Genomic DNA, 57,671 nt, shown 5'->3' on the forward strand with positions numbered 1-57,671 from the left:
GTCGAGCGCGACGACGCGGGTCTCCCCGTCCCCGTAGACCTTGTTGAGGCCGGTGGCGCGGGCGGCCGCCCGGCCGGTACGGACGGCGGTTGCGGTCGACGTGGTCACGGGGTGCTCCTTGGGGTCGGGCTGCGGACGGCGCCGGGGGTGCGGGACGGCTCCGGAGGGCCGGTCCGCGCAGGGGTTCGGCGGTATCTCCATGCTCGGCCACGTGGTCACGGCTTCTCGTCGCTCCGCCGGACGGTTGGCCTGACCACCGCTGGGCGTACGTCCGGAGAAAGCCCTCATCCTCGGGTATGACGTCAACCCTTACCTGATCCCGCTGGCCGGATAGCACGCTCGGATTGGCCAAATCACGAACTGTTCGTCAGATGGCAAGGAAACATGACAACTTCCCTGGCTGGGAACATGCGAAAGGGGGAGGCGGGCGACTAGGCTCGGGGATGGCCCGCACGGGGACGGAGCACCACCTCCGACTGTCGGCAGGGCAGGTCCTTGAAGGCCCGGATGGTGGAACGCAGACACGGGCAGCTTAAAACTGCTTGGCCGTGAGGCCGTGCCGGTTCGAGTCCGGCTCCGGGCACCGCTCGACCCGCGGGGACGCCACCGGGCGTCCCCGCCGGGCGCCGCTCCCCGGATCCTCCTTGCGGCGTATCCCTATTCTTTTGCCAACCCATTACCCTTGTGGTGCGGGCGGTGCAGTGCCGCCACGGAGGGAATGAGCAATGAGAAGCAGCAACCCGGTCTTCTCGCGGGAGGGGTCCTTCACCCGCGAGCCCGGCTACGCGGGTTTCGGTACCACGCAGGCCCCGCCGGCCGGGAACCCGTACGCCGCAGGCCCCACCGGCCCGAGCAGCCCGTACGGCGGCAACCCGTACGGCAACAACCCCTACGCCCAGCAGCCGCAGGGCCAGGGTCCGCTGACCGACGAGCAGCTGGTCGAGATGTACGGCGCGCCGTCCGCCGGCCCGCTGGACACCGGGCGGATGACGCTCGACGACGTCGTCGCACGCACCGCCATGACGTTGCTCACCCTGGTCGCCTTCGGCGCCCTGGCCTGGTTCGCGCTGCCGGACCGGAACTTCGGCCTGGCCATCGGCGCCTCGCTGATCGCCTTCGTGGTCGGCCTGGTGATCTCGTTCAAGCGCAGTGTCAGCCCGCCGCTGATCCTGCTCTACGCGGGCCTGGAGGGCTTCGCGCTCGGTGCCGTCACCAAGGCGCTCAACGCCGCCCTGCCGGGCATCGCGATCCAGGCGGTACTGGGCACGGCGGCGGTCTTCGCGGCGATGCTGATCGCCTACAAGACCGGCCGGATCCGGGTCACCCCGCGCTACACGCGGATCGGCATCGCGATCGCCATGGGCTTCGTGCTCCTGCTGCTGGTCAACGCGGTCGCGTCGATGTTCGGTGCGGAGATGGGGCTGCGCTCCGGCCCGCTGGGCATCGTGGTGGGCCTGGTCGGCATCGGCCTCGGCGCGTTCTTCCTCTCGCTGGACTTCGCGGCCATCGAGCAGGCCATCGCCCAGGGCGCCCCGCAGAAGGAGTCCTGGCGGGCCGCCTTCGGGCTCACCCTGTCGCTGGTCTGGATCTACATCGAGATGCTGCGGCTGATCGCGATCCTGCGCGGCGACGACTGATCACCGCGCCCCCCGCGCACTGCCGCCGGGCCCCGGAGCCTTCCGCTCCGGGGCCCGGCGGCTTTCGTCTAGGCTCGCGCCATGCCTGAAGCAGCCTCCCTCGCCGAAGCCGTCGACGCCCTGGCGGACCGTTTCCGCTCGATGCCGCAGAGCCGGCTGCTGGGAGCCGTCCCCGGCCACCCCTCCCGGGCCGCCGCCGCGCTGGCGCTGGCCGGCCGGCTGGCGGCGGCGGCGCAGGCCGCCGAGGGGGCGGCGGACGGCGCCGGCGGGCCGGCCGTGCCGCCGCGCGAGTTCCCGGACGCCGGTGCCTTCGCGGCCGGCGACCAGCTGGCCGTCGCCGGGCACGACCTGGCGGCGGCCCTGACGGCCCTGCCGGCCCAGGCGCTGGTGCCGCTCCCGGAGCCGCTGGGCGGGCCCGCGGCGGCCCCGGTGGTGCTCGCCCGGGCCCTGGCCGAGGTGGCCGCCACGGCCGCGCTCTGCGGCTGAGCCCGGGCCCGGCGGAAGCGGCCCGGCGGATGGCCGGAGCGGCGGCCCGGTACGAGGGCCTGGTACGAGGGCCCGGTACGAGGGCCCGGTGGGCGGCCGCTGCGGGCCGCCGGCGGGAAACGGCGGACGGGAACGCCGAGGGCCGACCGGATCGGTAACCCCTTGATCCGGTCGGCCCTCGGGTGAACGTCGGCCGCGGCTGTCGCGGCCGCGTCCGCGCGCGTGGTGTCAGATGCTGGCGACCACCCGGTCGGCGAGCACGTAGACGGCGTCGTCGTCGGTGGAGAAGGTCAGCGAGTACGAGCCGGAGAACCGCGAGCCCCCGAGCAGCCGGACGTCCTCGCCGGCCCGGACGGCGTCGATCAGCCGGTACGCGGCCTCCCGGTCGCCGGGGGCGACGCAGAGCGTGGTGCCGTCGGCGAAGGCGTACACGTCCAGCGTGCCGAGCGGGCCCGGGCGGACGTCCGTCAGCGCCACGCCCTCCTCGGCGAGGGTGGCCAGCCGGGTGTCGGTCCACTCGCGGGACGGCGCCTGGCTGGGCACGAAGTCCGGGTGCGAGGGGTGGCGGCGCGGGTCGGGGGCGGGCGCGGGCGCCTCCTCGACCATCGGCTCGGCGTCCAGCAGTCCGGCCTCCAGGCCGGTGGCCAGCAGGTCGGCCTCGCGGCGGGCCCGGGCGTCGCCGCCGCCCTCGGCGACCGGGACCCCCGCGGGGTGCCCCGGGCGCAGCGGGGCGCCGCCGTCGGTCCCGGGCGCGTCGGGCGCGGCGCCGCCCTCGTTGATCAGGTCCTCCAGCGCCGACCGCAGCGCCTCACCGAACTCCGGGTCCATGGTGCCCGCGTTGTCGGCGGCCTCCTGCGGACCGGTCGGCCGGGGGAAGAAGAGCGGCCACTCGTCGGTGGAGCCGAGCACGCCGGCGAAGGGGGAGTCGAACAGTGGCGCGTCCTCGGCCGCGCGGGCCTCCTGCTCGGCCCAGAAGGCGCGGGCCTCGGTGATCTCCCGCTCGCGGTCGGCGGCGAGTGCCTCGGCGACGGCGCGGCGGATCGCGGCCTCGTCGACCGGTGCGGGCGTGGCGGTGGCCGCGGCCCGGGCGTCCAGCCGGCGGGAGAGCCCGCGGAGGTGGACCAGCACGGCGGTCGTCACGGCGATCAGTATCAGCAGGAGGAGGGTGTAGACGGCGCTCACGGAACGTACTCCTAGGGAGGAGTGGAACGGGGTTACCTCTCCACACTGCCCCATACGGGGCTGTTACCGCAGTGGCGAATGTCTAATTTGCCCGGGACTTTCGCTCTTGTCCCCAAATTGTTAGGTAACACCGTTCTACGCAGCGGAGTTGATCCGCTCCGCACTGTCGATTTCCGGGCCCGATTCGAAAGAAAAGAGGGCCGGATCGACCTCGCGGTGTGATCCGGCCCTCAATTACTGTGCGTCACTCCAAATGGGTGGTCTGGACCCTTCGGGGTTGACGCCAGGGGGTTCAGCTGAGTCGCTCGACGACCATCGCCATGCCCTGGCCGCCACCGACGCACATGGTCTCCAGGCCGAACTGCTTGTCGTGCCACTGGAGGGAGTTGATCAGGGTGGTGGTGATGCGGGCGCCGGTCATGCCGAAGGGGTGGCCGACGGCGATGGCGCCGCCGTTGACGTTCAGGCGGTCGAGGTCGACGCCCAGGTCCCGGTAGGAGGGGATGACCTGGGCGGCGAAGGCCTCGTTGATCTCGACGAGGTCGATGTCGCCGATGGTGAGGCCGGCCCGGCGCAGTGCCTGCTTGGAGGCCTCGACGGGGCCGTAGCCCATGATCTCGGGGGAGAGGGCGCTGACGCCGGTGGAGACGACGCGGGCGAGGGGGGTGATGCCGAGTTCGCGGGCCTTGGTGTCGGACATGATGACGAGGGCGGCGGCGCCGTCGTTGAGGGGGCAGCAGTTACCGGCGGTCACGGTGCCGTCGGGGCGGAAGACGGGCTTGAGGCCGGAGACGGCTTCGAGGGTGACGCCGGCGCGGGGACCGTCGTCGGTGGAGACCACGGTGCCGTCGGGGAGGGTGACGGGGGTGATCTCGCGCTCCCAGAAGCCGGACTTGATGGCGGCCTCGGCGAGGTTCTGGGAGCGGACGCCGAAGGCGTCCTGGTCGGCGCGGGTGACGCCCTTGAGGGCGGCGAGGTTCTCGGCGGTCTGGCCCATCGCGATGTAGGCGTCGGGGACGAGGCCGTCCTCACGGGGGTCGTGCCACTCCCCACCGCCCTGCTCGGCGCGCTGGGCGGTGCGGGCCTGGGCGTCGTCGAAGAGCGGGTTCATGGTGCCGGGCATGCCGTCGGAGGTGCCGTTGACGCTGCGGGAGACGGTCTCGACGCCGGCGGAGATGAAGACGTCGCCCTCGCCGGCCTTGATGGCGTGCAGTGCCATCCGGGTGGTCTGCAGCGAGGAGGAGCAGTACCGGGTGACGGTGGTGCCGGGGAGGTAGTCCATGCCCATCTGGACGGCGACGATCCGGGCGAGGTTGTGGCCCTGCTCGCCGCCGGGCAGGCCGCAGCCGAGCATCAGGTCGTCGATGTCGCGGGGGTCGAGCTGGGGGACCTTGGCGAGGGCGGTGGCGATGACGTGGGCGGTCAGGTCGTCGGGGCGGACGTCCTTGAGGGAGCCCTTGAAAGCCCGGCCGATCGGCGAACGGGTGGCGCTGACGATGACGGCTTCGGGCATGACGGGCTCCTCGCTGAGTGACCTTCGGGCGGTGGGGTGTCCGGGTGGCGGTCCGACGGGAACGACCGGGTGCGCGGGGGACGCCCGGGAGGAAAGTTACCGTCTGGTAGATCAGGCGTCACCCGCCCCGGCGTGTGAGCTGGCCGACGTGTTCCCGCGGTCGGGCCCGGCGGCCGGGGCCGACCGCCCGGCGGGCCCCTCGGCGGCCCAGGTGCCCGGCAGGCCGACTCGCAGCCGGTGGCGCAGCAGGGCCCAGCGCCGGCCCGCGCCCTCCGCGCCGACGGCGGCCACCTCGGTGCCGGAGCGGCCCGCCGCGGCGGCCGCGGCCACCGCCACCGGCAGCACCGTCTCGCCCGGCACGGCTCCGGCCGGCCGCTCGTCCTCGGGCCAGAGGCCCAGCACCGCGCAGAGCGAGGGCAGCACGGCCATCGCGGCCGTCGCGTACCCCTGGGCCGACGGGTGGTAGCGGTCGGCGGCGAACATCTCCGGCCGGGCCGCGAACTCCGGCCCGAGCAGTGAGCCCAGCGAGACCGTCCGGCCGCCGGCCTCCACCACGGCGATGGTCTGCGCCGCCGCCAGCTGCCGGCTGACCCGCCGGGCCACCCAGCGCAGCGGCGGCCGGACCGGCTTGATGGTGCCGAGGTCCGGGCAGGTGCCGACCACCACCTCGCAGCCGTTGGCGCGCAGCGCGGCGACCGCCTCGCCGAGGTGGCGCACCGCGAGCTGGGCCGGGCTGTGCCGGGTCACGTCGTTGGCGCCCACCATGATCACGGCGATGTCGGGGCGGTGCGGCAGGGCGAGCTCCAGCTGGCCGGAGAGGTCGGCGGAGCGTCCGCCGGAGCGGGCCACGTTGACCAGCCGGACCGGCCGCTCGGCCACCGACGCCAGGCCGGCGGCCAGCAGCGCGCCCGGGGTGTCGCGGGCGCGCAGCACCCCGAGGCCGGCGGCGGTGGAGTCGCCGAGGAAGGCGAGCACCAGGGGCGGCTGGCCGGTGCTGCCGGCGTCGGCGAAGGCCTCGCCGTAGACGCCGTCGGCCCGGGGCGGGTCGCCCTCCAGGACGCCGATGGCCTGCACGGCCAGCTTGCTCTCGGTCAGCAGCACGCCGACCAGGCCGACGCCCAGCAGGCCGAGCCCGCCGCCGCCGTACGCCGCCGCGGTGGCGATGCGGCGGGCCACCCGGGCCCGCGACTCCTGTGCCCCTGGCATCCGGTGCCCCCTTCGCGTCCTCGTGCCGCCCCCAGTCGGAGCCGCCACTCGCGTTGCCTGTACACCTCCTACCCGTCCTCGGCCGTGCGCTATCGACGGGACTGGGCCATCCGTGGGCGCACCGCGCGGGCGGCGGTCGGGCGGTGGTCCGGAAGGGGGCCGCGTGGGGGCGGGGCGCAGGTGCGACGCAGGGGAGGGCCGGGGCCGGTGGCACGGCCTAGGCTTTGCAGTACCGAAAGCACTCGCATGCCCACAGACCGGGAGGACCCCCGTGCGGTACCACAACTCGATCATCGACCTGGTCGGCAATACGCCCTTGGTCAAGCTCAACAAGGTCACCGACGGCATCAGCGCGACAGTGCTGGCGAAGGTCGAGTACTTCAACCCCGGCGGTTCCGTGAAGGACCGGATCGCGATGCGCATGATCGAGGCCGCCGAGGCCTCGGGCGCGCTGAAGCCCGGCGGCACGATCGTGGAGCCGACCTCCGGCAACACCGGTGTCGGCCTGGCGATCGTGGCCCAGCAGAAGGGCTACAAGTGCATCTTCGTCTGTCCGGACAAGGTGTCCACCGACAAGATCAACACGCTGCGCGCGTACGGCGCCGAGGTGGTCGTCTGTCCGACCGCCGTCGCCCCGGAGCACCCGGACTCCTACTACAACGTCTCGGACCGGCTGGTCCGTGAGACGCCGAACGCCTGGAAGCCGGACCAGTACTCCAACCCGGACAACCCGGCCTCGCACTACCACTCCACCGGTCCGGAGCTGTGGGAGCAGACCGAGGGGCGGATCACCCACTTCGTGGCCGGCGTCGGCACCGGCGGCACCATCTCCGGCACCGGCAACTACCTGAAGGAGGTCTCCGGCGGCAAGGTCAAGGTCGTCGGCGCCGACCCGGAGGGTTCGGTCTACTCGGGCGGCACCGGCCGGCCGTACCTGGTCGAGGGGGTCGGTGAGGACTTCTGGCCGACCGCCTACGACCGTGGCGTCGCGGACGAGATCGTCGCCGTGTCCGACAAGGACTCGTTCCAGATGACCCGCCGGCTGGCCAAGGAGGAGGGCCTGCTGGTCGGCGGCTCCTGCGGGATGGCCGTGGTGGCCGCGCTGGAGGTGGCCGAGCGGCTGGGCCCGGACGACGTCGTGGTGGTGCTGCTGCCGGACGGCGGCCGTGGCTACCTGTCGAAGATCTTCAACGACGACTGGATGGCCGACTACGGCTTCCTGCCCTCGGCCACCGACGAGGCGCACATCGCCGAGGTGCTGGCCCGCAAGGACGCCATCGAGCACGAGGGCATCCCGCAGTTCGTCCACATGCACCCCAACGAGACCGTCGCCGAGGCGGTCCGGGTGCTGCGCGAGTACGGCGTCTCGCAGATGCCGGTGGTCTCCCCGGGGGCCGGCCACCCCGACATCATGGCCGGTGAGGTGATCGGCTCGGTCGCCGAGAAGCTGCTCCTGGAGGGCGTCTTCGCGAACGAGATCCAGCTGGACGACACACTGGACAAGGTGATGTCCAAGCCGCTGCCCGTGGTCGGTTCGGGCGAGACCGTCACCAACCTGATGACGGTGCTGGAGAAGGCCGACGCGGCCGTGGTGCTGGTGGAGGGCAAGCCGCAGGGCATCGTCACCCGCCAGGACCTGCTGGGCTTCCTGGCCGCCCGCAGCTCGCACTGACGGCGGCTCATCGAGGCCGCCCGCCCAAGCGGCTGAGGGCTCGTCCGGGGGCGAAGTGGTACACCGGCGTCACCTGCGCGCAGCACGCGCTTAACACGCGTCGGGCATCGTTGAGGTCAACGGCAAGACGCCGAACGAGGCGACGACAACCGTCCGGGAGCGGCTCCCCGGTGGTCGTGGTCGTCTCCGGACACGTCGGACGGCCCTGACCCGGCCGGCCGTGTCCTGCCCTTCGTGCCCGGTTGCGGGCGCGGAGGGGCCCACCGCGGGGGGCGTCGTCGTCCCGCCCCTGTCCGGCTCCGGCCGGTCATCAGGGTGCGGCGGCTCCCGCGGTCGTCACCGCGCCGTTTCGGCGCGTCTCCGCGGCTCCCGGGTGGGGGAGCCCCGGCGGAGACGGCAGGGCCGGTCCCTCCTCGGAGGGGCCGGCCCTTCCCGTGCGTCCGCCCGTCCCGTGGGCCGCTCGCCGCCGTGCCCGCGGGCGCCCCGGCCGGGAACCGCCGCCCCCCGCCCCTCGGAGCCGGTGTGCCTTCGGGCCGGAGCGGTTTCCCGTACGCTCGCACGCATGACCAGCACTGACACGACCGGCCAGGACGAACCGCGCTACGTCCGGCTCAGCATCGAGCTCATCGCCGAGATCACCGACGAGGGGGCGCTCAAGGCGGCGGCCCTGCAGCAGGTGACGGACGACGAGTACCTCGACGACGAGGAGCGCGCCCAGTCCGTCGAGGCCATCGAGGTGGACCCGTCGGGTTCGCTCGCGCACTTCATCGACCCGGTCGCCCTGCTCGGCGACGTCCCGGGCGTCGAGCTCGCCTCGGCGACCTGGGAGTCCGCGCAGACCGAGTTCGACGCCGAGGGGGAGGGCTGGGACGAGTACACGGTGGACGAGCCCGCCGAGTAGTCCTCACCGACTTTCGTCACGGCCCGCGAGTGCCCGGTCTGCTTTCGCAGACCGGGCATTTTGTCCATATTTGGCAGGAAGTTGAGTAGTCTCATACGATCGCCACTCGTCGGTGATGGAACCGTGAAAGGGCGGATTGCGTTTCTCTATCCGTAATGCCCGGGATGATCAGCAGGGAGAAGGCGACGTGACGGCACGGGACGGGCAGGGTCGGGCGGCCGGCGGGAACTGGAGCCGGCGCGGTGTGCTGGCGGGTCTGATCGGCGCGCCGGTCCTGCTGCTGGCGGCGTGCAACGACAGCAAGGGCGACGGCGGGAGCGCCGCCGGCCCGGGCAGCGGATCCTCGGGCGGCGGCGCCACGGGCAGCGGCCCCGCGAGCGCGAGCAGCGCGCCGAAGACCTCCGTGGCCGTCATCACCGTCACCCCCGCCGACGGCTCCACCGCCGCCAGCTTCAGTGAGCCGGTCCGGGTCACCGTCACGGGCGGCACTCTCGGCTCTGTCAAGGTCACCGACTCGACCGGCAAGGCGCTGACCGGGGAGCTCTCCTCGGACGGCACCGGCTGGACGTCCGCCGCCGCGCCCGCCAGCGGGACCAAGTACACCGTCACCGCCTCGGCCACCGACAAGGACAAGCTGGAGGCGGACGCCAACGCCGTCTTCACCACGGCCACCCCGGCCAACACCTTCGTCGGCTACTTCACCCCCGAGGACGGCTCGGTCGTCGGCGTCGGCATGCCGGTCTCGATCAACTTCAGCAAGCCGGTGACCGACCGCAAGGCCGTCCAGCAGGCGATCACCGTGACAGCCGAGCCCGGCGTCGAGATCGTCGGGCACTGGTTCTCCAGCACCCGCCTGGACTTCCGGCCGCAGGAGTACTGGGCCAAGGGCACCAAGGTCACCGTGCGGCTCCGGCTCAAGGACGTCCAGGCCGCCAAGGGCGTCTACGGCACCCAGTCCAAGGACGTCCGCTTCACCATCGGCCGCGCACAGACCAGCGTTGCCGACCTCGCCGCCAAGAAGCTCACCGTCACCACCGACGGCCAGGTCAGCGCCGTCTACCCGATCTCCGGCGGCTCGCCGGAGTACCGCACCTGGGGCGGCAAGATGGTCATCTCGGAGCAGTACCAGCAGACCCGGATGAACTCGCAGACCGTCGGCCTCGGCAGCGAGTACGACATCGCCGACGTGCCGCACGCCCAGCGCCTGACCACCTCCGGCACCTTCATCCACGGCAACTACTGGTCCCCGGCGTCGATCTTCGGCAGCCAGAACACCAGCCACGGCTGCGTCGGCCTGAAGGACGCCAAGGGCGGCCAGGACCAGGGCCTGGACGGCTACAAGTTCTACAAGAGCTCGATGATCGGCGACGTCGTCGAGGTCGTGAACTCCGGCGACAAGACCGTCGAGCCCTCCAACGGCCTGAACGGCTGGAACCTGGGCTGGGCCGCCTGGAAGGCCGGCAGCGCGGTCTGAGGCCCCGGGCGGGCCGCCGCGGGCGCCGCGGGGCGGTCCGGGGCCGTCGAACGCGACGGCCGAAACCCGCCGGACACCGGGCGGTCCGGGCGGCAGGCTGGGCGGCATGAGCGATCCCACCGCACCCGCCCCGGCCGTCCGCCCGATCGAGCCGGCCGTCCACCTCGCCCTGCTGGAACGCGACGACGCGGGGCGCCCGCCGGTCCGGTCGGTGGACCGGACCGGCGGTGCCCCGCTGCGCTGCTGCCTCACCCGGGCGCTGCCCGGCGACCGGATCGCGCTGGTCGGCTACGCGCCGCTGCGCCGCTGGGCCGCCGAGACCGGCGCCGACCCGGGCCCGTACGACGAGGTCGGCCCGGTCTTCCTGCACGACCACGCCTGCGCCGGAGCGGGCCCGGCCTGGCCGGCCGGGTACCACCTGGGCGCGCGGGTGCTACGGGCCTACGACCGGCACGGCCACATCCTGGGCGGGGTGCCCGTCACCCCCGACACCGCCGAGGCGGCCGCCGCGGAGCTGCTCGCCGACCCCGAGGTGGCCGTGGTGCACGTCCGCGCCGTGGAGTTCGGCTGCTTCCAGCACGAAGTCCGCCGGGCCTGAGGCCCGGCGCCGGGCGGGTCAGTCGCCGGTGCGGGCCACGCCGATCGGGCAGCTGGCGCCGGTGCCGCCGAGGCCGCAGTAGCCGTTCGGGTTCTTGGCGTCGGACAGGTACTGCTGGTGGTACGGCTCGGCCGGGTAGAACGGGCCCGCCGGGGCGATCTCGGTGGTGATCGGCCCCAGGCCGATCGCCGTCAGCGCCGGCTGGAACGCCTCGCGGCTCGCGGCCACCGTCGCGGCCTGGGCCGGGGAGTGGGTGTAGACGGCGGACCGGTACTGGGTGCCGACGTCATTGCCCTGCCGGTTGCCCTGGGTCGGGTCGTGCGCCTCCCAGAAGGTCTTCAGCAGCCGCTCGTACGAGACGACCGCCGGGTCGAAGACCACCCGGACCGCCTCGGTGTGCCCCGTCCGGCCGCTGCACACCTCCTCGTACGTGGGGTTGGGGGTGTGGCCGCCCTGGTAGCCGACCAGGGTCGTCCAGACGCCGGGCAGCCGCCAGAACGTGCGCTCGGCGCCCCAGAAGCAGCCCAGCCCGAAGTCGGCCACCTCCAGCCCGGCCGGGTACGGGCCGGTGAGCGGGTTGCCGAGCACGGTGTGCGGCTCGCGCAGGGTGAAGCCCGGCGTCTCCCGGCCGGGCAGCGCCTGGTCGGCGGGGACGAGCGAGGTCTTGTCGCGGTTGAACAGCACGGCCTGCTCCAGCTGGGTCGGGAACCGTTGTGCAGCTTTCAACGCTCACGGCCGCCGCCGGATTCCGGGCAGCCCCGGCGCTTTCCGGACGGCGGCGACCCTTCCGGGAGGCGCCCCGGCATTCGCCCACTACGCTCGTTGTCATGACCGAGCACCAGCTTCCCCAGGGCTTCGAGACCCTCGCCATCCACGCGGGTCAGGAAGCAGACCCCCAGACCGGGGCCGTCGTCACGCCGATCTACCAGGTGTCCACCTACAAGCAGGACGGGGTGGGCGGCCTCCGGGGCGGCTACGAGTACAGCCGTAGCGCCAACCCGACCCGGACCGCGCTGGAGGAGTGCCTCGCGGCACTGGAGGGCGGCTCCCGCGGCCTGGCCTTCGCCTCCGGCCTGGCCGCCGAGGACACCCTGCTGCGCACCATCCTCAAGCCGGGCGACCACATCGTGATCCCCAACGACGCCTACGGCGGCACCTTCCGGCTCTTCGCCAAGGTCCTGACCCGCTGGGGCGTCGAGTTCTCCGTCGCGAACTTCCAGGACCTGGCGACCGTCCGCGAGGCGCTGCGCCCCAACACCCGCGCGGTCTGGGTGGAGACCCCGTCCAACCCGCTGCTGGGCATCACCGACCTGACCGCGCTCGCCGAGGTCGCGCACGGCGCCGGCGCGCTCCTGGTGGTCGACAACACCTTCGCCAGCCCGTACCTGCAGCAGCCGATCGCGCTCGGCGCGGACGCCGTCGTGCACTCCACCACCAAGTACATGGGCGGCCACTCGGACGTCGTGGGCGGTGCGCTGGTGCTGGCCGAGGCGGGCCTCGGCGAGGAGGTCGCCTACCACCAGAACGCGATGGGCGCCGTCTCCGGTCCGTTCGACGCCTGGCTGGTGCTGCGCGGCATCAAGACGCTCGGCGTCCGGATGGACCGGCACAGCTCGAACGCGGAGAAGGTCGCCGAGCTGCTGGCGGGCCACCCCAAGGTGAGCCAGGTGCTCTACCCGGGCCTGCCCGAGCACCCCGGCCACGACATCGCCGCCAAGCAGATGAAGGCGTTCGGCGGCATGGTCTCGTTCCGCGTCAACGGCGGCGAGGAGGCGGCGGTCGAGGTCTGCAACCGCACGCAGCTCTTCACCCTCGGCGAGTCGCTGGGCGGCGTCGAGTCGCTGATCGAGCACCCGGGCCGGATGACCCACGCCTCGGTGGCCGGTTCGGCCCTGGAGGTGCCCGCCGACCTGGTGCGCGTCTCGGTCGGCATCGAGTCGATCGACGACCTGCTGGCCGACCTCCAGCAGGCCCTCGGCTGACGGTGCCTAGCCGCCCTGCCGGCCCGCCGTGTACGACTCCATGGAGTGGTTGAAGCGGGCCAGCAGGGCGCAGAACGCGCGCTGTTCCTCGGGCGCCCAGTCGGCCACCAGTCGGCGGGCCAACTCGGCCCGCCCGGCACGGACTTCGGCCAGCCGACGGGCACCGATCGGGGAGAGTGCGAGCCGTACGGCACGGCGGTCGGCCGGGTCCTGGACCCGGCCGACCAGCCCGGCCGCGACCAGTGGGGCGACCTGCCGGGTGACGGTGGAGGAGTCGACGCCCAGGGCGTCGGCCAGGGCCTTGACGTTGGCGGGTCCGTGCCGCTCCAGCCGGTCGAGCAGCAGATAGGCGGCCCGGTCCAGTACGCCCACCCCGTCGGAGCTGCGGACCTGTTCCATGCGCCGGGCGAACACCGCCAGCTGGTACTGGAGTTGGGCGTGCAGGGGGTCGGTGCGGTCGGTGGCCTGGGGCGAGGTCGTCGTCATCGCGGCTCACGATCGTCGTGCGGTGAGGGAGGCTCAGGACCAGCAGCGTACGCGGGCCGGGCGGGCCCGGGAACAGTGCCGACATCCCGGGTTGGCACTCCCGCCCGCCGTAGGCTGGCGCCATGCACAGCTGGCCGATCACCATCGACGATGTCCGCGGCGCCCAGAAGATGCTCGCCGGGGTCGCCCGGGTGACACCGATGGAGGGCAGTCGGCACCTGTCCGCGCTGATCGGCGCGCCGGTCCACCTGAAGTGCGAGAACCTCCAGCGCACCGGTTCGTTCAAGCTGCGCGGGGCGTACGTGCGGATCGCGGGGCTCTCGCCGGTCCAGCGGGCCGGCGGGGTGGTCGCGGCGAGCGCCGGGAACCACGCCCAGGGCGTGGCGCTGGCGGCCGCGCTGCTCGGGGTCCGCTCGACGGTCTTCATGCCGGTGGCCGCGCCGCTGCCCAAGGTCGCGGCGACCCGCGAGTACGGCGCCGAGGTCCGGCTGTCCGGTGCCACGGTGGACGAGGCGCTGCGGGCCGCGCAGCGCTACTCGGAGGCGACCGGCGCGGTCTTCATCCACCCCTTCGACCACTGGGACGTGGTCACCGGGCAGGCCACCGTCGGCCTGGAGATCCTGGAGCAGTGCCCGGAGGTGCGCACCATCCTGGTCGGGGTGGGTGGCGGCGGGCTGCTGGCCGGGATCGCGGCGGCGGTGAAGCCGATCCGCCCGGACGTGCGGGTGATCGGGGTGCAGGCGGCCGCCGCGGCCGCGTACCCGCCCTCGCTGGCGGCGGGTAGGCCGGTGACGCTGGAGCGCTACGCCACCATGGCGGACGGGATCATGGTCGGCCGGCCCGGGGACATCCCGTTCGAGGTGATCAACGCCCTGGCGGACGGTGTGCGGACGGTCTCCGAGGACTCCCTCTCGCGGGCCCTGCTGCTCGGCCTGGAGCGACTGAAGCTGGTGGTGGAACCGGCCGGGGCGAGCCCGGTGGCGGCCCTGCTGGAACAGCCGGAGTCCTTCGAGGGCCCGGTGGTGGCGGTGCTCTCGGGCGGCAACATCGACCCGCAGCTGATGCAGCGGGTGCTGCGGCACGGCCTGGCGGCGGCCGGGCGCTACCTGTCGCTGAGGGTGCGGCTGGCGGACCGGCCGGGCGCGCTGGCGGACCTGCTCGGGGTGCTCACCCGGGTGGACGCGAACGTGCTGGACGTGGCGCACGTGCGGATCGACCCGCAGCTCGGGCTGACCGAGGTCGAGGTGGACCTCCATCTGGAGACCAAGGGGCCCGAGCACTGCGCGGTGGTGGTCGGGGAGCTGCGCGAAGCCGGGTACGTCGTCTCGCACTGAGCGAGCGCGCCCGGCGCCGGGTGCTTCCGGGCCCCTCGGAGCGACGGCCGAGTCGCCCGCCCGGCGAGGACCGAGTCGCCCGCCCGCCCGCATTCGGGGCAGAGTGGGACAGACCACTGGAATTCGCCCAAGCGACAGCGCCCCTATCGTCCGAGGAGATGAGGCAGGCCATGGCGCCAGCCATCCAAGCCGAGAACCTGGTGAAGACCTTCGGTGACGTACGAGCCCTGGACGGCGTCAGCCTCGACGTCCCCGAGGGCACGGTGCTGGGGCTGCTCGGCCCGAACGGAGCCGGCAAGACCACCACCGTGCGCGTCCTCACCACCCTGCTCCGGCCGGATTCCGGCCGTGCGGTGGTCGCCGGGGTCGACGTCCTCAAACACCCCAACCAGGTGCGCAGCCTGATCGGCCTCTCCGGCCAGTACGCCGCCGTCGACGAGTACCTCACCGGGTTCGAGAACCTGCAGATGGTCGGCGAGCTGTACCAGATGACCGGCCGGGCGGCGAAGGCCCGGGCGCTGGAGCTGCTGGAGTGGTTCAACCTCTCCGAGGCCAGGGACCGCACCGCCAAGACCTACTCCGGCGGCATGCGGCGCCGGCTCGACCTGGCCGCCGCGCTGGTCGTCCGGCCGCCGGTGATGTTCCTGGACGAGCCGACCACCGGACTCGACCCGCGCAACCGGCTGGCCCTCTGGGAGGTCATCGAGACCCTGGTCGAGCAGGGCACCACCCTGCTGCTCACCACCCAGTACCTGGAGGAGGCGGACCGCCTCGCCCACGACATCGCCGTGGTCGACCACGGCCGGGTGATCGCCCGCGGCACCGCCGACCAGCTCAAGGCGCAGATCGGCGGCGAGCGGATCGAGGTCGTGGTGCACCGCGCCGACCTCGTCGCCGAGGCCGTCGAGGCGCTGTCCGAGTACGCCAAGGGCGATCCGGCGGTGGAGAAGAACACCCGCCGGATCACCGTGCCGGTCAGTGGCGGCGCGCGAGTGCTCGCCGACGCCATCCGCGAGCTGGACGCCCGCTCCATCGAGATCGACGACATCGGCCTGCGCCGCCCGACCCTGGACGACGTCTTCCTCTCGCTCACCGGCCACGTCACGGCGGCCGAGGACGAGGAGGGCGGCGCCGCCGGCAAGGGCCGGGGCAAGGGGCACGGCGGGCACGGCGGGGGCCGGGCCGGCGAGGACGGCCAGGACCCGGACCAGCAGGCCGTCCCCGCCGGAAAGGAACGGTGAGATGACCACTGCCACCGAGCACGCCATCGGCGGGGCGGTACCCAAGCAGCGCCGGGGCGCGGCGGCCACCCTGCACGACTCCTGGGTGGTCGCCCGGCGCAACCTGCGCCGGATGACCCGGATCCCCGAGATCGTGGTCTTCGGACTGATGCAGCCCGTGATGTTCGTGCTGCTGTTCTCCTACGTCATGGGCGGGGCGATCCAGATCCCCGGGACGCAGGCCAGCTCCGACTCGTACATCCAGTTCCTGATGGCCGGCATCTTCGCCCAGACGGTCACCTTCGCGACGGCCGGTGCCTCCGCCGGCATCGCGGAGGACATGACCAAGGGGCTGGTCGACCGCTTCCGCTCGCTTCCGATGGCCCGCTCGGCGGTGCTGGTCGGCCGGACCCTGGCCGACCTCTGCCAGACCGCCTTCACCCTGGTGGTGCTGGCGGTGGTGGCGCTGCTGGTCGGCTGGCGGATCCACGAGGGGGTGCCGAAGGCGCTCGCCGCGTTCGGGCTGCTGCTCCTGCTCGGCTACGCGTTCTCCTGGATCGGCGCGCTGATCGGCCTCTCGGTCCGCAGTCCCGAGGCGGCCACCTCGGCCGGGCTGATCTGGCTCTTCCCGCTGACCTTCATCTCCAACGCCTTCGTGCCGATCAGCTCGATGCCGGGCTGGTTGCAGGGGATCGCCTACTGGAACCCGTTCAGCGCCACCGTGCAGGCCTGCCGCAACCTGTTCGGCAACCAGGTCGGGCCGGTGGACAGCGCCTGGCCGATGCAGCACGCGGAGCTGATGTCGGTGCTCTGGTCGGTGCTGATCACCGCCGTCTTCTCCTGGCTGTCGGTGCGCAAGTACCGCTCGGCCTCGGGCTGAGCCCGGTCCGGCGGCCGGCCGCCGGGATGCCGCGAGGGCGGCCGTGGACCTCGTCCACGGCCGCCCTCGGCGTCAGGTGCGGGGGATCAGCCGTTGTGCGGCTTGGCGTCGGTGACGGTGACCGAGGCGGCCTTGCCGTTCGGCAGCTCGTACGTCGCCTCGTCGCCGACCTTCTTGCCGTCGATGGCGCGGCCCAGCGGCGACTGCGGGGAGTACACGTCGAGGTCGTCGCTGCCGGCCATCTCGCGCGAGCCGAGCAGGAAGGTCATGGTGTCGTCCTCGTCGCCGTCGAAGGCGACCGTGACGACCATGCCGGGGGCCACCACGCCGGAGTCCGCGGGGGCCTCGCCGACCTTGGCGCGCTCCAGGAGCTGGGTGAGCTGGCGGATCCGCAGCTCGTACTTGCCCTGCTCCTCCTTGGCCGCGTGGTAACCGGCGTTCTCCTTGAGGTCACCCTCCTCGCGCGCCGCCTCGATCTTCTGCGCGATCTCGATGCGCCAGGGGCCGCTCAGATGCTCCAGCTCGGCCTTGAGCTGGTCGTAGCCGGACTGAGTGAGCCAGGTCACGTTCTCGCTGGTCTGGGTCACGGGTGCTCCTCGTAGGTGCTGGGGCTGTGCTGAGGGTGTGAGTCGTCAGCAGGGTGGCGGTGGAGATATCGGTCGTAACTACAAAGCAACGCCCGCTCCCGTACCTCTCGGTGCGGAAGGGGCGAAACCACGAGCCTAACAACTCCGGCCGACAAGCGGGAGAGTCGTCGGCGCGTCATTGACGACAGCATTGCGCCGAGATGTACAGGACCGGTGTGCGGGACATCCTGACGGATTCCCGCTCTTCCGATCGAATATGCGCCCGGGCGGGTCGCGATCGACGGCCGCTACTTCGCCGGCGTGCATCCCAGCAGCTCGGCGGTGGTGCCGCGGGCGGTGGTCCGCAGGCTGACCACGGCGTCGTAGTCGCCGCCGGCGGCCGGTACGGGGAAGTCGGCCACCCCGACCACCGCGCCGTTCTCGCCCTGCGAGCGGACGGTGCAGCTGCCCGCCGTGCCGTCGCTCTTGCGCACCGCCAGGTGCAGCTGCACCTCGGTGTCCGAGACGGCCTGGAAGGAGGGGACGCTGCCGTTGATGGTGGTCTCGCGGATCAGGTACGAGCCGCCCAGCCAGGCCACCAGGCCCAGCCCCAGCACGCCGCAGACCGCACCCGCCACCTTGAGGCGGCGGTCGGACTCGCGGTCGCCGCGCCGGCCGTAGCGCCCCTCGGGCAGCTGCGGGGTGGTGGTGCCTGCGCTCATCGGGCTCAGTCCTCTCCGGGAGGTACCCCCCGCGGTGGTGCCGGGGGAATGCGACGCTCCTCCAGTCCGTCACTATAGGAGGGGCACGCCCGCGGCCGGTCCGGCGGGGGCGCTGCTCGGCCGTGTCGGCGTCGTGCCGGCGGCGTGGTGAGGTCCTGCCGCGGCGCTCCCGGCGGCGGGCCCGCGGTGACGCGGCCCGAACCGAGCGGCTCGGACGGTGGGCAGACCGGACTTCGCGGAAGGCCCAGACATTGTGGAAGGAACGCACGCGTTGACTGAGCAGTTGCGACTGATGGCGGTGCACGCCCACCCGGACGACGAGTCCAGCAAGGGCGCTGCCACCATGGCCATGTACGTCGACCAGGGGGTGGATGTGCTGGTGGCCACCTGCACCGGGGGGGAACGCGGGTCGGTCCTCAATCCGAAGCTGCAGGGCAAGCCGGAGATCGAGGAGAACATCCACGAGGTCCGGCGCAAGGAGATGGACGAGGCGCGCCGGATCCTCGGGGTCCGGCAGGCCTGGCTGGGCTTCGTCGACTCGGGCCTGCCCGAGGGCGACCCGCTGCCCCCGCTGCCCGAGGGGTGCTTCGCCCTGAAGGACGTCGCGGAGGCGGCCGAGCCGCTGGTCCGGCTGATCCGCGAGTTCAAGCCGCAGGTCATCACGACCTACGACGAGAACGGCGGCTACCCGCACCCGGACCACATCATGACCCACAAGATCACCATGCTGGCCTTCGACGCCGCCGGTGACCCGGACGCCTACCCGGAGTCCGGTGAGCCCTGGCAGCCGCTGAAGGTCTACTACAACCACGGCTTCCCGATGGGCCGGATCCGCGAGCTGCACGCGTACCTCACCGAGCACGGCCACGAGTCGCCGTACGGCGAGTGGATCGAGGGCTGGGAGAAGAGCGGCCGCAAGGAGCGCGAGATCACCACCCGGGTCCGCTGCGACGACTGGTTCGAGACCAGGGACCGCGCGCTGATCGCGCACGCCACCCAGATCGACCCGGACGGGCCGTGGTTCCGCGTCCCGCTGGAGGTCCAGCGCGAGGTCTGGCCGACCGAGGACTACGAGCTGGCCCGGACCCTGATCGACGTCGACCTGCCGGAGGACGACCTGTTCGCCGGCCTGCGCACCCCCACCCTGGCCGCCGAGGCCACCGACACGCGCGACTGAACCACCCCCCGATGGCCCGGCTCCCCGTGAGCCGGGCCACCATAGAGATATGAGTGCCCCCGTGAACCTCACCCACCTCGCCGCCGAGCTCGCCCTCGACGAGACCAAGGTGACCCCCGGACTGCTGGGCTTCGTCGTCTTCGCCGCCCTCGGCGTGGCCACCTGGTTCCTGGTCAAGTCGATGAACAAGCAGTTCAAGCGCGTCGACTTCGTCGAGGAGCCGGAGGCTCCGAAGGAGTGAGGGCCGCCCCCTCCACGCGCGCGATGCGCGAGGACGGGGGCATGCCGAACCATCTCGCGGACGCGACTGCCGCCCCGCGTGCCTCACCCGACGGCGACTCCCGGCGTCAGACGGAGCCGCTCCGGGCGGGCCGGCGGGCGCAGCCGCGCGGGCGGCAGCAGCTCGCGGCGGTCCTGCCACGCCAGCAGCCGGGTCCGGGCCTGCGCGTCGTGCTCCTCGGCCGCCGCGTCCGCGGCGGGGCCGGTCGCGGCAGGGCCGGGGGCCGCTTCGCGCAGCAGCACCCGGACCGGGCGGTCCTCGCCGCCGGGCAGGACATCCAGGACACGGAAGCGCGAGCCGGGCGGGAAGACCACCTCCGGGTCGCCGTCGTCGGCGATCACGGACGTCCGGCGGCCGGTGGCCGACCAGACGAGGAACTCCGTCGACGTCCCCGGGGCGAGGTCGGCCTCCGGAGTCCCGACGACCGGAGCGGGCTCCGTCAGCAGCGCCCCCCGCACGTAGAGGCGCAGCACCTCTTCGCCCGCGTCCGCGCCCAGCAGCACGGCGCCCCGGTGGTTGGGCAGCCGGCGCAGCCCGGAACCCAGGCACGCCAGGTACAGCTCCAGCGGTCCCGGTCCGCCGGGCCGGCGCGCCGCGGCCACCAACTCGGCGCGGGACGCGGGGATCCCGGTGTCGGCGTGGTGCAGGTACACGGCCGCGAGGTCGTCCTTCAGGTCGTCGCGGGGCTGTGAACGCAGCGCCGGCAGCCGCAGGGCGACCTGCTCGGCCTGGCTGGCGTAGCGGTGGAAGTGCGGGCCGAGCAGGGCCCGGAAGGCGGCCCGTTCGGCAGCGGTGGACGGCCGCCCCGAGCTGAAGGCGCCGTCCGGCGCGATGAGCCGGGGCACGGCGGGGACCTCGGCCGTGTCCTCGTCGTCGCCGTCGCCCGCGCCGCCCGGTGCGGTCGTGGGCTCGGCGGCGTGGTCGGTGGTGGTGGGCAGGATGACGGTGGGTTCGGTGTCCGGCCCGGGGGAGCCGGTGGACTCCGGGCCCGTCTCCGCGGGCACGAGCGCCGGTCCGGCCTCCGGGCCGGTGGCGTCCGTGCCGTCCGGGCCCTGCCCGGCGGGGTCGGGTGCGGGGGAGGGGCCGGTGGACGTGGCGGTCGGCACCGGCGGGGCCGGGAGGCCGGCACCGGTGGCGGGTTCGGTCGCGGGTGCGGCCGTGGGCGCGGTCAAGGGGGCGGGCGCGCGGGTGGGGCCGTTCAGGAGCAGTCCCGGTACCGCCGCGCCCGGGACGGTGAGGGCCGTCAGCAGGCCGTCCACCACAGCGAGCACCTCCGCCGGCACCGTCCGGTCGGCCGAGCCGACGATGAGCAGGGGGCGGTCCGGCCCGGGGTCGAGCAGCCGCGGGCCGTGGTCCGGCGGCGGGTCGTCGGGGCGCAGCCACAGGCCGGCCGGCACCGCCTCCAGGCGCCAGCCCGCCACCGGCGCGGGGTAGAGCGCGGGGCCGTCGGGCGGGGTGCCGTCGGGCAGGGGGCGCCAGGCGGAGGCGACCACGCGGCCCCGCTCGGGTGAGGCGGTCAGCTCGGTCAGCCACGGCTCCCAGCCGGGCGTGCCGTCGGCGGCCAGGACGCGGGCGGAGCAGCCGTCCGCGGTGCGCATCGGCAGGCCGACGGCGGCCCGGACGTCGCGGCCCAGCTCGGCCGCGAGGGCGGCGGTCAGCGCGACCAGCGCCGCGGTGGCCGCCCAGGGCGCGCTCACCAGCAGCTCGGCCGGAGCGGGCCGGACCCGGGCCAGCCGTTCGGCGACCCCGGCGGCCGCGGGCAGGGGCGCGCCGGGGTGGCCGACGACCAGGACCAGGGTGCCCGGCGCCGCCGTGGCGAGGTCCAACGGGCCGGAACGGACATCGGGGGCGGACTGGCCGTGGAGCCAGTAGCCGCCCGGCAGCTCGGTCACCAGCGGGCCCCCGCCGAGCGGGTCGCGCTCGGCGCCCGCCATCGGCGCCGGGGCAGGCGGAGGTGCCTGAGGGGCCGTCGCGGCCGGTACGGGTGTGCCGGCTGCCGGTACGGCGGGGGCGGACGCCGCCCGAGGGGCCGGCCCGGCGCTCCCGGGCCGCGGTGTCCGAGGCTCCGCCGGGTCTGCCGCCCACGCCCGGGCGGCCGTCACGTCCGCCGTCTCCGGCAGCGGCCACACCGGCCCGAGCCGGCGGGCCGGGCCGGCCGGAGTGAACAGCCACCAGGAAGCCGGCGATCCCGGCCCGGCCCCGTCGGCCAGCAGGGTCCCGTCGGGCCGCAGGGTGACGACGCCGTCCGGGGCGACGATGCCGGTGGCGGCCAGTTCGGCGATCCGCTGGGCGGGCCGTCTGCCGTCCGGCTGGGCGGTGGCCAGGCCGGAGGCCGCCAGGACCAGGATCCCGGCCCGCCGGACGGCCGCGGTGCGCGCCAGCTCCGCCAGGCTCGCGAGCAGGACGGGCTGCGCGTCGGCGGCCGCCGCCAGCACCGTCACGGTCCCGACCACGGGCGGCAGTGCGGCGAGCGCGGCAGCGAGTTCGGCGGGCAGCGCTGGCGCCGCCGCGGCCCCGTGCGCGGCGCCGGGTGCGATGACGAAGTGCGGACCCGCCTCGTGCAGCACCGCGGGGGCCGGGGCGTCGCGGTGACGGGTCAGCCAGCGCCGCACCGGCGCGGCGCTCACTGCTGCGCCCCTGCGTCCTCGTCGACGGCGGCGGTCTGCACCTGCACCGTGCGGCGCCGGGTGATGTGCAGGGCCCGCCCGGGCGGGAGGGCGCGGGGCTTGGTGTTGCCGAACAGGAAGCCCTCGCTCGGCGGGCAGGACAGCAGCACCGCCGGGGTGTTGACCTCCTCCAGCTTGCGCAGGAGCTGGTCCGAGGAGGCCCGTCCGATGCCGTTGGCGCTGCGCGCCACGATCAGGTGCAGGCCCAGCTCGACACCCTGCGCCAGGTAGTCCAGCAGCGGTGCGAACGGGTGGGCGGACATCCCGCCGGGGGAGCCGGCGACCAGCTCGTAGTCGTCGACCAGGATGAACAGCTCCGGGCCCTCCCACCAGTCCCGCAGCCGCAGCCGTTCCGGCGGGATGTCCACGCCGGGCAGCCGGTTGGCCATCGCCCGCGCCGCGCCGTCGACGATCTGACGCAGCGCGTCCACGGCGACCGCGTGCCCGAGCCGGTACTCCTGCGGTACCGCGCCCTGCAGCACCCGGCGGTAGTCGACCAGCATGATCCGCGCCTGGTCGGGGCGGTAGGCGCTGGTGATGCCGGCCGCCACCAGTTTCAGGAGGTTCGTCTTGCCCGACTCGCTGTCACCGACCACCACCAGGTGCGGCGTCTCCTCGAAGTCGTGCCACAGCGTGTCCATCGAGACGTCCTGGAGCCCCAGCGGGACGCGCAGTCGGCCCTCGGGGGCGGGCAGCGCGGAGGCGGGCAGCTGCAGCGGCAGCATCCGGACCTCGGGCGCGCGCGCCCCCGTCCAGTGCTCCGCCACGGCGTCGACCAGGTCCGCCACCCCGTCGCCGAGGTCGTCGGTGCTGCCGGTGCCGTCCATCCGGGGCAGCGCGGTGAGGAAGTGCAGTTCCTCGGCGGTCAGACCCCGGCCGGGGAGCTTGGGGACCGTCGCGGCGACCCGCATGCCGATCGCGGAGTCGACGGGATCACCGAGCCGCAGCTCGAACCGGGTGCCCAGCAGGTCGCGCAGCGCGCCGGTGACCTCGCCCCAGCGGGTGGTGCCCACGATCAGGTGGATGCCGTAGTTGAGGCCGCGCTGGGCGATCAGGGTCAGCGCCGGCGCGAGGTCGGGGAACTCCTGGCGCACGGTGTTCCAGCCGTCGATCACCAGGAAGACGTCGCCGTGCGCCTCTTGCGGCAGCTGACCTGCCGCCAGCATCCGGCGGAAGGCCGCCACCGAGTCGATGCCGAGCTCGGCGAAGCGCTGCTCGCGCCGCGCGAGGATCGCGTTGACCTCCGCGACCGTGCGCACCACCCGCTCGGGGTCGTGCCGACCGGTGACCCCGCCCACGTGCGGCAGACCGCGCAGCGCGGAGAGCGTGCCGCCGCCGAAGTCCAGGCAGTAGAACTGCACTTCGCGCGGGGTGTGGGTGAGGGCGAGCGCCGTCATCAGGGCCCGCAGCAGGGTGGACTTGCCGCTCTGCGGACCACCCGCGATCCCCACATGGCCGTCGGCCCCCGAGAGGTCGGCGGTGAGCAGGTCGCGCACCTGGTGGAAGGGCCGGTCGACGACGCCGACCGGAACGCTCAGGGTGCCGCGGCCCGTACCGCCCTCGGTGGTCAGCCCGTACTCCGGGTGCGGCGCCAGCGGCGGCAGCAGCTCGTCCAGGGTGGGCGGCACCCCCAGCGGCGGCAGCCACACCTGGTGCGCCGGCGGTCCCGCGTCCAGCAGCTTGTCGGCCGCGATGGCGAGCAAGGTGCCACCGTCCTGCGCCTCCTCCACCCGCGGCTCCTCCGGCACCGCGACGGGCTGACGCGGCGCCACGTACCCGGTGCCGTAGACGGCGACCTGCCCGGCCGCAGCCTGCTGGCGCGCGGCCGCGGGGCGCGGCGCCCGGTAGGGGCCGGAGACGTACGCGGCCTTGAACCGGGTCAGGGTGGCGATGTCGCTGCGCAGGAAACCGTTGCCGGGCTGGGAGGGCAGGTGGTAGGCGTCCGGTACCCCCAGCACGCCCCGGCTCTCCATCGCCGAGAACGTCCGCAGTCCGACCCGGTACGACAGGTGCGACTCCAGCGCGTGCATCCGGCCCTCGTCCAGACGCTGCGAGGCCAGCAGCAGGTGCACGCCCAGCGAGCGGCCCAGGCGGCCGATCATGACGAACAGATCCATGAAGTCGCGGTGCGCGGCCAGCAGTTCACTGAACTCGTCGACCACGACGAACAGCGTCGGCAGCGGCTCCAGATCGGTCCCGCCCGCCCGCGCGGTCTCGTAGTCCAGCAGCGAACTGTAGTTGCCCGCCGCCCGCAGCAGCTCCTGGCGGCGCACCAGCTCCCCGTGCAGCGCGTCGCGCATCCGGTCCACCAGCGCCGCCTCGTCGGCCAGGTTGGTGATCACCGCCGAGGTGTGCGGCAGCCGGTCCAGACCCAGGAACGTCGCGCCGCCCTTGAAGTCGACCAGCACGAAGTTCAGCACCTCCGAGGAGTGCGTCAGGGCCAACGCCAGCACCAGCGTGCGCAGCAGCTCCGACTTGCCCGACCCGGTGGCCCCGATCAGCATCCCGTGCGGGCCCATGCCGCCCTGCGCCGACTCCTTGATGTCCAGCTCCACCGGCGTGCCGTCCGCGGCGATGCCCAGCGGCACCCGCAACCGGTCGGCGATCCCGCGCCGCGCCCAGTTCTGCGCCACGTCGTGCCGGTGCAGGTTCCGGATGCCCAGCAGCGACGCCAGGTCGAAATCACCCGCCAACGGCTCCCCGGCCTCCAGCTGGTCCCCGAGCCGGTAGGGCGCCATCAGCGCGGCCAGCCGCCGCGCCGCCGGCAACGACAACGCGTCGGGCCGCCCCAGCTCGGTCACCTCGTCACGGTGGTTGCGGTCCGCGCCGACCATCGCCAGCCGGCCCTCCTCGATCCGCAGCCGCAGCCGGTGCCGCAGTGGCTTCCACTCCAGCGCCTCACCCAGGTCCAGCAGCACCGCGTTGCGCCACCCCGCCAGCGCCGCCCGGCTGCCGGGACCGGCCGGTGCACCGTCCAGCACGATCACCGTGAACGGCTCGTCCCGGCCCGGCTGCGCCTCCGGCTCCCACGGCCCGCGCGCCGCGAACTCCTCGCCCATGACCTGCTCCAGCTCCGCGACCGACCCCGCCACCAGCCGCACCGGCCCCAGCGCGTCGGTGTCCACCGGGTGCAGCGCGTGCGGCAGCCACTTCGCCCACTCCCACTGCTCCCGGTGCTCCGCGTCCGCCACCACCGCGATCCGCAGCTCGTCCGGCGCGTGGAACAGCGCCAGCTGCGCCAGCATCGCCCGCGCCAGTGCCTGCGCCGCCGCCCGGTCGTCACCGCGCAGCAGCACCTGGGCGTACCCGCGCACGTACACCGCGATCGGCTGGTCCGCGACCGTGCCGTAGGCGTGGATGAACCGCCGCAGCGCGTGCGCGCACAACGGCTCCAGGTCCTCCACCGGCTTGGTCGACAGCGGCGCCAGCCGCACCGCCAGCCGCTGGTGCCCCACCCCGACCCGCACGTCACCGAAGTCCGGGTGCGTGCCGCGCCGCTCCCACAGCCGCGAGGTGCGGATCAGCGACGCCACCGCCCCCGGCGCCGGGTGCCGCCAGGCCGCCGCCTCCTGCTGACGCACGGTGTGCCCGCGCACCTGCCTGCGCATCTGTGACAGGTACCGCAGGTAGTCCCGCCGCTCGGCCCGCAGCTCCCGCTTGCGGTCGCTGGAACCGCGGATCAGCTGCGTCACCAGCATGCCCACCGCCGACAGGCCCATCATGCCCATCGCCACGTAGCCGAGCACCCCGCCGCCCTCACCCGGGCGCAGGAACACGAACACCATCGACAGCGAACTCAGCGCCATCGGCGCCATCGAGATCACGCTCGACATGCCGCTCTGCGACTCCGGCAGGACCGGCGGCTCCTGCAACTGGATCTCGCCGTCGGGCATCGCCGGACCGGGACGCCGCGGCGGACGGTCGACCAGCACCACACTCAACGAAAGCGCTCCTCGCACCAGGGGACGGCCCGCACCGTGCGCCGTCGCCCGGGACGCACACCGTCCACCCGGACCACGGCCACCACCCCGCCCCCGGTTCACCCCGCCCGGCCCGCTCCCGCCCGCGGTGAACCAACCACCCCCCGCCATCCGTGCCACCGGGCGGGGAGTGGCCGCCCGACCCGCCACCCCCGGACAGCCCCAGGCGGCCGCGCCCTCTTCCGAGGACCAGCCACCGCCGAGCCGGCCCCGCTCCCAGGCCCCCCGGCCCGGCCGGGGCCGCGGACCACGAGGGAGAACCGTGAACGGGAGTGCCAACGGGGCCGCCGTCGCCGCACTGTGCCGACTGAGGTTCCACGCCCCCCGGGCGGTGTTCGAACTCGCCGTCCCCGCCGACATCCCCCTGGCCGACCTGCTGCCCGCCGTCCTCGCCCACGCCGACCTCGACCCCGCCGAACCGGGTCTCGACGAACAAGGCCTCGAACACGACGGCTGGGTCCTCCAACGCCTCGGCCACCCGCCCCTGGACGAGGAACTCGGCGCCGACGCCCTCGACCTGCGCGACGGCGAGGACCTCTACCTGCGCCCACGCCGCGACGCCCTGCCCGAGGTCCACTACGACGACCTCGCCGACGGCGTCGCCACCGGCATGCGCGAACGCCCCGACACCTGGCGCCCGGCGCTCACCCACCACACCGCCCTCGTCCTGGCCGTCACCGCCCTGGCCGGCGGCATCGCACTCCTCCTCCTGCCCGGCCCGCCGCAGCTGCGCGCCGGCGCGGCCGCCATCACCGGCCTGTTCCTGCTCCTGGGCGCCCTCAGCGCCTCCCGGGCCGTCGGCGACGCCGCCGCCGGCACCGCCCTCGGCGCCACCGCCGTGCCCTACCTCGCCCTGGCCGGCGCCCTCCTCACCACCGACACCGGACCCTCCGCCACCGGAGCCCGACTCCTCGCCGGCGGCTGCGCCGGCGCCGGAGCAGCCGTCCTCGCCATGGCCGCCGTCGGCTGCTCCGCCCCGCTCTTCCTCGGCCTGGTCCTGTTCGCCCTGCACGTCACCGCCACCGGCGCCCTGCTGCTCACCGGACTGACCGCACCCGCCACCGCCGCCGTCCTCGCCGTCCTCCCGGTCGCCACCGCCGGCTTCCTGCCCGGCCTCTGCTTCCGCCTGTCCGGGCTGCGCCTGCCCGCCCTGCCCCGCAACGCCGAGGAACTCCAGGAAGGCATCGAGGCCGTCCCCGCCGCCTCCGTCCGCTCCCGCAGCGTCGTCGCCGACGGCTTCCTGACGGCCTTCCACCTCGCCCTCGCCCCCGTCCTCGCCGGGTGCCTGACCGCCCTCGCCGGTCAGGACGGCTGGGCCCCCACCGCCCTGACCTGCGCGCTGTCCCTGCTGCTCCTGCTGCACGCCCGCGGCATCGGCGCCATCCCCCAGCGCCTGGCCGTCCTCGTCCCCGGCGCCCTGGGCCCCGCCGTGCTCACCGCCCACCTCGCCGTCGGCCAGTCCCCGTCCGCCCGTCTGGTCCTGCTCGCCGCCCTGCTCGCCACCGGCGCCGTCCTGGCCGCCGTCTCGTGGACCGTCCCGGGCCGACGCCTGCTGCCCTACTGGGGCCGCGCCGCCGACCTGCTGCACACCCTCGCCGCCATCACCGTGCTCCCGCTCGCCCTCTCCGCCGCCGGCGCCTACCAGGCACTACGCGCCATCGCCGGCTGAACCCGCACCGGCGGCACACCCCACGCCCGGCCCCCGCCCACGCGAGCAACCCCACGCCCCGCCACCGAGGAGAACCACGCCATGCAGTCGAAGCGCGACCAGGTGCAGGCCCACCTGTTCGTGATGGGCCGCCTCGCCACCGGCATGCTCCGCGGCGAACCCGACGCCCCCGACGCCCCCACCGGGCGCACCTCCCGCGGCATCGTCACCGGCATCGTCATCGCCGTCCTCGCCTGCCTGATCGCCGCCGTCTACGGCGTCCTCGTCCCCGGTGGCGCCACCGGCTGGAAGAAACCGGGCACCCTCGTCCTGGTCAAGGAGAGCGGCGCCCGCTACCTCTACCTCGACGGCACCCTCCACCCCCTGCTCAACGAGACGACCGCCCGCCTGATCGCCGGCGAGCAGCTCACCGTCGACCAGGTCAGCGTGCGTTCCCTGGCCGGTACCCCCCGCGGCACCCCGCTCGGCATCCTCGGCGCCCCCGACGGCCTGCCCGCACCCGACCGTCTCGCCACCGCCCCCTGGCTCGCCTGCGCCGCCCTGCGCCCCGGCCCCTCCGGCGCCCGCCGGCCCCAACTGGCCGTCGCCATCGACCCCACCACCCGCGGCACCGCCCTCTCCGACAACCAGGCCCTCCTGGTCACCGCCCCCGACGGCACCACCCACCTGCTGTGGCACGGCCGCCGCCTGCGCCTGGACACCCACAACGGCGCCCGCCTGGCCCTCGGCCAGAGCACCGCCACCGCCCAGCCCGTCCCCCAGGCCTTCCTCAACGCCCTGCCCGCCGGCCCCGACCTCGCCGCCCCCGACATCGACCAGCGCGGCACCCCCGGCCCCGAGCTCGCCACCCGCCCCACCCGCATCGGACAACTCTTCACCGGCCCCGGTGGCGACCCCTACCTGCTCACCTCCGCCGGACTCACCCCGCTCACCACGATGGCCTTCGAACTGCTGCGCAACGACTCCCGCACCCAGCAGATCGCCTACCAGGGCGCCGCCGTCACCCCCGCCGCCCTGCGTCCCGCCGACCTCGCCGCCCACAGCGCGCCCCCCGCGACGGCCGCCACCCCCACCACCGCCCTGCCCACCACCCCGCCCGAGCTCCTGACCGCCCCCCAGGGCCGCGACGTCTGCGCCGAGCTGCGCCCGGGCGACCCCGCGCCCACCACCGCCGTCACCCTCCTCGACGACACCGCCCTCCAGGGCCCCGCCCCCGCCGCCCAGCCCGGCGTCGAGGCGGCCTGCGCCACCGCCGACACCATCGCGGTGCGCCCCGGCGGCGGCGCCCTGGTGCGCGCGCTGTCCACCGCCGGCACCGGCACCACCCTCTACCTGGTCACCGACACCGGGGTGAAGTACCCGCTGCCCTCGCCCGAGGTCGCCAAACAGCTCGGCTACGGCGAGGTCGCCCCCCCGGGCCTGCCCGAGGCGCTGCTGACCCTGCTGCCCACCGGCCCCAGCCTCGACCCGGCCGCGCTCACCGGCGCCGCCGCCGCACCGAGCCCGGCCGGCCCCACCTGCCTGCGGTGAACCGCCGCCCCCCGCAGTTCCGTTGAGTCGAGTGAGCCCGGCAGCCGAAGCCGGGCCCGGAGGAAGGAACCCCCGTGGCGGCACTCAACCTGAAGACGGACGACGCGGTCGTCCGGAGCGTCCTGGCGACCCTGGAGGGCCACATCGACACGATGATGCGCGCCGCGACGCAGGTCCAGGACGTCAACGGCGAGATCCAGCAGCACTTCCAGGCCGCGTGCAGCTCCAAGTACCAGGAGAAGATCGCGGACTGGCAGAACCGCTACCAGCAGCTCAAGAACGCGTACCAGTCCTTCCACGGCAGCTTCGCCGCCGGCCACACGCAGGTCAACACCGCCCACGACGAGGCCCTGGCGGCCGGCGGAGGCTGGGGCGGCGCCTCCGACGAAGTCCTGAACGGCCTCAACCCCCGCTGACCCCGGCCCCCTTCAGGCCACCCGACGACCCGACCGAGAGGACCCCCATGGCCAGCATCCTGCTCAACCACGCCAACATCGACGAGGCCGCCGACGCCCTGACCCAGGCCGGCCAGGGCATGCACGCCGCGATGGACGACTGCATGGCCGCCATCAAGGCCGCCGAGGCCCAGCTCAGCGGTGACCTCGCCACCGCCGCCAATGCCTTCTACCAGGCGCTCGCCGACCAGAACACCGCCATGAACAACGACATCATCCAGGGCGCCGACGTCCTGCGCGTCATGCACGGCCTGCTGCGCGACGCCGACAAGCGTGCCGCGGGGGGCGTCGGCTGATGGCGACGCCGCCGGAGCCCGACTACGGGCACACGCTCAGCGTCCAGAGCGACGACCTCAAGTACTTCGCCGACACTCAGCTCGGCAACTACCTGAAGGTCCTCAAGGACGACCCCGGCTTCAAGACGATGCTGTCCTTCGGCGGGGACGGCGGCGGGGACTTCACCTCCCTGCTGGTGGGCCACGGCTCGGACCAGGTGATGCCCGTCGCAGGCAAGATCAAGACCGACTTCAAGAACCTGGCGACGGGCGTGGCCACTGACCTCAAGACCCTCGGCGTCCAGATGACCGAAGCTCAGCTGAGGATCCGGCTGGCGCTGACGCTCATGGACGCCGCCCACGAGGAGGCCATGACGGCCGCCGAGATGATGGAGGTCCTCACCAAGGTGTCGACCGCCACCGCTCCCAAGGCCGGCGGGCCGAACCCGGGCTGAGTGCCCCGCACACCTACGGAGAGATGGACACCCCATGCCGGATCCGAAGTGGGAGGACGTGCTGGGCTTCTTCGCGTCAGAGGCCCAGCGCTCCGCCAAGATCGTCACCAGGGAGCAGGTCGCCGGCCCCTCGAAGGACAAGCCCTGGCTCAGCCCGATCGACAAGATGGCCTTTGACAACAGCAAGTTCTACAACGGCTCGACGACTCAGGGCGGGGTCTCGGGGATGGGCTCCCCCGACGTCTGGTGGGCGTGGAACTACACGCACAGCAACGTCAACCACCACTTCCGGATCACGCTGAGCGTCAACTACAAGGACTGGGGCAACGACCGCGACAAGCCGCTGTCCCAGTTCATCCACCAGCACGAGGACATCTTCGCCCCGCTGGGCCCCGGTGGCGCCGGCAACGACACGGTCAACCCCGCCAGCCTGCGGTACGCCGCGCAGGGCATCGCGAATGTGCGCACGTGGCTGAGCACCTGGTACCCGCGGGTGCAGGGCTGGGCGGAGAAGATCAACGGGTCGGACAGCGACTGGCAGGGCGACGCGGCCGGTGAGTTCAAGATCCTGCTCAAGCGGTACGCGCTGGAGATGGAGACCATTCGCCTCCAACTGGACAAGACCCCGTACGAGGCCGACCTCTACGCGGCGGCCGACCAGATCGGGCACACCATCGGCGGGCTCCGGGACGCCCACTACCAGTGGTACGCCGGCGGGAACGTATGGCCCTCCCACGCCATCTACCAGGCCCTGTCACAGGCCCTGACGGGCGTCGTGCCGGAACTCAACCCTGACATGCACTCCATAAAGTCGATCAGCACCCCCCTCGGCGACCCCCGGGAGCAGGGCTTCTACGACCAGCTGGAGATCAGCGCGAAGAACATCTGGCTGGCCAACGTCGAGAGGCAGCTCGACAAGAGGCGCGTCATCCACGTCGTCGACGAACGGCAGGTCGTGGAGGCCGATCCGATGCGAGCGCTGGAGACGGCCTACTCCAAGCTGGACGCCAACTTCCCCTTCGTTTACAGCAACGTGCACCTGGACCTGCCCACCGCGGCGCCGCCCGGCCCGGGGACGGGTGACGGCGGCGGCGGAGCGGGCGGCGGAGCAGGCGGAGGAGCGGGCGGAGGAGCGGGCGGCGGTGCCGGTGACGAGTCCGACCTGGGCGGTGGTGCCGGCGGAGGTGGCGGCGACGGCAAGGGCGGCGGCAACAACACCCACCTTCCGCCGCCGCCCCCCGTCATCAGCCCCGGCGGCGGTGGCGGTGGCGGCGGTGGCGCCGGCCTCGGGGGCGACGGCGCCGGCACGCCGATCCTCGACAAGGACCACAAGCCCGTCCTGGGCGCCGACAAGAAGCCGGTGATGCTGCCCCCGGGCGGCTACATCGGCAAGGACGGCCAGGTATACGACGCCAACGGTCAGAAGGTGACCGGCAAGGACGGCAAGCCCGTCGTCGTCCCCCCGGGTTCGGACGTTCCGCCGGGCACCGGCGGTGGCATCTACGGGCAGAACGCCAAGGTGCCCAAGGGCTCGAAGGTCCGCGACGACGGGACGGTCATCGGGCCCGACGACAAGGAGGTGCTGGACCGCGACGGCAACCCGGTGGTGCTGCCCAAGGGCGGATCCATCGCCGGCGACGGCACGCTGCTCGACTCGACCGGTCGTCCGATCTCCGACATCTCCCAGCGCTACACCGACCGGCAGCACGCCATCGACGCGATGGTCGGCAGCGGCAGCAGCGGGGGTGGGACCGGTGGTGGTGGTGGTGGCATCCGTCCGCCGTCCACCGGGTCCGACTGGAATCTGGACCTCGGCTCCTCCTTCGGCGACTACGGCTCCGGCGGGAGCTCGGCCTCCGCCTCCGGCGGCCTCGGATCCTACGCCGGCCTCTTCGGCGGCGCCGGGGGAACCGGCCTCTCGTCGGGCGGCCTCTCGTCCGGCGGCGGCGCGTTGCCCCGGCTGGTCAGCTCCGGCGGCGGGCTGAGTCCGCAGGCCATCGAGAACAGCGGCGGGCTGGCTCCGGGCGGCAAGACGGCAGCCGTGGCGGCCGCCGAGGCCGCGGCCGCGGAGAAGGCCGCGACACAGAAGGCCGCCGCGATGGCTGCCGAGGAGCAGGCCGCGATGCGCGGCCGGTCGGTGTCCACCAGCGGCGGCGGAATGCCGATGATGCCGCCGATGGGCGGCATGGGCGGTGGCATGGGCGCCGGCCAGGGCGAGAAGGACCGTCAGCGCACCACCTGGCTGGCCGAGGACGAAGAGGTCTGGGGCACCGAGACCGGCGCGGTCGACGGTGTGATCGGCCGCTGAGCGCCCGGCGCACCGGCAGGAAGGGGCGGCGTCCCGGGAGGGACACCGCCCCTGGACAAGGAAACGGAGAAGGTATGTCGCACTCGTTCGAGGACCAACTGAACCAGGCCATGGCCTCGTTGGAGGAGCAGAAGGAGAGGCTGGCCGAGTCGACGCGCAAGATGCAGGCGATGACCGCCTCGGCGACCAGCAAGGACCGGATGGTCACCGCGAAGGTCGGCCCCCAGGGCGAGCTGCTCGCGTTGAGCTTCCACACCACCGCCTACCAGTCCATGGCCCCGGCCCAGCTGAGCACCGTGCTGAAGGACGTGCTCAACGAGGCCAAGGCCCGGATGGGTGACCAGATCACCGCCGAGATGCGCAGCTTCGAGGGTGTCGGAGAGACGCTGCGGATGGACTTCACCGGCGAGCGCGGTGACGAGGAGGAGGGCCTGTTCGGGATCGGCGGCGGGCTGGACCTGGACGTGCTGCTGGCCCCCCTCACCGCGATGCGCCCCGGCGCCGACCGGACGGCCAAGGCCCGCAGCCAGGAGGAGTTCAATGGCTAGGACGCTGCGCAAGGAGGAGGGCCTCAAAGCGGCGTTCGCCAACTTCGACGTCGTGGCAGCCCTGGTCGAGAAGATCAACACGGAGATGGAGGACATCAACCAGAAGAACGTCAAGGCCGGCGGCGGCGACGAGATCGGCAAGCAGTACCACGAGAAGATCGACAAGCCCACGGCCGACCTGTACAGCCTGACGTCGCAGATCCGCAACAAGCTGAAGGCGATGTCCGCGCACGGCCAGGGCACCGCCGATCTCTTCGACGCCACCGACGAACACGGCGCCGGCATGGTGTGAACGGCCGCCGCTAGGGCCTGAGTCAGCCCGCCCGCCCCGCACCTCAGTACCGTCAGTCCCGCCCCCGGAGGCCCTGCGCCATGCCCCACTCGTCGATCCACGTCTCCCCGGGTGTGGCGAAGTTCTTCCACATCATCAGCGGCATGCCCTGGCCGGAGAGCGACGAGGGGCTGCTGCGGGACGTCCGGGACGACTACCTCGCGCTGGCCCAGGACCTGCCGACGCTGAGCGAGTACATCCTCGCGGCGATCCAGACCTGCAACACGAGGATCGAGGGCGAGGCCGCCGAGGCCTTCAAGAAGGAGTGGGGACGGTTCACCAGCTCGGACCCGGCCGCCGACCCCCTGCGCAACGCCGCCGGTCTCTGCACCCAGCTGGCCGAACTGGCCGGCAAGGTCGCCAACACCGTCGAGTACACCAAGTGGATGGCGATCGGCCAGCTCGTCCAGCTGATCATCGAGATCGCCTTCGCCATCGCCTGGTCGATCTTCACCGGCGGTGCCTCCCTGGTGGCGCTGGAGTGGAAGAAGATCCTGACGAGGCAGTTCCTCATCCAGCTGCTGAAGAAGCTCGCGCAGCTGATCGCCCTGCACGCCTTCGGCGGCATCGTCGGCGGCCTGATCCTGGACTCGATCATCCAGGGCATCCAGTTCAAGCGCGGTGACCGGCACGAGTGGGACACGGAGCTCACCAAGCAGGCGGCGATCTTCGGCGCTCTCAGCGGTGCGATCGGCGGGCCGCTGAACCTGCTGGGCCTGGGCCTGGGCAAGCTGCTCGGCCCGCGCCTGGCCAAGCTGTTCGTGCAGAGCGCCCTCAACGACGTGATCAAGGGGCTGGCCGGGGGAGCCCTCAAGGGGGCGGGCAAGGAACTCGGCGAGGGCGCGGCGGCCGGAGCCCTCAAGGGGATCGGCAAGGAACTGGGCGAGGGCGCGGCGGCCGGAGCCCTCAAGGGCGCGGGCAAGGAGCTGGGCGAGGGTGCGGCGGCCGGTGCACTCAAGGGCGCGGGCAAGGAGGCCGGTCAGGGCCTGGGCCACCTGCTCGGGAACGAGGCGGCCGAGCGGTTCGCCAGGGGCATCAGCACGCTGCTGAAGGAGAACGCCCAGTACCTGTCCAAGGGCTTCAAGGCCGGGCGCAAGGTGGGCGCCGCGACCGGCGAGAAGTTCGTGCGCCAGCTCGGGGAGCTCTTCGAGAAGGAACTCGGGCAGGAACTGGGTAAGAAGCTCGCCCGGGAGATGGGCGAGCACGTCGGGAAGCAGTTCGCCCAGCACTCGCTCAAGACGGTGATGAAGGAGAGCAGTCAGGAAGCGCTGAAGGAAACGCTGGAGAACCTCGCCAAGGACGCCGGCAAGGTCGCGCTCACGCCCGAACTCAAGCTGCTGGTCGAGAAGATTCCCGAACTCGCCGGCGGCGTCAACAAGATGAACAAGATGTTCTACCTCGGGCACGTGCTGGGCAGCCAGATCGAGTCGGGCATCAACCAGTACCTCACCGAGGGCATCTACAACACGATCTACAACGGCGAGTGGCAAGCCAGCGGGATGAGCTTCGTCGGCGGCTTCATGATGGGCGGCATGCGGCACATGATCATGGGGCTGGCCTCGCCGCTGACCCTGCGGTACGCGGACTTCGTCCGCGGCCTGGAGAGCTCGCGCATCACCCCGGAGAGCGGTGACAACTACGGATACCTCCACCCGCTGACCTTCCTCTCGGTGATCAGCAACATGGGCGGGTACTCGGCGCCGCTGCCGGTGCCCCGGCCCGGGCACATCGACCAGATCGCCGGGACGCGGCTCTCGGGCGGCGACGGCGCCGGGCTCAAGTCGGGCGCCGGCTCGCTGGCGTCCGTCCTCGGGTCCGGGAGCCACCATCCGGCGGAGAACGGCGAGGGTGTCCTCGCCGACCCCAAGGGCAAGACCAGTCACACCTCCTCGGTCGACGGCGGGTGGGACCCGAAGGCCCCCGCGCGACCGGTCGAGACGCAGTCCCGGGGCGACGGCCGGACGGGCGCGCCCGGTTCGTCCTCCGCGTCCCCGGCAGCCCCCGGCCACCGGGACGGCGCCGCTCCCTCACCCGCGCCCAGGACCCGAACGGGTGGCGGGCCCGAGAGCCCCGAGACCCCGAGGCCCGAAAGCCCCAGGCCCGAGAACGCCGGCGCCGGGGAGCGCGGCAGGACCGCGACGGCGTCCGCGGACGCCAACAACCAGGGCAGCACGAAGCCCCAGCCGCAGGCGCCCGCGCCCGACCCGGCGCGCCGCAGCACGGTCGTCGACGAGCACGCCGAACCGCCCCTGAGCGAGCCCAGGAACGCGACGGGCGGGCCCGGGGGAGCGGGCGGACGAGCGGGGACGGACAACGGCCCGCAGCCGCAGTCGCCCGCGAACGGTGACCGGAGCACGGCCCCGGTGCCGCCGCCCCTGCGCACCAGCACCGACGGCCCCGGCGACGCCACCGCGCCGACCCCGCCCGGCCGCCTCGACCCGAACCGCCCGGACGTACCGGCCGAGGGCTCGAAGACCCCGGACCCCAAGACCCCGGACCCCAAGGGCCCGGAGCCCAGGACCCCGGACGTGCCGGTCGCGGACCCGAACCGCCCCGCCCCGAACGGGCCGGTGCCGCCCGCCACCCCGCCCCGCGGTCCCAGGCCCGACGGTCCCACCGACCCGCACGACCCCGACGGCCCGCCCGTCCCCATCACCACCCACACGCCCTCCGGTCACGCCTACCACCGGGTCGACGCACCCGAGCACGCCAAGGTGCCCGCCGGCGACGAGCGGCGCACGGCCTGGCAGGACAAGCAGCAGGAGCTCGCCGAGCGGCACGACACCGTGCTCGCCGAGGCCGAGGCGAAGGAAGCCCTGCACAGCGAGGTCGAGGAACACCTCATCGAGGGCCACGCCGAGCTGCCCCGGGAACTGCGCGCCCTGACCGGCCCGGGCACCGAGGCGTGGCGACGCACCGCCGCCGACGTGCAGAGCGACATCGAGGCCCGCCCGCACGAGCGGGAGGAGATCCTCGCCGGCGCCGCCGACCGCCTGGAGCTGGCCGGCGCCCGCGAACTCGCCCTGCGGATCGCCGTCACCCGCTTCGACCACCTGCTGACCGAGCGCGGCCTCGACCCGGCGGCCACCGGTGGCGACCACCCGAGTGCGGAGATCCGCCGGGAGGTCTCCGAGCGCTTCCGCTCCGACGCCGAACGCGACATCTCCCAGCTGTACGCCACCCGCGCCGATCTCACCCCCGAACGCAACGCCCTGGCCACCCGGGCGCTGGAACACCGGCTGCGCCGGGCCGCCGGGGACCTGGAGGTCCGGCAGGCCCGCGCCACGCAGTCCGAGCGCATCGAGCGGGCGGTGGAGGACGCCCACGCCGACTGGAAGCGGGAGAACCTCTCCGAGTCGGACCACGCGCTGCTGGACGCGCTCGGCGTGCCGAAGGACGCCCGGGTGTCGGAGGAGGCCCGCGACCAGGTCGCCGAGGCCATGCGCGAGCGGCTCGCCGAGGTCCACGGCCGCCACCAGGAGCGGACGGCCCTGGACGCCGACGAGAACGGGCCGGGCACCGGCCGCCGGGACGAGGACACGTTCCTGACGATCGAGGACGAGAACGGCGACGACCTCACCCCCTCCGACCCCACCCGCAGGGGAAAGGACAGGCTCGAAGCCGACTTCCGGGACGTCTTCGAGAGTCACCGCGGCGGCCTGTCCCACGACTTCACCGTCCAGGCGGTCCGCGAGACCGTGCTGAAACGCTCCGTCGACGCGGTGGAGGACGCGGCCGGGGCCTGGAAGACCAGTGCCCCCGAGCAGTTCGGCGCCGAGGCGCTGCGCGAACTGGGCCTGGCCGAGGGCCCGTCCGCGGGCGCGGTGGCCGCCGCCCGCGCCCAGCTCGCCCGCCTCACCGACCGCGCGGTCACCGAGCACACCGCCGCCGATCGCGATCCGGCCCGGCTCAAGGAGGAGCTCGACCGGCTGACCGACCCGGCCGAGATCAACCGCCTGCTGGCCCTGCACGGCGCCCGCGAGGAGGCGCTGCGCGCCGCCGAGGACACCGCCCGCACCAAGGTCCCGCACGACCTGGGCGGCCCCGACACCGCCGACGGCAGCGGCCACGGGACGGCGACGGCCGCCTCCGTCGAGACGGCCCTGGGACGGCCGGCGCGCGGCAGCCGCACCGACCGCTCCGAACCGCCGGCCTCCGCCGCGGCCCGGCGCGTGCGCGAGGGCTACACCGAGCGGATCCGCGCCGCGTTCGAGGAGAACTTCCGCTCCCTGCTGCGCGACGCGGACGCCGACCACAAGGCCGGCCTGCCCGAGCGGCTGGAGCAGTGGCGCCTCGAACGGGAGCGGCTGACGGAGGGCCTGGACCGGCACGTCGCCTTCGAACGCGCCGTACTCCCCGCCCGCGAGCACGCCGCCGCCGGCTACGACCGCCTCGCCGAGAGCCGCAAGGTGTCGGACGAGACCGTCCAGGAGCTGAAGACCCGCTACGGCGGCGAGTTCTTCGACGCCTACAAGGACCACTGGGGTCCGGAGGACCTGAACAGCGAGCACTGGCGCGGCCACGAAGCGGCCAACGAGAACGTCTTCGGCCGCCGCCCGTCCGAGGAACGGCCCGAGCCCAGGCCCGAGGCGGAGACCAAGCCCGAGGCGGAGACGAAGCCCGAGGCGGAGACGAAGCCCGAGGCCGAGACCAAGCCCGAGACCAAGCCCGAGACCAAGCCCGAGCCGAAGCCCGAGCCGAAGCCCGAGCCGACCCCCGTACCCGGGCCGCTCACCCCGTCCGGCCCCCTCGTCCGTCCCCGGGACAGCGTCCGGGAGCCGTCCTCGGGCACGAAGCGGGACGAGGTCCGGCCCGAGGGTCACGAGCTCGCCGAGCAGGGCGACCGCCGCCCTCACGCCCCCGCACCCGAGGACGGGGGGCCCGCGACCGCCGGGCCGTCGCAGGAACGGGCACGCCCGACGCTCCTGACGACCGGGCAGGACCACGAGGGCACCGGGTCCCGCCGTGAGGTGCAGGAGCCGGTACACCAGGTGCCGGCCGGGAAGGAGCGTCAGGCCACCGAGGACGCCGTCTACCCGGTGGCGCAGCGCACGCCCGCGCAGGCCCCGCCGCCTCCGCCGCCCCCGCCGCCGGGCGGTCCGTTGGCACCCCCGGCCCAGGGCGGTCCGCCGCCCCCGCCGCCGCCGGGCGGTCCGTTGGCACCCCCGGCCCAGGGCGGTCCGCCGCCCCCGCCGCCGCCCGGTGGCCCGTTGGCGCCTCCCGCGCCGGGTGGCGCGGGGCAGCCCGTCGCCGTGCCGTTCGTGCCGGTGCCCTCGCACGGGCCGGTCCAGGAGATCCGGGAGCAGCACCGCGCCGAGGACGAACAGCACCTCGCCGCACTGCCGCCGCACACCGGTGGGACGCCGACCGTGTCCCCGGCCGACGCCGCACTCGGGCATCAACTGAGCGAGCGCTACCCGCGGATCAGCCTGGTCGACCCGGGCTCACCCGGCAGCGGCCACCAGGTCGCCTTCCTGCGAGTGCTGGAAGGCCTGGCCAGGATGGGCTATTCCGGCGAGGTCCACCTGACGTTCGCGCGCGGCAAGGCGCCGTTCTACGCCGAACGGCTCGGCCGTTCGGCCGACCTGGCGCACCCGCGGCGCTCCTACGAGCTGTTCCACAGTCCGTGGACGGGCGTCCACCAGGGGATGCGGGTGACCGCACACCCGGCGGGAGCGCCGCTGGACGTCGCGTACAACCCGGTCGCGCGGCGGATCGCCGCCGACGTGGAGACGTACTGGAAGTACTTCGCCTGGAGCGGGGCGAGGCCCGAGGGGGCCTGGCTGGACTCCAGCAGGCCGAGCGCACCCGTGCGCAGCCGGTACCTGGGCGACAATCCGCAGATCCAGCAGGACTTCCGGGACTCCGTCACGAGGGAGGACAACCGCGACCGGCCGATCAGTCCCGACCAGCACCTGACCCCCGACGTCCTGACGGCCGGCGCCCAGTCCTCCGGGCAGGGCCGGACGCTGACCGTCTTCGCCGCCCTGGACGCTCCGCACGGCGCGGACACGGCCGGCTACTTCGAGCAGAACCTGAGCTCGTCCCTGCGGGAGATGACCGGGGAGCAGGATCCGGACGTCCTGGTCCTGCAGCCCTTCCTGTGGGACAGCCACCCCCGGCAGATCCGCCGCGGGGACGACGTCCTGGCGGAGCTCTGGCACGACCAGGGCGCCACCGTCACCTACCCCTTCCGCCCGCAGCCCGTCCCGGAGGACCTCCCGGGCCACGTCCGCGACCACTGGCCGGCGGCCACCGGCGCCGACGACCCGGTTCCGGACCTGGTCGCCGACCTCCTGCGGCGCGCCCAGAACAGCGAGATCCGGCTGGCCACCGCCTACTACGGAGACTCCATCGACGGCACGGTCCGCCACCGGGACATGGCCGCCCGGATGGAAGCCGCGCTGCGGGATGTCCCTGGCCCGCCCCGTCCGTCGGTCGTGGTCCTGCTGGGAGCCGGGCCGAACGAGCGACAGAACCCCGCGGAGCTGCTGGCCGGCCTCCGGGGCCTCTCCGACGCGCCGTCCGACGACGGCGGCGCCCACCAGCTGCGGCTGGGACGCGTGGAGCCGGCGGTGATGGAACTGTTCGAGCGCTACTCGACCCTGGTCGTCACCGAGGGCGCCAACACGTGGCAGGAGATCCTCACCCTCGCCACCCCCGGCATCTCGGCCCGCCCGGGCGGCGAGACCCGCCCCTGGACGCTGGCACCGAACGGCACCCCGTCACAGGGCGGCCACCGGATCGGTGAGGCCTCCGCGGCGCTCGCCACCGGGAACACCGCGGAGCTGGCCGCGTTCGTGCACGACCTGGACAACCCGACCGGCGAGGTGCGCGAGTACCTGGACGCCTGGCGCGAGTCCCTGAGCGCCGACGCCAACGACCAGTTCCGCAGCGCGGTCGAACAGCTCCTCGGCCAGCCGGAGCCCCCGGCCGGCGGGAACTCCGGGGCGGCGACGGCGGTGCACCAGCCCGCCCAGGCGCCGGCCGGGCCCGCCGCCGTACCCCCGCCGGTGCGGGAGCCGGGCCCGGTCGCGCCGTCGGAGGGCGCGGGCACGGTGCTGCCCGCCTCGTCCTGGGCCGACATCCGCACGTCGGCGCCGCCCGCGCGGATGGAGACGGTGCGTTTCGACCCCCTGGTGCGCGGTCAGGGGGGGCCGGGCGCCATCGCCGGGCCCGGGGTGCGCGAGCAGTACGAGGCCCGGCAGTTGAGCCTGGGCGGGCTGCACGGCGCCGACACCACGATCAGCTACGACGCGCGGCGCTTCGAGGTCCGTCCCGGGCACTGGGTCACCGAGTTCACGCTGAACCTGCACCTGCAGGGGCCGGACGGCCGCCCGCTGCCCGCGCACGAGGCCACCCGGATGCTCGACCGGGTCCGGTCGGTGGTCGACGAACGCTTCAACGAGCGATTCCGCCTGCCCGGCGGGGACCAGGTGCACCTGCGGGTGGACGGCACGCCGGACGCGGCCGGCGCGCACCAGACGGTCACCGTGGTTCCCGGTCGCGAACGCAGCGACCAGTTCACCTGGTCCGACGAGAGCCCGCCCGGCGTGCTGCTGCACGAGGCGCTGCACTACCTCGGCCTGCCGGACGAGTACGTCGAACCGGCGGCGAAGCCGGGCGACGCGTTCGCGCTGCGCCGCCGCGACCGGTGGGCGGGCGAGAACGGTGTGATGGGCACCTCGGCCCACCGGGACGACTTCACGGTGCTGCCCCGGCACCTGGAGCGGATCGAGGACGTCCTGCGCTCGGGCCCGGTCCTGCGTGACCTGCCGCTCGGGCAGGAGCGCCCCCGCCCGGAGACGGTGGACGCGCCACCGACGCAGCGGCACCCGGAGACGGTCGAAGCGCCGCTGACGCAGCGGCACCCGGAGACCGAGGGCTCCGGCGTGCTGACCCCGACCGGCAGCGCCACCCGCGCCGGCGAAGTCGCCACCAGCAGGGCGCCGAACGCTCCCGCCCCGGTGCACGAATCACGCGTGAACGTGTTGGACGAGGGCCGGCTGTACCACGTCGTCGATGTGCCGGGCGACGGCGACTGCCTGCTCCACGCCGTCCTCGCCGGCGCCCGTGAGCTGGCCGGCTGGCAGCACGGCGACCTCACCGTCAACGGGCTGCGCGAGCTGGCGTCGCAGTGGTTCCGCAGTGACGCCGGCGCCGTGCTGCGCCACAACGCCGACAACACCGGCCAGCGGCCCCAGGACCGTCTGGAACCCGACGAGCGGACCCGGACCTGGCAGGTGCGCCGCAACCCCGGGGACGAGCCGTCGACGCTCTCCGCCGACCAGCTCGGGAACCTGCGCATGAGCGACCTGTACGACATGGGGCTGCGCAACCGGTCCCTGTGGAACACCTCCTTCTACGACCAGGCGCCGGTCATCATCGCCCACGCCCTCGGCATCCACCTCGTGGTCCACCAGGGGAACAACCGCGCCGCGTACAACTCCGACGTGCAGGGCCGCGAGGTGCACGTCTACCGCAATCCTGGTGAGGGCCTGGCCGCGCACTACTCGGCGCTGCGCCCCGACACCCGGGCGCCGGTGGCGGTGGAGACCACCCGTCCCGTCGACCCGCAGGTGGCGAAGGAGCTGGCCGGCCGCGTCAAGCCGGACATGGTCGTCGTCACCATGGAGCCCGGGCAGCCGGTCTTCCGGGTGACCGATGCCGTGACGCTGCGGGGGTACCTCATCCAGGGCAAGATCGGCGCGGTCAAGAACAAGGAGGGGTGGTCCCAGCTGGGGCCCGGGCTCTACACCGGCCACGACTTCGGTCACGCCGCCGCCTACAGCGACACCCTCTCCAACCTGCCGGTGGTCATGGAGTTCGCCCTCTCCCGCGGGGCCACGGGCCTGAAGGTGGAGAACATCACCCAGAACTGGACGGACAAGGAAGTTCCGCAGACGCTGGCGAAGTACGACTTCCTCACCGACGGGACGCAGTTCAAGTTCCACCCCCGCTTCTACGACGGCCTCCTCCGGGAAGGGACGCAGCCCGCGGACAAGCAGAGCGGCCTGCGGATCGCCGGTCTGAAGGTGAAGGAGGGCGAAGCGCTCTGGAACCACTACCGGACCGAGGACTTCGTCCCGGAGTTCGACGGCTACCTGATCAAGGCGCACCAGGACAAGGCGGCCCAGCACCCGCGGAGCCAGGACATGCCCGGCCCCCTCCGCGAGCCGGATCCGGTCCCGATGAACGCCGTCCTGGACGCCGCTCCGCCCGCCTCGCCCGGGGACCTCAGGCGCATCGCCTACCGCGAGCACGCCGAGGCCTTCGAGCGGCGGCTGGCCACTCACCTGCTCCAGCGCGAGGACGTCCAGCGCGAGGTCAAGAAGGTCGTGGACCTGGCCTGGGCCATGACCACCGGCGACAAGGACAAGGTCAAGTTCGGCTCCAGGAGCACGGGCACGACCGGCATGGTCGGCACCGACCGGCACCTGCTGCAGGAGGTCGTCGACCGCGGCAACCTCCGGGAGCGCATGGCCCTGCTCTACAACGGCTACACCTCCAACCACTTCGCCAAGCTCGTCCGACAGCGGCAGCTGCCGCGACCGGAGCAGCTGACGCGGGAACGGGCGGACCGCCACGACATCGGTGCCGAGGTCGTCAACCCGTTGACCGCGGAGATCAAGAAGGTCTACGGGGAACTGCTGAAGGGGCCCGTCGGCGAGTCCGAGCAGGAGGCACCATTCGGATCGTTCCGCACCGACGAGCCGTACGGGCCCGTCATCGACAGCATCCGGGAGAGCCACGCCGGACTCCGGAGCCAACAGATCGGGGACTGGAACCGCAAGAAGACCGTCGAGGACGCGCAGAAGGCGGCGGAGCGCCGGGCCAGGAGCATCCTCGAAACCGACCGCAACCCCCTCGACGTCAACCCGCCGCTGGGCCGGGGCGAGTGGTACAGCGCCGTGGACAAGGAGGGCCGGCTCGGCTGGCAGCCGGGTGCCAAGAGCTTCCACTACAAGCTCGGTTCCAAGTTCCAGCAGGACGCCCACGACAGCGGGGGACTGGTCGTCAGCGGCACCTCCGGCACGGCCTTCGGGATGCTCCAGGCCGTCAAGGAGCTCGCCAGGACGAAGGAGGGCAGAGCGGCCCTCGACAAGATGAAGGCCGAGCCCGTCGACTTCGAGCTGTTGAGGCTGGGGCTGCTCGGCTGGATGGTGGAGTCGGACGACCACACCTTCCACGAGATCATGACCGGTTCCCGCTTGTTCTCGGAGAGCCTCACCCCCGAGGAGCGCGCGGATCCGAACCTCACCAGGACGGACCTCACCTACAGCGACACCTACCACCGCTACCGCTTCCTCGCACCGCTGACCGAGCAGCACCTGCGCAGTGAGGTGGCGCCGGAGGGACGCTTCCCGGACGAGCACCTGGTGGGGGACTGGTCACTCGACGACCTGGCGCCCCATGTCCCGGCGCCCGACTCCCCGGCCGCCGATGAGCACCCCTCCGACGCCGAGCAGCCGACCCGGGAGGGCGACACCGGTTCCGCCGGCAGCCTCCGGCAGCCGGCCGCCGCGCCGCCGGCCTCTGCCGACCAGGCCGCGGTGGACCTGGCCAGGCGCCACCTCGGCGCCGCAGCCCAAAACCCGGCGCTCCGCGAGTTCATGGGGCGGATCAAGAACGGCGCGTTCACGAGCAAGCGCGACGACCAGGGCATGCTCCGGATCCGTGAGGGGGAGCGGTACGAGGCCCTGCTCGGAGACGTCCAGAGGTTCCTCGACCACGCGCAGGCGATCCCCCCGGCTGGGGCGCAGGAGGCGGGGGGAGCCCTGCGTCTGTACCGGGCGGTGCGGATGGACCCCCAGGGCCGCGAACGGGACGTCTTCACCGAGCTGCTGCCGTCGTCCACCTCCTTCGACCGGGAGTTCGTCCAGGACTGGATGTCGAACGGGGGCGGCGCCGACAACTACGCACTGTTCGAGATCCACGTGCCGCAGTCCCATCCCATGCTGGCGCTGTCGTTCCCGCCGGGCCACTCCAGGGCCGATGACCCGGAGCCGGTGAATGAGAAGCAGTCCGAGGTGACGCTCGGACCCAGCCGCCTGACGGTGATCGCGCGGGAGGAGGACGGCCGCTTCCACGTCATCTCGGCGGACGCCGAACCCCTGTCGGTCGACGACATCCGGACCGAGGTCGAGAACTGGTCCAGCGACATGTCGATGCCGGACGCGTTCCAGGCGTTCACCCGGTTCTTCAGCGAGTCCTCGCTGCGGGCCGCGTACCCCTTGGACCTCAAGCCCCACCACCGCATCACGGAGTCGTGGTCGGCGGACGGCCTCCAGAAGACCGTCCGGATCGAGCACCCGCACGAGGCGTTGAGCGGACAGTTCCTGGAGGTGACGATCAGCCACCAGGACGAATCCGTCTCGCTCCTCTGGCGTTCCAGCGAAGACACGCCGCCCGACGGAGGCGAACCCTACAGGCGGGACCCGCTGGTCTACCGCGCCGCGACCATCGGCGACGTGAGCGGGAGCCTTCGCGAGCAGAAACTGGCCACGAACCCCAGCTTCGAGTCGATCGACCTCCCGTACGACTGGTTCGATTTCGACGGGGAGTTCGAGACGCAGGACGCACCGAGCGTCCTCGACCACGGCTCCGACCGGCATCAGCCCTTCACCGAGGGCGAACTGGTGACCCACGCGATCGTCGGCGAGGACGGCGTCAACGTGGGGCGTTCCTTCCACACCGGGGAGGATTTCGGCCTGCGCCGGGAGACGCACCTGAACTTCCCCTCGGAGCGGACGGCTGCCGAGAACCAGGTCGCCAACCCGGACTTCGCGCCGCAGCGGGCCGTCCGCCCCGACGGAGGCTTCGACTGGGCGGCCGTCCACCGGGGCGAGAACAAGCCCGGCGAGCGCGACGGCGACGACGCGGACGTCCAGGTGCCGTGGGATCCGAAGAGCAAGCCGTACTTCGCCAACCTGCACGGCGCCGGGAACTGGTTGAAGGTCGCCGTGCGCACGCCGGCCGGCACGGAGGGCTACAAGTCCGTCTCGTACGGGGACTTCGGCGGCATGCTGAACCGCCGGGCGAGCCTGTCCGCCCGGGCGGAGGAGTCGCCGGTCGTGCTGCTGGCGTGCGAGGCGGGCCTGTCCCGCGTGAACCTGGGGCTGATCGCCGACGCCACCGGTCGCACCGTGCACGCGACGACCGGCAAGACCTACGTCGCCAAGGAGGCCGACGGCAGCACCAGGCTGGTCCAGCTGCGCCGACCCGGCCAGGACCGCCCCGGGTTCGTCACCGTCCACCCCACCGGCAAGGACACCGGCGGCGACCCGGGCACGGCCGCTCACCGCACCGTCACCGAGACCACCGCCGCGCACGGGACCGACGAGAACACCCCCACCGTCCGCACCGTCATCGACGCCCACGACGAGATCACCGTCCTGGCGGAACACGGCGGGAGCACCGCGCCGGCCGCCCAGGACGGGAACGCCCGGCCGCCGCTCGACGGCGGGCCGATGCGCCTGACGGACCACCCGTCCGACGTCCCGATGCGGATGCCCGGCCCGGACGCCGTGGACCCGTTCCGGGCCGGTGCCGAGCGGGAGCAGCTGGGCGACCTGCGCCGGCGGCTCGCCGACCTGCCCGAGGGCAGCCCCGAACGCCGGCAGCTGCAACGGGAGATCGACCGGACGCAGGAGAGGCTCCGGTCCGCCTTCACGACCTTCCTCGACCACGACGGGAGCGACCTCGCCGCCGCCGCGCGGGTACGCGAGGAGGAGATCGCAGGGCTGCGGACCCAGACGCCGACCCCGGGGACCTGGCAGGAGGACCACCGGCGCCGGCAGCTGGACACGCTGGAGCTGGAGGTCCGCGAACTCCAGGCCGAACTCGACCGCCAGGCCCTGGACGCCGAGTCCAAGCAGCGGATGGTCCCCAGCGCGCGGGACCTGGCACTGGTGGCGCACCTGCGGGAGCCGCAGAAGCACCCACTGGAGGATGGGGCACACGAGTCGGCGCTCCTGGACCGCCTCACCGGCGCCCGAGTCGACTGGACTGCCCTGCACCCGGTCCAGGCGGCCGCCCTGGTCATGGTCGAACGCAAGGCGATGGCCTTCGAGCAGCGCGACCGCGCCCTGCTCACCGAGCGGCTGACCGCGCCCACCGGCGAGTGGCGGTGGGCGGCGAAGTACCCCCGGGACACCCCCGAGGCGGTCGACCGGCTGATCACCGACGTCGAGAACCACATGCGCGACACCATGTACATCGCCACCAACTTCCACTTCGACCAACCGCTCAACGCCAACCGCCAGACCACCTTCGGCACGTCCGGCCGCGGCTTGGGCGGGTGGGGATCGAAGTCGAAGACCCTGCTGGACAAGCTGATGGCCGACAAGCAGGGGCTGTTCCGCAACGCCTGGGAGACCGGCGCCTCGCAGGCCGCGGTCGTCCCCTCGCGCCGCGGCGGCGTCGAGGAGCACTTCGGCTACGCGCCCGCTCTGCGCCGCAGCCACGACACCCGCCACCTCTACCAGGACACCGGCAGCGACGACAGCCGGTTCAAGCCCGCGAAGGACGACCGCGGCCTGCTGCCCAAGTACGGGGCGCTGGTCTCCGACCTGCAGCCGTTCGGCGTGGCACGCCGCTACGGCGCGTTCGCGCTGCACTGGTCCGACGACATCCGGGGCCGCGTCACCCACACCCCCAACGACTCCTGGACGGCGCGCGAGAAGGGCGCCCTGTCGGTGACCTCCGACTCCCACCTGCTGCCGCTGCTGCTGTGGGGCGAACCGGCGATGGTCGAACGGGTCTTCGGCGAGGCGACCGGTTTCCGGCACGACCCGGACTTCGGCGCGCGGATGCTCACCGAAGGCATGGACACCAACAGCTACTTCGAGACGCAGATCCACGGCCCGCTGTCCTGGCGCGACCTGCGCCACGTCGTCATCAGCCACCAGCGGCCGAGCGACACCCCCGTCCCCCGGCGCGACCAGCAACTGCCCACCCGGGAGCGGGCCGAGGAGATCGCCGACAAGCTCCGCGCGTTCGCGGCCAAGAAGGGCCACACCTTCACGGTGGAACTGCGCCCGGCCGGCACCATGCCGGAGCGCAACCGCCCGCAGGACGTCCTGGTCCCCACCGCCGCGCCCGCCCCGGCCCCGCAGCCGCACCCGGGCGCCGGCACCGGCCTGACCACCAGCGGCGACGACCAGGTCCACAGCACGGCCGAGCAGCTCGTCGGCCAGCCCGAACCCCCGGCCGGCGGGAACGCCGGCGCGACGACGGCGGTGCGCCGGCCCGCTCAGGCTCCGCCGGTTCCCGAGCAGACGCCGCAGGTTTCCGAGCAGGCCCCGCCGCTGCCGCCCGCCGTCCAGCCGCCCGCCGTCCACCCACCTGCCGTCCTGCCCCCCGCCGCGAACCGGGACGTCCCCGCCACCCGGACGGGCCTGCGGATGGCCTCCGGCTCGTTCGTCGGGGACGAAGGACGGAACAACAACCGCCCGGCCGACGTCCTGGCACTGACCCGCCGACTGGAGGACCTCGGCGCCGTGGCACCGGACCGGGCCGAACAGGTCCGGCAGGACGCGGAGCCGTTGCAGCGCCGTATCGAGGCCCGGGCCAGGAACCGCAACGCCCCACCGCTCAGGCTGCCGGTGCCCCCGGCGACCGTCGAGCCGCTCGTCCGGGCCACGGCCGAACACCTCGCCTCGCCGCTGGTACCCGAGCACGCCGGCGCGCTCGGCCTGACGCTCTCCGCCAGTGTCGGCCCCGGCGGTGCCAACCACCGCGCGGACGTGACCGCGGTGGGCCGCAGGCTGCACGACCTGGACCTGCTCGCCGGCACCGACCGCGGCGCCCTCGACCACCCGGCCGACGGCGGCGCACTGCCACCGCCCGTCCTGGACGCCCTCCTGACGCTGCGCGCGGACCACCTGGCCGGCTGCTTCGACCTGCCCGCCGCGGAGGGCGGCCGGCAGCTGGCGCAGGCCATGCACGGCCTGTCCGAGCGCGGGGTCGTCCTGGACTGGCGTGCCTCGGGCGCCCTCGACCTGGAGCGCACCGCCTTCGCGGACTGGGCGCTGGAAGGCCCGGCGGACCAGCCGCCGCCGTTCGCGCAGGACACCACGCTCAACTGCTGGGAGTCCGTCCTGCTCACCGCCCACACGGCCGGGCTGATCAACTGGGACCGGATCCACGACCTCTACGCGGCCGACCTGACGGGCCCCCAATGGACGGCCAACCTGATCGCCGGCCTGCTGCCGCACACCAGGACCACCTACGACGCGAACGATCCGCACACGCCGCTCCCGCGTGCGGGCGACATCGTCGTCTTCGGTCGGGGCGACCACGTCGCCGTCGCCACCGGCCGCACGGACGAGCACGGCGCGCCGCGCCTGCTGAGCTTCGGCGTCAGCCCCACGGACGACCCGGCCGAGGTCAACCGGGTGATCGAGCTCAGCGCGCCGGACCTCTACGAGGGCCCCGCCGAGTTCGGACCCGGCCCCTGGAGCGAGCGCCCGGCACCCGACCAGGTGGCGTCGCAGGATTCCGCGCACCCGGAGGCCGCGCTGACGACGGTGCCCGACGCCGGGCACTTCGGTCCTGGCCCCGAGCACACGCCGGCCGCGGACCCGCCGGTCACCGGCCGCCGCGGCGAGCTGCGCGAGGCGCTGGTCCACCACGAGGCCTCGGGCGCCTACCGGCTGGACGACCCGGCGGTCGGCGAGCAGGCCCGCCGGCGGATGGCCGGGACGCTGGACCGCTTCCCCGCCGACGAACGCTTCCTCACCGTGGCGATGCACACCGGCCCCGACGGCGTGCCGCGCTGGCAGAACACCCGGGTCACCGAGGGCGAAGTCGCCGACCTGCTCGCCTCGTTGTACGAACAGCGGGCCTGGGACGGGAACAAGCCGGTGCAGCTGGTGGCCTGCTCCTCGGCCCGCGAGGGCGAGACGTCGTTCGCCGCCGGCGTGCTGCGGGAGCTGCGCCTGCGCCTGCCCGGCCTGGACCTGGAGGTCTACGCCCCCAGCGGCCTGGCCTGGTTCGCGCCCCCGGTCTCGGGGCCGTTCCGCAGCGACCCGCACGGCCCCGGGGCGCTGGTGGTCGCCCGGCAGGTCGCCTTCGACAGTGCCGGCCGTCCCGTCCTGGTGGAGGGTGGCGGCTGGGTGAGCCTGACGGCCCCGCGCGGCGCGTCCCCCGACGCCCCGCCCGTGGTGCGCACCGTCGGCGCCCACCTGCCGGTGAACGGAACCCTCCCGCCGCGCTCGACGCCGGCGCCCGAGGGCTACACCGTGATTCCGGACCGCTCCGCGCCGAACGGCGACCGGTTGGCGTCGCACAGCGACGCGGTGGCGTTCTCCGGACGCCGGCGCAAGGGCGGGCTCGTGGACTCGGACTCGAGTTCGGGCTCGGGCTCGGGCTCGGACCCGGGCGAGGGCCCGAGTTCGGGCAAGCGCGTCCGCCCGAACGATCGTCCCGATACGGACGAGGAGATGGTGTCGGACGACGACACCGGCAGTGAGCTCGCCGATTCGGCGGAGGACTACCGCGACCTCCTGCGGGTGGTAGGCAGGCGTTCCGACCAGCTCGCGGCCTTGTGGGGGAGGGCCGAGGTCGGCAACGCCCCGGATGCGGTCTTCACCCGGATCAGGGCCGAACGCGATGTGCTGACGGCCATCCAGAACGTCGGCCTGGTGCACTCGGTGCGGGCAGCCGACGCGCTGCTGGGGCTGCTGAACGACGAAACGGAGAACCGGCGCCAAGACCTGACCGACCGCCGCGATGCCCTGGCCCAGCAGACCGTCGCACTGCCCTCCGCCGACCGGTTCCAGGCGCTCCACACCGACGTGATGAGCCGCTACAACCCCGAAGGCGGCAACCTTGCCCAGAACTGCGAATTCCGGGCCCACGCCCTGTCCGAGCTCATCACCGCGGCAGACCCGGGGATCGGCCGCCAGCACCTCGCCAAGGTCTGGGCCTATCCCGCTGCCGAGCACGGGCGGCTCCACCCGGACCACGAGTGGAACCACCACGTCGCGGTGCTGGTCGAGACGGCGGGAGAGAGCCGGGTGATCGATCCGCTGCTCTTCCCCGACCGTGCGGTCCGGTTGGCGGACTGGCAGGCGGTGCTCGCCATGCCCGGGCAGGGCGCACCGCTGACGCACCGGGCGCCGTGGGAGTTCTTCGGCGCCCCGGACCGCGAAGGCCGGCTGGACACCGAGTCCGCTGCTCTGATCGACGGGGCGACCAGGCAGCAGATCGACGGGTGGAAGCGCCAAGGTTCGACTCCGGTGGACGGCGCACAGGTCTTCGGGGACGCCGACGCCAAGAGCACCGAATCGAAGAGCACCGAATCCAAGAGCACCGACGCCCTCACGTCCGACCTGGTCGAAATGGCGCTGTCGGGCAAGCGGGCGTCGGCCGACGCCCAGGGGGAGGTGAAGCCGGAGGAGGCGACGGAGGGGAAGGGCAAGGACAGGGCCGAGGACACCGCCGAGGACACCGTCGTGAAGCCGGACCCCGACACCGTGGAGGTGGCGAGGGCGGTTCTGGACGACTCCCTCCTCGCTCCGCTCTTCGCCGGCACCGACGTGACCAAGACCTACGCCGTCATCGGCCTGGAGTTGAAGGGCGACAAGAGCTGGCAGACCACGGAGGCCGTCACCAACGGCAAGGACGAGTCCATCAACGGCAGCCGGTCGCTCCAGGCCGCCACCCGCTGGGCGGACGAGAACGGCCTGAGGACGCAGCGCTACGACGCCGAGGTGAAGGGGCTGGCGAAGGCCTACCAGCAGATGAAGGACTGGGGCTTCGCGCCGGTGCCGTCTTCCGGCAAGCCGCCGGAGAAGGCCGCCCTGCGGCCCGGTGCCCAACTGCCTCCCCAGCCCGAGGGTGTGCTCACCGTGCTCTCCTCCCGAGGCACGTGCGCGAGCTGCAAGGAGGTCGTCAAGGACTTCCGGGAGGCGTTCCCGAAGGTCAGCACCTACGTGGGGTACACGATCGCCGCCAAGCAGAAGTCGACGTCCTCGGACCAGGAGCGCACGTACACGAGGGATGGCAAGGAGGTACCGGGCACCATCGAGTACGGCTGGAAGCAGACGTCCAGGCTCAACTCCAGCAGTGCGTACCTGCCCAAGGGGAAGGACATCGCCTTCAAGTACTTCCCTTCGAAGGACGGCGAGTCCGCCTGGAACCAGAGGCTCGCGGACAGGGCGGTCGAGGAGGCGGCCGCGGCACGGCGGGCGGCGGAGGCCGAGGCCCTGAACGTGATCGACGGAGCGGTCAGGCCGAAATCGGCGGAGAGGGTGATGAAGTTCGTCGAGGACTACACCGGTCCGGAGGACGACTTCGTTGCGCAGCTCGACAAGCACATGAAGAGCGGCTTCCTGGCGTGGAAGCTCACCCCCGAACTGCGAGCCGCCCTCCCGCTCTGGTTCAAGCGCAACCCGCGGCCGGCCATCAAGGGCAGCAGCTGACCGGCTCCGCGCCCCACCCGGTGAACACCGCCCGCCCCGGGCGCCGTTGCCCCGGGTGGGGGCACCCGGGGGCGGGGCCGACAAGCGAGGGAGCAGGACATGGATCAGCAGCAGGAGCACGAGGACGTCGGGGAGTTCCGGCTGGCGGCGGTGTTCGACATGGTCGACCCGGTGACCGGGCCGGGGTTCTCGGACCGCGCGGTGGTCGAGGACGCGACGGAACGGGCCGCGCTGGCCGGGTACCTGCGGGCCGGCGCGGAGGTGCTGATGACGCCGATGCTCATGGACGACATCTTCGACACCTCCCGGCAGGGCGCCGTCCCGCTGAACTACCGCACCGACGGCGAGTGGATCTGGACCGACACCGTCACCTACTACCTGGAGGAGTACGACATCGCTCCCGAACCCGGGCTGCTGGCTCACCTGCGCGAGCGGGGCGACGCACGGCCCCGGCCGGACGCGGCGACCCTGGAGCGGGCGGCCGACTTCGTCCTCCACCCGCCGCAGCCGGCCGTGCCGGCCTGGCGCCTGGACACCGACTGAACCCCGCGTGCCCCGCCGTCCGTGAGTTCCTAAGGGACGGCTGTGTCGGGCGGCCGATGAGGCCGGGACGGGCCGTCCCTGTCGGGTGTCGTTGTCGAGAGCCAGGAGGCCCGGGTGGGCAAGGTGCGCAACGGACGTGAGAGTCAGCCGTCGGGCGGGGGCGTCCAACTGCCCGCCGTGGCATGGGCGGTGCCCGAGCCGGCCGAGGAGGCCGGGCAGCCGGCGGAGGCCGCGGCCGGGCCCGCGCGGCGGGCGCCCGCCGCTGTGGGCGCCGCCGGGGCGGTGCCCCCGGTCGGGGAGAGCGGCGCCGCGGCCCCCGGGCAGTCCCGCGCCGGGGTGAGCGCCGTGCCCGCACCGGCGGGAGCGGCCGAGGAGGAGGGCGGCCAACGCCGCCTCCCCAAGTCGATGGTGGCCGCCGCGGTGATCGCCGGCCTCGTGCTGGTCGGGGTGCCGCTGGCCCTCTCCGGGTTCGGCGGGGACGGCCCCCACACCCCCGGCGCCGACGGCCCGCCGCCCGCCGGGTACTCCCAGCCGGACGGCGGCGGCGACGGCTACGTGCCGGGCCCCGACGCGCCCGGAAACCCGCCCGGTAACCCGCCCGGCGACCAGCCCCCGCAGCCCGGCCCGCCGGCCGACGGCCCGGCACCCGGGGACGGCGTGGTCCCCGCCGCCGCCGGGGCCGCCGCCCTGCCCGACGCCGTCCAGGCACCCGACCCGGGCCCGAGCGCACGGCCCACCGGTCGTCCCGCCACCGGCACCGCGGCGAGCGCCCCCGCACCCGCCCAGGGCGCCGGGCAGAGCACCGCCCAGACCACCGGACAGGCCGCCGGCACGCCGCAGCCCCAGCCGCCCGCCGCCGAGCAGCCCGCCGTGCCCCCGGCCAAGCCCACCCAGCAGGCGGCCCCGCCGCCCCCGCCCCCGCCGCCGACCTACTACGCTGTCGCGGGCCCCGGCTGCGGCGGGTCCACCTCCATGCAGCTGAACGGCTGGTACGACAAGGGCCAGGAAGGCTGGCGTCGCAACTCCGGCGGCTACACCGGCGACGGCTGCGGCGGCGGCTTCAGCTCGGTGCCGATGTCCGGCGACGCGAACGACGACAAGAGCAACTCGGTGGTGTGGACCTTCACCACCGGCCCGGTCACCACCGGCACCTGCAACCTGTCGGTCTTCGTGCCCGACGGGGACATCAAGGCGGTCGGCGGCGCCCCGACCTACTACACCGTGCAGGACAGGTCCTTCGAGGTGAACCAGGTCTCCCACCGGGGCCAGTGGGTCTCCGCGGGCACCTTCCCGCTCAGCGGCGGAAGGATCGCCGTGGTGCTCCACAGCCGCGGCAACGACTGGAAGGGCGGCACCCAGACCTACGCCCACCACGCCGCCTCCGCCGTCAGGGCCAACTGCACCGGCTGACCCGCGGCCCGCACCACCGGCAGCCCAGCGACCGCCGCCCGCACCACCGCCCGCACCACCGCCCGACCAGCGTCACCGCCCCACGAACGACGGAGGAGAACGCCCGATGAGCCGCCATGTGCTGACGGTCTGCGCGGAGCCGAGCGGCGGCGGTTACCGCACGATCGGCGCCGCCCTGGAGGCGGCCCGCAGCGGAGCGGTCATCAGCGTCCGCCCGGGCCGTTACGAGGAGAACCTGGTGATCACCAAGATGGTGACCATCACCGCCGAGGAGGCCCGCGGCAGCGTGCGCATCTCACCCCGGCGCGGCGCGGTGGTGCAGGTGGTCGCCGAGGCCGTCCAGCTCACCGGCCTGGTCCTCCAGGGCCAGGACGAGGAACTGCCCACCGTCGACGTCCCGCGCGGCCAGGCCGCCCTCCAGGACTGCGAGGTGGCGGGCAACTCCTGGACGGCCGTGCTGGCCCGCCAGCAGGGCTCGCTGGCGATGCGCGGCTGCCGCGTCGTCAACCCCGCCGGGGCCGGCATCGTCGAGACCTCGACCGGCACCAGCGTCATCGAGGACTGCGTGATCGAACACCTCGGCAGCTCCGCCGTGGTGATCGGCGAACGCGCCAACCCCGTCGTCCGCGGCTGCGTCATGCGCGACGCCCGCGGCAACGGCGTCTGCGTCAACGGCGAGGGCCGCGGCTCGATCGAGGACTGCGAGATCTCCGCCACCGACAAGCCCGGCATAGCCCTGGAGGAGAACAGCTCCACCCGGGTGCTGCGCACCACCGTCCTGGACACCTCGATCGGCGTCTACGTCAGCTCCGCCGCCCAGGTGGTGCTGGAGGACTGCACCGTCAGCTCGACCCGCGGCCACGGCGTGGTGCTGGCCGGCGGCACCGACCCGCTGCTGCGGCGCTGCCGCACGGTGCGCACCAAGGGCCACGGCATCCACGTCACCGGCCGCTCCCGCGGCCGCTTCGAGGAGTGCGAGGTGGCCGCCTCGGAGCTGGCCGGGATCCTGGTGGACGAGTCCTCCAGCCCCGCCCTGACCCGCACCGCGGTCGCCGACAGCGCCGGGGCGGGAGTCGAGCTGACCGGCGAGAGCGCCGCCGAGTTCGACCGGCTGGAGGTGCGCGGCGCGGCCGGGGCCGGGGTGAGCGTCCGCGACGGCGCCAACCCGCTGCTGCGCCGCCTGGACATCGCGGAGGTGCGCGGCCACGGCGTCGAGGTGTTCCGGGAAGGACGCGGACGGCTGGAGTCGTGCGTGCTGTCCGCCACCGGGCGGGCCGCACTGCGGGTCGCCGACGGCGGCAACACCCAGGTCGGCGGCTCCACGGTGCGCGGCGGCGCCCCGGCCGCCGGCCCCGGCCGGGCCGCCGCGGTGGCCGGGGTCGAGGTCGGCCCCGGCGGCGTCGCCTCCCTGCGCGACTGCGACATCGCCGAGTGGACCGGCGACGGCGTGCTGGTCGAGGACGGCGGCGAACTCACCATGGTCCGCGCCCGGGTGCACGGCAACCGCGGCCACGGCGTGCTGACGGCGGCGGGCAGCCGGGCCGCGCTGAACGGCTGCGAACTGACCGACAACGCCGGCGACGGCCTGCGGGTGGACTCCGAGGAACCGGTCCGGATCACCGGGTGCACCGTCGCCGGCAACCGCGGCTCGGGGCTGCGCCAGACCAGGGCCGGCAGCCGGCTGGCGGTACAGGACCTCACCAGCCGGGACAACGGCCGCGCCGACAGCCACGGCAGCGCGAGCGCCGGCGCCGAGGACGGCCCCGCGGCGGTCCGGCCGGCCGGCGCGCAGGACGGCACCGGCGCCGGGGACCGCGACGACGCCACCGACCCGGCGCGGCACTCGGCCGCCGCCCCGCCGCCGCCCGAGCCGGAGGGACCGCAGGCCGCGCTGCAGGCGCTGGTCGGTCTGGAGGGCGTCAAGGACCAGGTGGCCACCCTGGTCAACCTCAACAAGCTGGCCCGGCGCCGGGAACAGGCCGGCATGCCGGCTCTGCCGATGGGCCGCCACCTGGTCTTCGCCGGGCCGCCCGGTACCGGCAAGACCACCGTCGCCCGTCTCTACGGCGCCATCCTCGCCGAGCTCGGCGTGCTGCCCAGCGGCCACCTGGTCGAGGTGGCCCGCGCCGACCTGGTCGCCTCGATCATCGGCGGCACGGCGATCAAGACCACCGAGGTCTTCCAGTCCGCGCTCGGCGGCGTGCTGTTCGTCGACGAGGCGTACACGCTGTCCGCCGGTTCCGGCGGCACCGGACCGGACTTCGGCCGGGAGGCGATCGACACCCTGGTCAAGCTGATGGAGGACCACCGCGACGACGTGGTGGTGATCGTCGCCGGGTACTCGGACGAGATGCGCGACTTCCTCGCCTCCAACCCGGGCCTGGCTTCCCGTTTCAGCCGCACCGTGGACTTCCGCAACTACTCGCCCGAGGAACTGGTCACCATCGTCGAGCGGTCCGCCACCGCGCACGGCTACGAACTCGACGCCGTCACCGTGGACGCGCTCGGGACGCACTTCACGCGGATGCCCAAGGGCGCCGACTTCGGCAACGGCCGCGCCGCCCGCAAGGTGTTCGAGGAGATGGTGGACCGCCAGGCGTCCCGGCTGGCCGAGCTCGCCGAAGTCACCGACGCGGACCTGCCGCTGCTGCTGCCCGAGGACCTCGGCGCGGAGGCCGCCGCCGCGGCCCGGGCGGAGGCCGGCGCGGCGGGCGCCGACGGCGGCAGGGGCACCGAACTGCTGGAACAGCTGCGCTCGATGGTCGGCCTGGCCGCCGCCAAGGAGCAGGTCGAGAACCTGGTCAACCTCATCACCCAGGTGCGCCGCCGGGAGGAGGCCGGCCTGCCCACCGCGAAGATCAGCCACCACCTGGTCTTCGCCGGGCCGCCCGGTACCGGCAAGACCACCGTCGCCCGCCTGTACGGCGAGCTCCTCGCCGAACTCGGCGTGCTGCCCGGCGGTCAGCTGATCGAGACCGCCCGCGCCGACCTGGTCGGCCGCTACATCGGCCACACCGCCCAGCTCACCCGCGACGCCTTCGAACGCGCGCGCGGCGGCGTGCTGTTCATCGACGAGGCCTACACCCTGACGCCCCGCAACGGGGCCGGCGGGGACTTCGGCCAGGAGGCGGTGGACACCCTGATGAAGCTGATGGAGGACCACCGCGACGAGGTCGTGGTGATCGTCGCCGGCTACCAGGAGGAGATGGAGGGCTTCCTCGCCTCCAACCCCGGCCTGGCCTCCCGCTTCTCCCAGCAGATCGCCTTCGACCACTACAGCGCGGACGAACTCGTCACCATCGTCCGGCTGCAGGCCGAGCAGGCCGGCTACGTCTGCGCGCCCGAGACCCTCGCCGCCCTGGCGCAGCTGTGCGAAACCGTCCCGCGCGACCGTAACTTCGGCAACGGCCGCTTCGCCCGGCAGACGCTGGAGGCGATGGTGACCCGGCAGGCCGGGCGCCTGGCCCGGCTCGACATCGGCGACGTCTCGGAGCTGAGCCTGCTGCTGCCGCAGGACATCCCCGTGCCGGCGCGGGCGAGGGCTGTATGACCGGCGCTCGCTCCCGTACGCGCCGCGCCGCGCGGATCCGACCGGCTGCGGGGGTGCGGCGGACGGGGGCCGGTCCGGCGGTGTGCGCTGTGCTGTGCCTCGGCATCCTGCTGGCGCAGGCCGGCCCGGCCGGCGCCGCACCTGGCGCCCCGGTCCCCGGGGTGCCGGTCCCCGGCGCCCCGGTCCCCGGCACTCCCGCCGCGGCGG

The 57,671-nt window shown here is 73.7% G+C and carries 34 protein-coding genes, 1 tRNA gene and 1 pseudogene (1 of these 36 running past the window's edge); 26 read left to right on the forward strand and 10 right to left on the reverse strand.

The features are described from left to right. Positions 1-108: pseudogene (locus ABZ495_RS17680) on the reverse strand (ABC transporter ATP-binding protein); the annotation flags it as partial. A 393-nt stretch (positions 109-501) separates the two neighbouring features. Between ABZ495_RS17680 and ABZ495_RS17685 the strand changes: the two are divergent. The 3 genes from ABZ495_RS17685 (at position 502) to ABZ495_RS17695 (ending at position 2,123) form a co-directional block, all read left to right on the forward strand. Then, positions 502-583 (forward strand) — tRNA-Leu (locus tag ABZ495_RS17685). A gap of 142 nt (positions 584-725) precedes the next feature. Further along, positions 726-1,637 carry a Bax inhibitor-1/YccA family protein gene (locus ABZ495_RS17690; protein WP_359806152.1) on the forward strand — a complete coding sequence of 304 codons (912 nt, stop codon included), beginning with the start codon at positions 726-728 and terminating at the stop codon, positions 1,635-1,637. Positions 1,638-1,718: 81 nt separating this feature from the next. Then, complete coding sequence (locus ABZ495_RS17695) at positions 1,719-2,123, forward strand: hypothetical protein (protein ID WP_359806149.1); 405 nt, start codon at positions 1,719-1,721, stop codon at positions 2,121-2,123. Positions 2,124-2,351: 228 nt separating this feature from the next. Here ABZ495_RS17695 and ABZ495_RS17700 read toward each other — a convergent pair whose 3' ends face one another. From ABZ495_RS17700 to ABZ495_RS17710, 3 genes are all read right to left on the reverse strand, one after another. Beyond that, positions 2,352-3,305: a hypothetical protein gene (locus ABZ495_RS17700; RefSeq protein ID WP_359806147.1), complete on the reverse strand. Its 954-nt coding sequence runs from the start codon at positions 3,303-3,305 to the stop codon at positions 2,352-2,354. 292 nt (positions 3,306-3,597) lie between these two features. After that, positions 3,598-4,818, reverse strand: a complete 1,221-nt coding sequence (locus ABZ495_RS17705; RefSeq protein WP_359836702.1) for an acetyl-CoA C-acetyltransferase — start codon at positions 4,816-4,818, stop codon at positions 3,598-3,600. A 111-nt stretch (positions 4,819-4,929) separates the two neighbouring features. Further along, a complete protein-coding gene (locus ABZ495_RS17710) occupies positions 4,930-6,024 on the reverse strand; it encodes an SGNH/GDSL hydrolase family protein (protein WP_359836704.1) in 1,095 nt (364 codons plus the stop codon). Positions 6,025-6,295: 271 nt separating this feature from the next. Between ABZ495_RS17710 and ABZ495_RS17715 the strand changes: the two genes are divergently transcribed. The 4 genes from ABZ495_RS17715 (at position 6,296) to ABZ495_RS17730 (ending at position 10,669) form a co-directional block, all read left to right on the forward strand. Continuing rightward, positions 6,296-7,696 (forward strand): cystathionine beta-synthase, encoded by a 1,401-nt coding sequence (locus ABZ495_RS17715; protein WP_329489355.1) that lies wholly within the window; start codon positions 6,296-6,298, stop codon positions 7,694-7,696. Positions 7,697-8,258: 562 nt separating this feature from the next. Next, complete coding sequence (locus ABZ495_RS17720) at positions 8,259-8,597, forward strand: hypothetical protein (protein WP_359806138.1); 339 nt, start codon at positions 8,259-8,261, stop codon at positions 8,595-8,597. 187 nt (positions 8,598-8,784) lie between these two features. Then, complete coding sequence (locus tag ABZ495_RS17725; protein ID WP_359836706.1) at positions 8,785-10,071, forward strand: Ig-like domain-containing protein; 1,287 nt, start codon at positions 8,785-8,787, stop codon at positions 10,069-10,071. A gap of 106 nt (positions 10,072-10,177) precedes the next feature. Further along, positions 10,178-10,669 (forward strand): DUF1203 domain-containing protein, encoded by a 492-nt coding sequence (locus tag ABZ495_RS17730; protein WP_329489358.1) that lies wholly within the window; start codon positions 10,178-10,180, stop codon positions 10,667-10,669. A gap of 18 nt (positions 10,670-10,687) precedes the next feature. On the opposite strand, the gene msrA is transcribed toward ABZ495_RS17730, so the two are convergent. Then, positions 10,688-11,353 carry a peptide-methionine (S)-S-oxide reductase MsrA gene (gene msrA, locus ABZ495_RS17735; RefSeq protein ID WP_359806160.1) on the reverse strand — a complete coding sequence of 222 codons (666 nt, stop codon included), beginning with the start codon at positions 11,351-11,353 and terminating at the stop codon, positions 10,688-10,690. 143 nt (positions 11,354-11,496) lie between these two features. Between msrA and ABZ495_RS17740 the strand changes: the two genes are divergently transcribed. After that, entirely contained in the window at positions 11,497-12,651 is a 1,155-nt protein-coding gene (locus ABZ495_RS17740; RefSeq protein ID WP_329489359.1) for a cystathionine gamma-synthase, read from the forward strand. 6 nt (positions 12,652-12,657) lie between these two features. Here the strand turns inward: ABZ495_RS17740 and ABZ495_RS17745 are convergent, their stop codons facing one another. After that, complete coding sequence (locus ABZ495_RS17745) at positions 12,658-13,137, reverse strand: MarR family transcriptional regulator (protein WP_359806133.1); 480 nt, start codon at positions 13,135-13,137, stop codon at positions 12,658-12,660. A gap of 122 nt (positions 13,138-13,259) precedes the next feature. Between ABZ495_RS17745 and ilvA the strand changes: the two genes are divergently transcribed. From ilvA to ABZ495_RS17760, 3 genes are all read left to right on the forward strand, one after another. Beyond that, positions 13,260-14,471, forward strand: a complete 1,212-nt coding sequence (gene ilvA, locus ABZ495_RS17750; RefSeq protein ID WP_359806131.1) for a threonine ammonia-lyase — start codon at positions 13,260-13,262, stop codon at positions 14,469-14,471. A 170-nt stretch (positions 14,472-14,641) separates the two neighbouring features. Beyond that, entirely contained in the window at positions 14,642-15,712 is a 1,071-nt protein-coding gene (locus ABZ495_RS17755; protein ID WP_359836708.1) for an ATP-binding cassette domain-containing protein, read from the forward strand. A gap of 1 nt (position 15,713) precedes the next feature. Then, on the forward strand, positions 15,714-16,571 hold the full coding sequence (locus ABZ495_RS17760; RefSeq protein ID WP_329489363.1) for an ABC transporter permease: 858 nt from the start codon (positions 15,714-15,716) through the stop codon (positions 16,569-16,571). An 86-nt stretch (positions 16,572-16,657) separates the two neighbouring features. Here ABZ495_RS17760 and greA read toward each other — a convergent pair whose 3' ends face one another. Continuing rightward, positions 16,658-17,158: a transcription elongation factor GreA gene (gene greA / locus ABZ495_RS17765; protein ID WP_329489364.1), complete on the reverse strand. Its 501-nt coding sequence runs from the start codon at positions 17,156-17,158 to the stop codon at positions 16,658-16,660. 287 nt (positions 17,159-17,445) lie between these two features. Further along, positions 17,446-17,859, reverse strand: a complete 414-nt coding sequence (locus tag ABZ495_RS17770; RefSeq protein WP_352289884.1) for a DUF4307 domain-containing protein — start codon at positions 17,857-17,859, stop codon at positions 17,446-17,448. A gap of 271 nt (positions 17,860-18,130) precedes the next feature. Between ABZ495_RS17770 and mca the strand changes: the two genes are divergently transcribed. Continuing rightward, positions 18,131-19,036, forward strand: a complete 906-nt coding sequence (gene mca / locus ABZ495_RS17775; RefSeq protein ID WP_329489367.1) for a mycothiol conjugate amidase Mca — start codon at positions 18,131-18,133, stop codon at positions 19,034-19,036. Positions 19,037-19,085: 49 nt separating this feature from the next. After that, the gene (locus tag ABZ495_RS17780; RefSeq protein ID WP_329489368.1) at positions 19,086-19,277 is read left to right on the forward strand and encodes a hypothetical protein; all 192 of its coding nucleotides are present in this window, start codon (positions 19,086-19,088) and stop codon (positions 19,275-19,277) included. 83 nt (positions 19,278-19,360) lie between these two features. Here ABZ495_RS17780 and ABZ495_RS17785 read toward each other — a convergent pair whose 3' ends face one another. Together ABZ495_RS17785 and eccCa are read right to left on the reverse strand one after the other, a co-directional pair. Further along, entirely contained in the window at positions 19,361-21,943 is a 2,583-nt protein-coding gene (locus tag ABZ495_RS17785; RefSeq protein WP_359836710.1) for a hypothetical protein, read from the reverse strand. Further along, positions 21,940-25,875, reverse strand: coding sequence for a type VII secretion protein EccCa (gene eccCa, locus ABZ495_RS17790; protein WP_359836777.1), 3,936 nt, complete (start codon positions 25,873-25,875; stop codon positions 21,940-21,942). The genes ABZ495_RS17785 and eccCa overlap by 4 nt, the downstream gene beginning before the upstream one ends. 349 nt (positions 25,876-26,224) lie before the next feature. Between eccCa and eccD the strand changes: the two genes are divergently transcribed. The 13 genes from eccD to ABZ495_RS17855 all read left to right on the forward strand — a co-directional run. Continuing rightward, positions 26,225-27,631: a type VII secretion integral membrane protein EccD gene (eccD, locus tag ABZ495_RS17795; RefSeq protein WP_359806122.1), complete on the forward strand. Its 1,407-nt coding sequence runs from the start codon at positions 26,225-26,227 to the stop codon at positions 27,629-27,631. An 81-nt stretch (positions 27,632-27,712) separates the two neighbouring features. Continuing rightward, entirely contained in the window at positions 27,713-29,161 is a 1,449-nt protein-coding gene (eccB, locus tag ABZ495_RS17800) for a type VII secretion protein EccB (protein ID WP_359836712.1), read from the forward strand. 74 nt (positions 29,162-29,235) lie between these two features. Beyond that, positions 29,236-29,577, forward strand: coding sequence for a hypothetical protein (locus ABZ495_RS17805; RefSeq protein WP_359836713.1), 342 nt, complete (start codon positions 29,236-29,238; stop codon positions 29,575-29,577). 47 nt (positions 29,578-29,624) lie between these two features. Then, positions 29,625-29,912, forward strand: a complete 288-nt coding sequence (locus ABZ495_RS17810) for a hypothetical protein (RefSeq protein ID WP_359836715.1) — start codon at positions 29,625-29,627, stop codon at positions 29,910-29,912. Next, entirely contained in the window at positions 29,912-30,346 is a 435-nt protein-coding gene (locus ABZ495_RS17815) for a hypothetical protein (protein WP_329489374.1), read from the forward strand. The genes ABZ495_RS17810 and ABZ495_RS17815 overlap by 1 nt, the downstream gene beginning before the upstream one ends. Before the next feature lie 34 nt (positions 30,347-30,380). After that, on the forward strand, positions 30,381-32,654 hold the full coding sequence (locus ABZ495_RS17820) for a hypothetical protein (protein WP_359836717.1): 2,274 nt from the start codon (positions 30,381-30,383) through the stop codon (positions 32,652-32,654). 74 nt (positions 32,655-32,728) lie between these two features. Continuing rightward, positions 32,729-33,202, forward strand: a complete 474-nt coding sequence (locus ABZ495_RS17825) for a YbaB/EbfC family nucleoid-associated protein (protein ID WP_359836719.1) — start codon at positions 32,729-32,731, stop codon at positions 33,200-33,202. Then, positions 33,195-33,494 carry a hypothetical protein gene (locus ABZ495_RS17830; RefSeq protein ID WP_359836721.1) on the forward strand — a complete coding sequence of 100 codons (300 nt, stop codon included), beginning with the start codon at positions 33,195-33,197 and terminating at the stop codon, positions 33,492-33,494. Before ABZ495_RS17825 ends, ABZ495_RS17830 begins: the two co-directional genes overlap by 8 nt. Positions 33,495-33,574: 80 nt before the next feature. Continuing rightward, positions 33,575-51,961 (forward strand): protein-glutamine glutaminase family protein, encoded by an 18,387-nt coding sequence (locus ABZ495_RS17835; protein ID WP_359836723.1) that lies wholly within the window; start codon positions 33,575-33,577, stop codon positions 51,959-51,961. 99 nt (positions 51,962-52,060) lie between these two features. After that, positions 52,061-52,504 (forward strand): hypothetical protein, encoded by a 444-nt coding sequence (locus ABZ495_RS17840; protein ID WP_359836725.1) that lies wholly within the window; start codon positions 52,061-52,063, stop codon positions 52,502-52,504. 123 nt (positions 52,505-52,627) lie between these two features. Further along, complete coding sequence (locus tag ABZ495_RS17845; RefSeq protein ID WP_359836727.1) at positions 52,628-53,914, forward strand: hypothetical protein; 1,287 nt, start codon at positions 52,628-52,630, stop codon at positions 53,912-53,914. Positions 53,915-54,020: 106 nt separating this feature from the next. Further along, positions 54,021-57,464, forward strand: a complete 3,444-nt coding sequence (locus ABZ495_RS17850; protein WP_359836728.1) for a right-handed parallel beta-helix repeat-containing protein — start codon at positions 54,021-54,023, stop codon at positions 57,462-57,464. Positions 57,465-57,544: 80 nt separating this feature from the next. Then, positions 57,545-57,671: the beginning of a S8 family serine peptidase gene (locus ABZ495_RS17855; protein WP_359836731.1), read on the forward strand. It continues 1,226 nt past the right edge of the window; only the first 127 of its 1,353 coding nucleotides appear in the window; the start codon lies at positions 57,545-57,547; its stop codon lies beyond the right edge, outside the window.

This window comes from Kitasatospora sp. NPDC005748, assembly GCF_040630735.1.
GTDB lineage: Bacteria > Actinomycetota > Actinomycetes > Streptomycetales > Streptomycetaceae > Kitasatospora.

Coding starts and splice junctions, on each gene's coding strand:
- ABZ495_RS17820 (WP_359836717.1), top strand. CDS start 30,381: ATGCCGGATCCGAAGTGGGAGGACGTGCTGGGCTTCTTCGCGTCAGAG.
- ABZ495_RS17850 (WP_359836728.1), top strand. CDS start 54,021: ATGAGCCGCCATGTGCTGACGGTCTGCGCGGAGCCGAGCGGCGGCGGT.
- ABZ495_RS17770 (WP_352289884.1), bottom strand. CDS start 17,859: ATGAGCGCAGGCACCACCACCCCGCAGCTGCCCGAGGGGCGCTACGGC.
- ABZ495_RS17815 (WP_329489374.1), top strand. CDS start 29,912: ATGGCGACGCCGCCGGAGCCCGACTACGGGCACACGCTCAGCGTCCAG.
- ABZ495_RS17755 (WP_359836708.1), top strand. CDS start 14,642: ATGGCGCCAGCCATCCAAGCCGAGAACCTGGTGAAGACCTTCGGTGAC.
- eccCa (WP_359836777.1), bottom strand. CDS start 25,875: ATGCCCGACGGCGAGATCCAGTTGCAGGAGCCGCCGGTCCTGCCGGAG.
- ABZ495_RS17740 (WP_329489359.1), top strand. CDS start 11,497: ATGACCGAGCACCAGCTTCCCCAGGGCTTCGAGACCCTCGCCATCCAC.
- ABZ495_RS17695 (WP_359806149.1), top strand. CDS start 1,719: ATGCCTGAAGCAGCCTCCCTCGCCGAAGCCGTCGACGCCCTGGCGGAC.
- ABZ495_RS17705 (WP_359836702.1), bottom strand. CDS start 4,818: ATGCCCGAAGCCGTCATCGTCAGCGCCACCCGTTCGCCGATCGGCCGG.
- ABZ495_RS17760 (WP_329489363.1), top strand. CDS start 15,714: ATGACCACTGCCACCGAGCACGCCATCGGCGGGGCGGTACCCAAGCAG.
- eccB (WP_359836712.1), top strand. CDS start 27,713: ATGCAGTCGAAGCGCGACCAGGTGCAGGCCCACCTGTTCGTGATGGGC.
- ilvA (WP_359806131.1), top strand. CDS start 13,260: ATGCACAGCTGGCCGATCACCATCGACGATGTCCGCGGCGCCCAGAAG.
- ABZ495_RS17830 (WP_359836721.1), top strand. CDS start 33,195: ATGGCTAGGACGCTGCGCAAGGAGGAGGGCCTCAAAGCGGCGTTCGCC.
- ABZ495_RS17730 (WP_329489358.1), top strand. CDS start 10,178: ATGAGCGATCCCACCGCACCCGCCCCGGCCGTCCGCCCGATCGAGCCG.
- ABZ495_RS17690 (WP_359806152.1), top strand. CDS start 726: ATGAGAAGCAGCAACCCGGTCTTCTCGCGGGAGGGGTCCTTCACCCGC.
- ABZ495_RS17825 (WP_359836719.1), top strand. CDS start 32,729: ATGTCGCACTCGTTCGAGGACCAACTGAACCAGGCCATGGCCTCGTTG.
- ABZ495_RS17720 (WP_359806138.1), top strand. CDS start 8,259: ATGACCAGCACTGACACGACCGGCCAGGACGAACCGCGCTACGTCCGG.
- ABZ495_RS17835 (WP_359836723.1), top strand. CDS start 33,575: ATGCCCCACTCGTCGATCCACGTCTCCCCGGGTGTGGCGAAGTTCTTC.
- ABZ495_RS17745 (WP_359806133.1), bottom strand. CDS start 13,137: ATGACGACGACCTCGCCCCAGGCCACCGACCGCACCGACCCCCTGCAC.
- ABZ495_RS17710 (WP_359836704.1), bottom strand. CDS start 6,024: ATGCCAGGGGCACAGGAGTCGCGGGCCCGGGTGGCCCGCCGCATCGCC.
- ABZ495_RS17810 (WP_359836715.1), top strand. CDS start 29,625: ATGGCCAGCATCCTGCTCAACCACGCCAACATCGACGAGGCCGCCGAC.
- ABZ495_RS17840 (WP_359836725.1), top strand. CDS start 52,061: ATGGATCAGCAGCAGGAGCACGAGGACGTCGGGGAGTTCCGGCTGGCG.
- ABZ495_RS17780 (WP_329489368.1), top strand. CDS start 19,086: ATGAGTGCCCCCGTGAACCTCACCCACCTCGCCGCCGAGCTCGCCCTC.